Below are 57,671 nucleotides of genomic sequence, written 5' to 3'. Positions count from 1 at the left end.
GGGCCGCCACCTGAGACAGCGTGCGCCACATGTCCGCCCATGGCGTCGCGGAGCTTTCCATAGACGAGTTTGTCGAACACTGCATGCTTGAGCTTCAACCCCAAGCCCAGGGAACCGGCCTGTCGAGCCTTGGAATACTCGATTGCCGTATCCACTGCACGGTGGAAAATGGCGCCCTTGCCGCTGTCCTCGGCTTTGGTCAGTGCCGAGTTGTAGACCTTCTCGAAGACGCGCGGCACAGCAAGGATGAATGTCGGCTGGAAGCTCTGCAGGTCGGCCAGCAGATGCTTGATATCCGGAGTGTGGGCTACTTTGACGCCCCCTGCGACGGCCAGCACGGAGATAAACCGCGCAAAGACGTGGGCCAGCGGGAGGAACATGATGGTCTTGGCGGACTCGTTGATGATCTCGCCCAGCGCCGCACGGGCATTCTCGGAGAGCTCCACGAAATTTCCGTGGGTCAGCTCGCAGCCCTTGGGCCTTCCTGTGGTTCCGGAGGTGTAGATGATGGTGGCAAGGTCCGTCAGGCCTGCAGCGGAGCGGCGCGTCTCCAGTTCCTCATCGGTGACACTGGTGCCAGCGGAGCGAAGGGCATCAAGGCCGGCACCCTCAAGCTGCCAAACGTTCGCCACTGACTGGATGTCTTCGGCTGCGACAGCTTGCCTGATGATGTCCTCGTGGTGGGCGGCTTCACCGAAGGCGGCCACAGCACCGGAATCGCCCAGGTTCCAGGCCACCTGCGATGGGGAAGAGGTCTCGTAAATCGGGACAGAAACGGCTCCTGCGAACCAGAGGGCAAAGTCCACCAGCGACCATTCATAACGGGTCCGGGACATGATGCCGACGCGGTCGCCGGCACCCACTCCACTGGCGATAAGGCCCTTTGCCAAGGCCCTGACATCGGCGAGGAAATCGGTGGCCCGGATGTCCTGCCATTGTGCGTTGCTGTCCAGTTTGGCGAACAGAGCCGGGTTTGAAGGCTTGGCCGCTTCCCGCACAACGAGGTCCGTGATGTTGGTTTCAGGGGCAACATTGACAAGAGGCGGAACACTGAATTCACGCACGGTAGCTCCTTTGATATCCATGGGCCGCGAGAGGCTGCTTTCACTCTAGTATGCCCACCCGCGGAGGTGTGTCCTATTTAACCTACTGGCGAGTAACTTTACGGATGACCGTCCGTTTCGAGCAACTTGGCGTTGTCCAGCGCTTGGCGATGTCTGCCTCCCCGGGCCCGGCAGAATAGGATGTTGGGATGCCTTCATTACGGTCCAGTTCCCGTGCCCGGCCCCGGCCACCAGTCGCTGCCTTGAAGGATGTTCCCTGGGCTGGGCGCAGGAGTCATTTGGGCCGGCGGGGGCTGGCCATCGGCATTGACATCGGCGGCACCAAGGTAGCTGCAGGGGTTGTTGACGCCGAGGGCAGGATCCTTGCCGAGGCACGCAGGTCCACGCCAGGCGCGGACCCCCGGGCCGTGGAGCAGACCATCGTGGAACTCGTTGATGAACTCAGCGCAGAGCACCGGATTGCCTCCGTGGGTATTGGCGCGGCCGGTTGGATGGACCTCGACGGCGGTACGGTACTGTTCAGTCCGCACCTTGCCTGGCGCAACGAGCCCCTGAGGGAAAGCCTGCAGAATCTGTTGAGGCGCCCGGTTTTACTAACGAACGACGCCGACGCAGCCGCCTGGGCGGAGTGGCGCTTTGGCGCCGGCCAAGGTGAGAGCCGCCTGGTGTGCATCACGTTGGGCACGGGCATCGGCGGCGCAATGGTGATGGACGGGAGGGTTGAACGCGGCCGCTACGGTGTGGCAGGCGAATTCGGTCACCAGATCATTTTCCCCGGCGGGCACCGTTGCGAATGCGGCAATCGTGGCTGTTGGGAGCAATACGCGTCGGGGAACGCCCTCGGCCGTGAGGCCCGCCAATTGGTGCGAACCAACTCGCCTGAGGGCCGCGCACTCCTTGAACGCGCAGGCGGTGTGGAGGAGAGCATCACCGGCGCTGCAGTTACAGTGTTGGCGCTTGCCGGGGACTCCACGTCAAGGGAACTGTTGGCGGACCAAGGTGAATGGTTGGGCTTGGGGCTGGCCAACCTGGCGGCGGCACTGGATCCCGGGATGTTCGTGATTGGAGGCGGATTGTGCGACGCCGGGGACCTGCTCGCCGGACCGGCCCGTGAAGCATTCGCCCGGAATTTGACGGGGCGTGGATTCCGTCCGATGGCAAGGATTGAGCTCGCCGCTCTGGGACCCCGTGCAGGCATGATCGGCGCTGCTGACCTTTCGAGGGTCAGCGGCCGTGCCCACAGCTAAGCCGGCCGACAACCAAGTGGGCGCGCGCACCTAGATGCGGGCGCCGTCGTCGTCCTCGTTTTTCTCGTGCGGTAGCCGCATGATCAGGTAGACGACGGAAGCTGCAAAGGCCACCACTATGCCAAGGATGGCCAGCAAGGGTGCCGAACGCCAAAACATCGCCGTAAAAAGCAGGGCGAGGGGGCCGCCTACAGCGCCGATCCATGCCAGCATGGTCAGCGGGTCCGTTCCCACCAGGCTGGGAGGCTCCTCGGGGACGAAGGCGCCGTCATCGTCGTCGTCCGCCTCGAAATCGCGGGGGCCGGAGGGCCTGCCTTCCAGTTGTTCGGGTCCGACTTGCGCCGCCTGGGCATCCGACGCGGCTGCCGCAGCCGGAGAAGACAGGCCCAGCGGATCAAAGTCCTTGAAGCCCCTTGGAGTGTCTTCCTTCGCTGGCCCGGGTCCTGCCTGGTCCGTTTCCGGCCGGCCCGGTTCGGGGGCCTCACCCAAGGGTGAGGATTCCGTTGCTTCCAGCCTGGCCACCAAATCCAACCAGACGGCGTCGTCGTCTTTGTTGGCGCTCTGATCGGCAGAGTTGGGATCAGGCCTGTTCATCGGCTTTGTCCTTTTCGAGGGAAGACCCATCGCCGGCCAGGGCCGCCATGGTCTTTTGGATGAAGTCGACGGTTCCCGTGAAGATTTCAGGGGCGTCGTTGTCAAGGGTCGCAACATGATGGCTGTTGCTGAGGTAGGTGACGTCAACGGGCGCCTGGACCCGTGCACGAAGGAATTCGAGGCTGGCGTTGGAGATGACATTGTCCACTGTGGAGCGAAAGACCCGGACAGGGGAACTGATGCGGGGCAATAGCGCGGCAGTGTCTTTGTACATCTTCTTCAACTCGTGGGCCGCTGCAACCGGGGTGCGGGAATATGCCCCTTCGTCCTGGTCCGGCTTCAAAATGTCATTGGCGATTGCCGGAGTGCTCTTCATGACGTACTTGAGGGCCGCAACGATCACGGCGCGCGGGTCATCAAGTACCAGGCCGGGGTTTACCACAATGGTGCCGGCCACGGGCCGTGTCGCCGCAATGCGCAGCGCCAGCGTTCCGCCCATGGACAGTCCAGCCGCGAACACGAAATCGCATTCGCCTGCCAGTTCCCTGTAGGAATCGTCAACGGCCCGGTGCCATTCACGCCATGAACGCGTGGCCATATCCTGCCAGGTAGTTCCGTGCCCGGGGAGCAACGGAACCCTGACGGCATATCCCGCCGCTGCCAGGTGCTCCGCCCAGGGCCGGACGCTGTGCGGGCTTCCCGTAAACCCGTGTGACATGACGACGCCAACCCGGGGGCCTGAGCCAGTCCAGTTGCTGAGGAACGGGGAGAAATCGGGAAGCATTTTCATGATGACTCTGAGGCTACTCTGTCCGCGGCATGCTGACGGAAAAACTGCGCCGATTCTTCAAAGATGGTGGGTGCATCCACATCCAACGTGGCTACGTGGCCGCTCGCCGGGAGGGTCACGACCTTGAGTCGGGAAGGGTCCATATGCCTGCTGATCATAGCTACGGAAGTGGGCGGGATGACACCGTCCACTGATGATTTGAAGACCAGTGCCGGGGCTTGAATTTGTGGGAGGGCGCGGGTTGCCTGGCGGAAGAGCTTCTTCAGTTCGTGCACTGACTTCAAAGGCGTCTTTGAGTAGTCACCGTCCTGTGTGGCGGCCGCCGTCGGTTTTTCTTCCTCAATGGGTGAGGTGGTGGGCATGACGTACTTGAGTGCTCCGACGTACCTGACCCGGCGATCGTAGAAACTCAACCCTGGGTTCACCAGGACCAGGCCTGGAACATCGTGCAGTGAAGCGAGGCGGAGGGCAACAGCACCGCCCATGGACAGGCCTGCCACAAAACACGTCTCGGTCCGGGCGGCAAGGTCCAGATAGCTTCGCTCAAATGTCCTGTACCAGTCCTGCCATCGTGTGGTGGCGAGATCGTGCCAGCTGGTTCCGTGACCGGGAAGCAAAGGCACTGAAACGGAAAATCCCTGCCCGGCCAGATACTCGGCCCAGGGCAGGACGCTCAGCGGGCTACCCGTAAATCCGTGGCAGATGGCCACTCCGGTGGAAGCATTGGCTCCATGGCCGGGATGGTGGAAAGCGAGCGGCGCGGCTGGTTGGTTGCGTTCCGTCATGGCTCCATCGTGTCACTCTTACCGATATTTCTCACTGGAGTAGGGTTGCTGTTGAGTCCCACCGGCTTGGCCGGAAGGACGCCCGTAAACCGGTCGTGAGAGGACAAACGTGTTCTATTGGGTCATGAAGAGGATCTTTCTTGGTCCTGTTCTCAAACTGCTGTTCCGGCCATGGGTCAAAGGGCTGGACAACGTCCCCGGAAACGGCCCAGCAATCCTGGCGTCCAACCATTTGTCCTTTTCGGACTCCATCTTCCTGCCCCTGATGGTGGATCGGCCCGTGATCTTCCTTGCCAAGTCCGAGTACTTCACTGGCAAGGGCATGAAGGGCCGCTTGACGGCGCTGTTCTTCAGGCTGACGAACCAACTACCCATGGACCGCTCCGGCGGAGCCGCGTCGGAGCTATCGCTGCAAGCCGGGAAGGACGTCCTGAATTCCGGCGGGCTCTTGGGAATCTACCCCGAAGGCACCCGGAGTCCGGACGCCAAGCTCTACCGCGGCAAGGTGGGTGTTGCGCGGCTCGCGCTCCAGACCCGTGTCCCTGTGGTGCCGGTGGCCATGATTGGCACGGAAAAGGTCCAGCCCATTGGCAAGAGGCTGCCCAGCATCCGGCGCATCGGTGTCATCTTTGGGCAGCCCTTGGACTTCAGCCGTTATTACGGCATGGAGGATGACCGGCTCATTCAACGGGCTGCAACTGACGAAATCATGTACGAGCTGATGCGGCTTTCCGGACAAGAGTACGTGGACGAGTACGCAGCTGTGGTCAAGGCCCGCCTGGACGGCAAAGGGCCCGGGACCGTGGGTAAAGTCAAAGCGGCCGAGGAGGCTCCTTCAGACATCGCCGATGACAAGGATGAACCCAAGGAAGACGGGGGAGCGGCCAGCGGGGGACTGTGACGCATTCGGCAGGGACAGTTACGCCTGCAGTGCCCCAACCTTGGCGGAGGCTACTACTCTTGAAGGGTGACTGAGCTAACCGCGAACACCGCACCCCCTGTAGTAGACCCACTCGCCAGCACCGCCCAGAGTGGGGCTGCAAATTACCCCGGCCTTGACGCCTGGCGGGACCTGCCGATTTCCCAGCAGCCCACGTGGTCTGACTCCGAGGTCTTCAAGGCCTCCGTTAAGGAACTTTCCGTCGTTCCGCCTTTGGTATTTGCCGGCGAAGTTGATGTTCTTCGGGAGCGCTTGGCTGCGGCCGCCCAGGGCAAGGCTTTCCTCCTGCAGGGTGGAGACTGCGCAGAAACCTTTGAAGCCGCTACCGCGGACAAGATCAGCGCACGCGTCAAGACGATCCTCCAGATGGCCGTCGTGCTGACGTACGGTGCGGCGATGCCGGTCATTAAGATGGGCCGCATGGCCGGCCAATTTGCCAAGCCACGATCGTCCAACGATGAAACCCGCGACGGCGTGACGCTTCCCGCATACCGCGGAGATATCGTCAACGGCTACGACTTCACACCCGAGTCCCGCGCGCACGACGCCGGCAGGATGCTGAAGGCCTACCATACGTCGGCATCCACACTTAACCTGATCCGGGCATTCACCCAAGGTGGCTTCGCGGATCTTCGGCTGGTCCACCAATGGAACAAGGGCTTCACTGAGAACCCGGCGCATGCCCGGTACGAGTCCCTTGCCCGCGACATTGATCGCGCCATCATGTTCATGGACTCCTGTGGTGCTGACTTCGAGGCGCTCAAGCGGGTTGAGTTCTTCGCCAGCCACGAGGCACTGCTGCTCGACTACGAACGCGCACTGACCCGCATCGACTCCCGCACCGGCCTGCCCTACGACACTTCCGCCCACTTCCTCTGGATCGGCGAGCGGACCCGCGAACTTGATCATGCCCACGTGGACTTCCTTTCCCGTGTACGGAACCCCATTGGAGTCAAACTCGGCCCCACCACCAGCGGCGACGATGCCCTGCGCCTCATCGACAAGCTGGACCCGAACCGCGAACCCGGGCGCCTGACATTCATTACCCGCATGGGTGCCACCAACATCCGCGAAAAGCTGCCGGCCGTCGTCGAGCGCGTTACTGCCTCCGGTGCCCAGGTCCTGTGGGTGACGGACCCGATGCACGGCAACACGGTGACCTCGCCAAACGGGTACAAGACCCGCAACTTCGACGACGTCATCGATGAAGTACGTGGATTCTTCGAAGTACACCACTCCTTGGGAACGGTTCCGGGTGGTCTGCATGTCGAAATGACCGGCGACGACGTCGCTGAGTGCCTTGGTGGTGCAGATCCCATCGATCAGGACGCTTTCCTGGACCGCTACGAGTCTGTCTGCGATCCGCGCCTGAACCACATGCAGTCCCTCGAGATGGCCTTCCTGGTGGCAGGAGCTCTCTCCAAGAGGTAGCAGATATAAGAAAGGTGCGGTCCGGATGAATTCGGACCGCACCAGTTTCAATATTCTGCGACTAGGGTGGACCGGCTAGACCACCGTTAGGTTAACGGTTGACCCTTCCGGCGCTTCTGGGCCTGCTGGGCTCTGGTCTCGGACGATTCCCAAGAAACCGCCGAGGACATCGGTGATCTTGACTTCGAAACCCAATTTGCCAAGCTCCTCCACGGCCTTCTTGGCCTGCTGGCCAACGTAATTGGGGAGTTTGACCATTTTGGGTCCCTTGGACAGCGTCAGGGTCACCGTTTCACCGCGGACGAGCGTGCCGTTGCCAGGGGACTGCGCCACAACGGCGCCCTTGGGCACAGATTTGTCGTTGACCGTCTCTGGGGCTACAGCGGCCTTCAAACCGGCATCCTGAATTGCTTTCACGGCAGCATCCTGCGGCAAACCCCGAACATCGGGAACGGGGATGGGCTGGGGTCCTTTGGAAACAACGAAGGAAACCGGCGTGCCGTGGCGGACTTCTTTGCCCGGGGCAGGGTCCTGGGAGATGACAATGCCTGCGGGGATCTTTTCGTCAAAAGCCTCTGTGACGTTGCCAAGGGTCATTTGGGCGGCGTTAAGGGCCGTCTTTGCGTCATCCAGGGTCCCACCTGTTAGCCCGGGGAGCGCGAAGAGCTGTGCACCTTTTGAAACGAAAAGCGCGATGGTTTGAAACTTCCGTACCACTTCCCCGGATTTGGGTTCAGTCCCGACGGCGAGTCCGGCTTGGACGTCGTCGTCGAAGACGTCCTTGGGTTCGGACTGGAAACCTGCGGTTCGCAGGAGTTGTTGGGCCTCGGCCACCGTCTTGTTCTTGACATCGGGAACGGTGCCTGGAGATCCAGGCCCCATGCCGAAGAACCATCCGGCAGAACCTGCCAGCAGCGCCAGGATCACGATCACGACTGTCCAAATGACAGCGCGCCGCCGGGGATTGCCTTCACGCAAGGGACGCATCGGGGTGGCAGCAGCCCGGGCCTGGTCTTTAGCCTGTTGCCGCTCCAGCTTCTTCTGCTCCCGTTTGCTGGGCTGGCGCGGGTCATCGTCCACACCGGGAAGGGCCAGGCCGTTGCGTGGTTGCCGTGCAGATCCTGCCATCACGGTTGTCGGGTTGCTCTGGTGTGGGATGAATTCGGTGGGCGATGCTGTCGTGGCAAGGGCCTCGGTGGGATTCTCTTGCGGGGTGGCTCCCTGCCGAGCGGCGCCGGAAGCGCGACCCGCCGAACCCGCTGCCCCAGCAGCAGCGGCAGGGGAGAGGGGCCGGGAGGAGGGCTGTCTGTGGTCCAGTTGTTCGTCGCTCAGTGTGGTCCGGATGTGGCGCAGTTCCGACAGCAAGGCGGAGCCGTCCACGGGCCGGTTTTCGGCGTCCACAGCAGTACACCACTGCACCAGTTCGTCCAGGTCTTCGGCAAGACCGGGAGCAGCCTCTGAGGGGCGGCCAACCACGGCGTTGACGTGCTGGTATGCAACTTGAATCGGGGACTCCCCAGCATATGGCTGCTTGCCTGTGAGCATTTCGTAGAGCATGATGCCCGCTGAGTAGACGTCGCTGCGGGCATCGGCGGGTTTGCCGAGCACCAATTCGGGAGCGAGGTACGCGACCGTGCCGATCAAGGCGCCTGTACTTGTGGTGGCCGTGACAGCCCGGGCTAATCCGAAGTCGCCTACCTTGATCCGGCCGTCGTCCGCTATGAGCACGTTCTCCGGTTTGATGTCCCGATGGATGAGTCCTGATCCATGGGCTGCCGCTAAACCTTCGATGACGGGATCGATCAGAGCGAGGGCCAGGCGCGGTGGAAGTGCACCCTGCTGGTTGATGACGTCACGAAGTGTATGGCCTTTGACGTACTCCATCACCAGATAAGCGATATGCCCGTCTTCGCCCTGGTCCAGCACGCTGACAACGTGGGGATGGGACAGGCTCGCAGCGGCCTTGGCCTCGCGGCTGAGTCGCTCCAGGAACGTCTCGTCATTGGCCAGGTGCGGGTGCAGGACTTTGAGGGCCACGTCGCGCTCCAGGCGCTGGTCCGTGGCCAGGTAGACGGTGGACATTCCACCTCTTGCAAGGCGTGATCGGACGTTGTAGCGCCCGTCCACGGTGGTCCCGATGAGGTGGTCCTGCGTTGGTTCCTGCACCATACGATCCTAAACGAGGCAGGGAAGAGGCCCGAATCCGCAAAGGACCCGGGCCTCGTCCGAAGGTGCTTGGGAACGGCCTAGCCGAAAGTACGTTGCCGGGCCTTGATCGATTCGACGTAGCGCTTGGTGTCGTCGTACATGCCGTACTTGCTGACCGAGTACTGCCCTTGGTAGTAACCCGCAATGGCGTTGTCGAGGTCTTTGCTGGTGGCGATGAGTGCCCTGATGATGGCGACGCCGGCCGTTGCATTGTCATAGGGATCCAGGAGGTTGAGCTTGCGGCCTACCAAATCAGATGCCCATTGGCCGGAGGAAGGAATGACCTGCATGGTTCCAATGGCGTTGGCGGGGGAGACTGCACGCTGGTCGAAGCCCGATTCCTGTTCGGCGAAGGCAAGTGCCAATGAGGGGCTGACTCCCATGCGCCGGGCGGTATCAGCCACGATTGTTTTCATTTCATCACGGCTCGGGACAGGCGAAGCGTTCAGCAGCGCCTTGTTCTCGTTGGCGGAGCTGACGACAGCGGGCGGGTACGTAAAGCCGAGGAACGAGCTCGGCACCAGGGGCTTGGTTTCCCCGGCGGGCTGCAGTGACGTAGTGCCGGGAATGGTGAGCTTCTGTCCGGGGTAAATGACGGTCGTTGCCGAAACTGTATTGACGCTCATCAGCGCTGACAACGAAACGTTGTGACGCGATGCAATGGAGCTCAGGGTGTCGCCGGCTTTGATGGTGTAGGAGCCCGTGTTGGCCACGGGAGTGGCCGCAGGTGCCGGAGCCGGGGCAGGAGCAGGGGGAGTCACGGGCGAAGAGTCACCACTCACCTTGATCTTCTGGCCAGGGTAGATGATGGAGCTGCCACTGAGATTGTTCCAGCTGAAGATGCTGGACAGCGGGACACCGTACCGGGCGGCGATCGCGCCCAGCGTATCGCCAGAAACCACCGTGTAGGTGGTGGCATTTGAAGGCGCGCTCGGCGCCGGCGCGGGCGCCTGGTCAGGGGCGGCCGGGGCAGTGCCAGTGAGTTTGATGGTCTGGCCCGGGTAAATAAGCGTTGTTGCCGTGAGCTTGTTCAACTGCAGGACGGCGGACGTGTCCAGGTTGAAGCGGCGTGCAATGGCACTGATGGTGTCTCCGCGGACGATCTTGTAGGTGTCCGGCACGGAGGGGGCCATGGGGCGCAGGGCGGACGGAAGCGTCGCCGCAACCGCTTGGGCGGGAATCACATTGCCCACTTTGGTGGCCTGGGCCTTCATGGCTGCAGCGAGGGTAGCGGGAATCTTGCGCGGCTGGGGTGCCGGTGCAGCCGTGGCTGGCTGGGCCAAGGCAAGCGAGGACAAAACCACGGCGGGAAGCGCAGCCGTGGTTGCCGCAATAACCGGCATGCTCATGGTTCGTTTCGGCGAGCGGGGCGTCGTCATGGAATGTGTCCTCATCTCAGCAGCGGGAGTAGTTTGTGTTGCCGCTGTTACCAGTGTTGCCAATGTTACTGATGTTATCAATGTTGCAAGTGTGATCAGTGTGAATCTCTCACACTTATTCATCAGGCACAACAATTCGCGCGCTTTGGAAATCTCCTCGCCGAATTCACCCCCATGAAAAGGCGACTTTCTCCCGCGTGGAGGGTCGCCGTCGTACTTCGGCTAGGCGACAGGCAGCCCGGCGTGGCAACCTTGTTCCGTGAGTAATGTAGAAAGCCTTGTTTCCGACTGGTTGCCGCTGCCGGATGTCGCCGAGCTGCTCGGAGTTTCCATCACCAAAGTCCACGGACTGTTGGATGAGCGTGCGCTGGTTGCCATCAGGCGGGGGGAGCGGAATATCCGCTCGATTCCGGCGCTGTTTATTCAGGATGGACACGTCGTGGACAGCTTGAAGGGAACCATTGCGGTTCTTAGCGATGCCGGTTACAACGACGAAGAACTCATCGTGTGGTTGTTTACCCCTGACGATTCATTGCGCGGACGGCCTATCGATGCATTGCGCGAAGGACGCAAGACGGAGATTCGGCGTCGCGCCCAGTCTCTCGCCTGGTAACGCAGTCTCTCCCGGTAGTCGGTTAGCCGACAGTTGGATTCCGTCATAAGCAGTTAAACAGCGGACGACGGCGGTTCTTGACCGCCGTCGTCGTCTCAACGCCTGGGAAGCGCCATCAAGCGGCCCGGCTGACAGCTGCCTCAGCCAGTTGGCGCAATGCTGTGAGCGGTAATTCTTCCACCGGCAGCTCTTCCAGGGCGGCGAAGGCTTGGTCGCTCAGCTCGTCAATAAGGGACTCCGTGGCATCAAGCGCTCCGCAGTTGACCATTATGTTGCGGATTGTGGAAACATCGTCCTCACCCAGATCCGGTTTCCCCAGCATTTCGTCCAGGTACGTGGCTTGATCCGTGGGAGCCAGGTTAATGGCAAATCCAACGAGCACTGTCCGTTTGCCCTCGCGGAGGTCATCGCCCGCGGGTTTTCCTGTCGTCTCGGGATCGCCGAAAACACCCAGGACATCATCGCGCAATTGAAACGCTTCGCCCAAGGGCAAGGAAAATGCGGAATATGCCTTCAGCAGCTCCTTGGATGCGCCTGCCAACGCTCCACCCAGGGCCAAAGGGTGCTCGGTGGAATATTTTGCGGATTTGTAGCGAATAATCGAGGTGGCGCGGTCCACGGAACCCGCTCGATCGCGTACAGGGCCGGCTACTTCCTCAAGAATATCCAGGTATTGCCCGGCCATTACCTCGGCCCGCATGAGGTTGAAAATGCGGCGTGCTTCGCTTCCTGCTGCTGCCCGGGGTCCGATTTCCGTGAAGGATTCCTCGCTGAAGGAAAGGCACAAATCGCCGGTCAGGATCGCCGCTGCATGGCCGAAGCGTTCATTGTCCAGCGCCCAACCATTGGCCTGATGGAGTTGGCTGAAGCGACGGTGCACACTGGGACCCCCGCGACGCGTATCCGAACGGTCAATGATGTCGTCGTGGATGAGGGCCGCGGCTTGGAAAAGTTCCAAAGCACAACCGGCCGTCAGGATGTCTGAGTCACCGACGGGACCGCCCGCACCCCGCCAGCCCCAGTAGCACATCAGCGCACGGAGCCGTTTTCCGCCAGTGACGAGGTTCGATATTGACCCCATGAGGGGAGCGACATCGGGCGAAATCGTAGCCATCATGTCCTGCTGGACCGCGAGGAACTCATTCAGCTTCCCGGCTACGCCGCCAATAAACTCGAGTTGCTCCGTGTGGAGTTGGGAAACCGGCGTCACTTGACGGACCCGGCCGCCACGTTCGCGCCGATCGTGAACGTGGAAACGCCTTCCTTTTGCCTCACGGAAACATTGACCGTTTCACCGTCACCGCGGATGAAGTCGATCGACGTGACGTTGCCTACGGCTTGGGCGCCCGGAACAACCTTGAACCCTTGCGCTTCAAGGGATGTCTTGTAGTAATCCACCACGCTTTCCGGCGGAGCTTTAACCGTTCCTACGAGCGCAACCGTGGCAGGAGACACGTTTTTGTCAAAGCTGCTGGAGCGCACGGACGTCTTGGGCATCACCGGGATGAGCTGTTCCGGAAAGCCGGGGACCAAGGCGCCCACCGTGGCCGTCGCGCCCGGCACAGGTCCGGCTGATCCGGACGAGTCAGGAGCCTGAGTCGAGGATGAAGGGGATGCCGGGGAAGATGGCGCAGCCGTGGAGGAATCAGAGGAGCTCCCCGATGCGGATGGGGCCGGGCTGCTGGTGGGCGGAGTACAGGCGGAAACCGCCAGGGCGACACTCGCTGCGAGCAGGGCAAACCCTCGCGATTGAGGAGTTCCAAAGAGCTTCACAGGGGGTATCCTTCCTTGGGCTGACGGGGGACTGTGCCTCCAGTTTAGTCAGTGGCCGGGCATAGTATTGCCGTTGTGAGTCAGGAAGCATCCGGTAGCGCCCAAAGCGTGGGCAGCGAACCAGCCCGCAGCGCCCAGGATGCTCTGCGGGAACAGCGGCGAACCAGCATCCTCCACGTGGACATGGACGCCTTTTTCGTTTCCGTGGAATTGCGCAGCCGGCCAGACTTGCGGGGCAAGCCAGTAATCGTCGGCTTCCCTGCTGAACGTTCCGTTGTGTTATCGGCGTCCTACGAAGCCCGGGCCACAGGTGTGAAGTCAGCGATGCCCATGGCCATTGCCATGCGGATGTGCCCGGGCGCTGTCATCATCCACCCGCGCCACAAGCTCTACTACGAGGTTTCGGCGCAGCTCATGGAGATCTTCGCCTCCATCACGGACCTCGTGGAGCCGTTGAGCGTTGACGAGGCTTTCCTGGACGTCGGCGGTGCAATCCGCCGTCTCGGATCCCCCTTGGACATCGGCCATCTCATCCGCAAACGGGTTCGGTCTGAGCTTGGTATCACCGCTTCAGTGGGGATTGCCGGAACCAAATTTGTGGCCAAGATCGCATCCACCCGCTGCAAGCCGGACGGCATCCTCCAGATCGACGCCGAGGACACCATCCCGTACCTCCACAGCCTGCCCGTCAATGCCCTCTGGGGCGTCGGCGGCAAGACCGCCGAGGTGCTGGCACGCCTCGGCATCCGGACGGTGGCCGACGTAGCAGCAACGCCCGTGGCATCGTTGAAAAAGGTCCTTGGCGCCAGCGGAGAGCATGTGCACCGACTGTCCATGGGAATGGATCCCCGGCCAGTCACTCCTACCAGGCTGGAAAAGAGCATCGGGGCAGAAGAGACCTTCGCCACAGATTCGGCAGACGACGCCCTGGTGCAGCGGGAGCTCCTCAGGTTGTCCCATCGCACGGCAGCGCGGCTGCGAAGTTCCGGGATGCTGGCCCGAACCATAGCTTTGAAACTCCGATACGCCGACTTTTCCACCGTGACCCGTAGCCGGACGGTACATACTCCCGTTGACAGCGCCCAGCTTATTTACCAGGTTGCCGTGCAATTGCTGGAGTCCTTGGGGATACGATCCATGAGCGTCCGTCTTGTAGGCGTCCGGGCGGAGCAGTTGGAACCGGCCGGCCAGGCGTCCCTGCAGCTCAGCCTTGACCGGCGGGATGACAACTGGCGGGCCGCGGAGCAGGCCCTTGACCGCGTTGCGGAACGCTTCGGCTCCAAAACCCTGCTCCCGGCCAGGCTCCTGGATCCGGGCAAGACTCCTGACGCCCAATGACCCCCGCGAAGCCGGGCAGGTGCCCTCCGCGCGTCTTTCAGAACAGCGCCTGACAAACTATCCTAATTAGTACAGATATTTAGATCGTCTGGACAGCTGATTCCTGAGCAGTCGGTCCCAGGATGTCCGCTAACAAAGCGGAAATTTTTGGGAACGCTTTTCGTGGCCCGATCGTTTTGGAGACAGACGCACAGGCCGCGATTCGTCCAGACGCTGGCTGACTAAAGGAGGTCGCGATGCCCCTCTCGGAGCATGAACAGAAGCTGCTTGAGCAACTTGAGAAGCAGCTTCATGAGGACGATCCGAAGTTTGCCAACACCATGGGTTCGGATCCCATCCGCAGCTGGTCAACCCGGCACGTGATAATTGGTGTCCTGGGTGCCATTGCAGGCATCCTTTTACTGCTGGTCGGCGTGTCACTCCAACAGATTTTCGTTGGTGTCCTCGGCTTTGTCGTGATGGGCGCAGGTGTCTACTTTGCGACTCTTCGGGGCGCGGCGTTCGGCAAGGCCCGGAAGGGGAAAGCCGGAAAGTCAAAGTCCAAGAGTTCGTTCATGAGCAATCTTGAGGAGCGCTGGGACGAGCGTCGCCGCGACGACAATTGAGCGTGACCGCCAGCACTAGCCCGGAAACGGATCCTTCCGAGTAGCGATTCCATAATTACCTGCGCCGTAATTGGTGCATGCCCCTGAGTTGCAGGGGACACAAAAGACCCCTAACGGGTCTTTTTGCGTTTAACTGCACAGTCCTCCTGGCTGCCCAGTCCTCCTTGCTGCCCTGTCCTCCTAACTGGCAGTCCTCCACTTTCCACCCCTTCAGGATTGGCAGCCCACTGTGGAGCCGCAGCGACACCGTGCTGCGTCTGATTCCAGCGTGGCCCATTGAGGCGTGCACCCAGACCTGTCTCTGTCCTCCACTTCCCGCCACGTCCGTGGATCCGCGCCATTACGCGCCTTCAGAAACTCAAAGTGGTGGAGAAACGCCCTGTTGTGCGTTGACTGTGGGGCTTTGTGGAGTAAAGTGGAGCGCATAAGAGGGTATTGGCAGGGTTGGGTATGAACGGGCACCTTGACTGAGGGGCGGTGGGCCGGTGTTTCTTGGCACCCATTCCCCACGTCTTGATGAAAAGGGCCGGATCATACTTCCCGCGAAGTTCCGTGAGGAACTTGCCGAGGGCCTGGTTCTCACAAGGGGTCAGGAACGTTGCATTTACGTCTTCAGCCAGAAGGAATTCGAGCGCATTCACGAATCGATGCGGGAGGCACCACTGTCCTCCAAGCAGGCTCGTGATTACATTCGGGTTTTCCTGTCTGGGGCCTCTGACGAGGTACCTGACAAGCAGGGGCGCGTGACGATTCCGCCGGCGCTCCGGGCCTACGCAGGGCTTGGCCGGGAATTGGCAGTTATCGGTGCCGGTACCCGCGCGGAGATCTGGGATGCCGAGGCTTGGAATGAATACCTCGCCGAGAAGGAAGCAGCCTTCTCGGAAACCGACGATGACAATCTGCCCGGGTTCATCTAACCGGCGGAGGGGTCCTTGGCCCCGGTTCTTGGGTGGGATCTCCAGCCGCCCATCGAACTGTCTTCCTGGCTCAACTTCCCCTGAGCCAGGCCGGCGGAACGATAGGCGCGGATGGGGATCCGATCCAAGGAATTGAATGCAAGCGATTGAGGAAAGAGGAGGCAACGTGGAAGAGCAGGACGCGGCAAAGCCCACATCTGAGCGCCACGTGCCCGTCCTGAAGGACCGCTGCATCAACTTGCTCGCCCCCGGCTTCGAAGCAGCACGCACCCGTGGCGAGACGCCGATCGTTATCGATGCGACGCTGGGCATGGGCGGCCACTCCGAGGCCATGCTGCAACGCTTCCCTGATCTGCACCTCGTGGGTATCGACCGCGATGAGGAAGCGTTGGCGTTGGCCGGCGCGCGGCTGGAACCATTCTCGGATCGCACGGATTTGGTTCACGCGGTCTATGACGAAATCGAGGACGTCCTGGCGGATTTGGGTATCCCTGAAGTCCACGGCATCCTCATGGACCTGGGTGTATCGTCCTTGCAGTTGGACGAACGGGAGCGTGGCTTCGCCTACTCCTACGATGCTCCGCTGGACATGCGCATGGATACCAGCCGGGGGCAAACCGCGGCAGATGTCGTCAACAACTACAGCGAAGAAGACCTGGTCCGCATCATCCGCAAGTGGGGCGAAGAGAAGTTCGCCGGGCGGATTGCGAACAGGATCGTCACTGCCCGGGCTGAGAAGCCCTTCGCCACCACCGGAGAACTCGTTGAGCAAATCCGGGGCGTGGTACCTGCTGCCGCGGCCAAGAGCGGTGGCCACCCGGCCAAACGGACCTTCCAGGCGCTGCGTATCGAGGTCAACGAAGAGCTCGACGTCCTGGAACGGGCTGTTCCAGCCGCCGTCGCAGCGACGGCCATGGGCGGGCGGATTGTCGTGATGTCCTACCACTCCCTGGAGGACAAGATCGTAAAGTCCGTCTTCCAGGCAGGATCCAAGTCCTCAGCACCGCTCGGATTCCCCGTTGAACTCGAAGAACACAAGCCCGAACTGAAAACGCTGACCAAAGGCACGGAAGTGCCTACGGCCGCAGAAATTGCCGAGAACCCCCGCGCGGCGTCTGCCCGACTCAGGGCCGTGGAGCGCATCAAGCCAAGGAGAGTCGCATGAGCACCGCCGCAGCGAAGACACTGCCCTCCTCCGTGGTAGGCAACACGGCCAGGGCACTCCCGGCTCCAGCAGGCCGGCCCGACGTCGGCCGAAAGGCGCGCACGCCGCTTTCGCTTGTGCGCAGCGTCCCCGGGAAGCGGCGCACTCCCTTTGTTGTCCTGTGCTTCGTGGTGATGGCGGCCGCCCTGCTGACGGTGCTCGTCCTTAACATCTCTGTATCCACAGCCCAGTACCGGTTGGTGCAGCTGAAATCAGAAGCAGCCACGCTGAACAAGGAAAACCAGGACCTGACACAGAAGAAGCAGAACTTCGAGGCTCCCCAGAATCTGGCTGCAAAGGCTGCAGAATTGGGAATGGTACAGTCCACCGTCAAGGGTCAGATCGATTTGAGCACCATGACGGTCACCGGAAAGGCAACCCCGGCTGTCAAGGGAGACACCCCCGCGGCCGTGATCGCCCCTCCGGCCGTTGCCGGCCAGCTTGATGTGGTTCCCTCGGTGACTACCAAGGATCCGTTGGAGAACCTCAAGCCGGCAACACCGAAAACGCCCGAGGCCAAACCCGCTGCACCTGCTGCCAAGCCGGCAACTCCGGCAGCCGCGCCCGCGGAGCTTCACGGGGGATCCGTTCCGGCGCCCCAGCAGAAGGCACCAGGGCACTAGCCCGCAAGATCACCGAAGCAAGGCCAGCAGCAAGGAATCAACGTGGCGCAAAACCCCGGCAAATCAAAAAAGACCAAGGTGCCGGCGGCAAGGAAGCGGCTCCGTGTTGGTCTTGGCATCATGCTGACCCTGCTGTTGGTGGTGGGCGGAAAACTCTTCATGGTGCAAGGCCTTGATGTCGGTGGCATGGCCGAGGCCGCCCTTGCGAACCGCCTCACGCCGCAGGTACTGCCGGCCGAACGCGGCAGGATCCTGGACGCCAACGGTACTGTCCTCGCCAGCAGCGTCATCCGCTACAACATTGTTGTGGATCAGGTCCTGAATACTGCTACAGCTGAGTTCAAACGGTACAACGAGAAGACTGAAGAAATAGAGACGATCTCCCGGGACCAGGGGATCTCCGAACTGGCTTCGCTCCTCGGGGCTGACCCTGCCAAGGTCAGGGAGTCGCTCACTGGCGACAAGAAGTACTCTACGGTGGCCAAGGACGTGAAGCCGGAGCTTGAAGACCGCATCTCCAAGCTGCACATTCCGGGTGTGGCCGCCGAAGGCGTCAGTAAGCGTGTCTATCCGAACGGCAGCGTTGCAGGCGGCGTGGTGGGTTTCCTCCAGGATGGCACCACAGGCCAGGCAGGCATCGAGCAAACCCAGGACCAAGTGCTCCGCGGTACCGAGGGCAAGCGTGTTTTCGAGATTGGCGCGGATGGCCTCAGGATTCCCGTGGCCACCGATGAGCTCACGCCAGCTGTCGATGGAAGCGACGTCAAGCTGACCCTCAATACAGACATCCAGTACTTCGCACAGCAGGCCATCCAAAGCCAGGTCAACAAGATGAACGCCGAGTGGGGTTCGATCATTGTGATCGACACCAAGACGGGCAACCTCATCGCCTTGGCCGACACGAACGCCCCGGACCCCAACGACCCCGGGAAAGTTGATGCCAAGGACCGCGGTGTACGTTCCGTGACGGCTGCCTACGAGCCTGGATCCGTGGAGAAGATGATCACTGCCTCTGCCGTGATCGAGGAGGGGAAGTCCTTTCCGCTGGATCATTTCACCATCCCGCCGTCGTATACCATCGACGGTCAGACGTTCACTGATGCGTTCGAGCACGGCACCGAAGAACGCACGCTGGCCGGAATCCTGGGCTGGTCCATGAACACCGGCACCGTGATGGCGGGAAGCAGGCTGACCAAAGAGCAGCGCTACGAATGGCTGAAGAAGTTCGGCGTCGGCGAACAAACGGACATTGGCCTTCCAGCGGAAGCGACGGGTATCCTCGCCAAGCCTGATCAGTGGGATGAACGCCAGCAGTACACGGTCCTGTTTGGTCAGGGAGTTTCGCAGTCGACGCTGCAAACCGTCCGGGCCTTCCAGACGATTGCCAACGACGGCGTGATGGTGCAGCCAAGGCTCATCGATAGTTACATCACGCCTGAGGGTGAAGAGCAAAAGGTGCCTGCCAAGGAGTCCCGGCAGGTGGTGTCCAAGGAGACAGCTCAACAAATGAAGGACATCCTGGAAAGCGCAGTGACCGAAGGCCAGATCAAGGACGCGGCCATTGACGGGTACCGGGTGGGAGCAAAGACAGGTACGTCACAGGCGCCCCGGGAAGATGGTCTCGCCGGTTTTGACGGGTATACGGCGTCGATGGTCGGGATGGCGCCCATGGATGACCCGCGCTTCATCGTGGAGGTAGTCCTGCAGCGTCCCAGGGGAAATATCTACGGCATCACCAATGGTCCCGTGTTCCGTTCGGTCATGTCCCAGGTCCTCAGGACCTACAATGTGGCGCCATCCACCGGCACCCCCGCGCGCCTGCCGCAGTTCGTCAAGTAAGCTTCTTGGGCGTCTGTTTCGGCCAAAGAATTTGATCCATCACTATCGGCTGGGCGCCGCTGGCCCCAAGCCGGTCGTTCCACCGAGCATCAACGGAGAACCACGTGTCAGAGCACAATGAGGCCGCTTTCCATGCCGAGACGCCCGAGACCGGCACCTCCGGCTTTCGTCCGGCGTCTGTGGCTGCAGTGCCTTTGTCGACCCTTGCGGAAGCCCTTGGTGTCCCGGTCCCGGCGGATGGCGACAACAAGGGAGTTACGGGGATCTCGCTGAACTCCCGGGCCATTGAACCGGGTGACCTTTACATGGCCCTGCCCGGCGCTTCGCGCCATGGAGCCGACTTTGTCCCACAGGCGGTCGAGGCCGGCGCCGTCGCAGTAGTCACTGATGACGCCGGGGCACGGCAGCTCGCCCTGGCAGGCGAGCAGCCCGTACCTGTCCTCATCGTCGACGAGCCGCGCGCCGTCGTCGGGCGTTTGGCGGCCCTGATCTACCGCAGCCAGCCGGACGACGGCGGGTTCCCGACGCTGTTTGGAGTGACCGGGACCAACGGTAAAACGACTACAACATACTTCATCAACTCCTTGCTCCGTGCCCTGGGTAAAACCCCGGGACTCATCGGAACAATCGAGATCCTGGCCGGGGGAGATCCTATTCCGAGCCTGTTGACCACGCCGGAATCCACCGACGTCCATGCACTGCTCGCCTTGATGCGGGAACGCGGGCTGGAGGCGGCCTCCATGGAGGTGTCCTCCCACGCCGTTGCTTATCACCGCGTCGATGGCGTGATGTTCGACGTCGCCGGCTTCACGAACCTCACCCAGGACCACTTGGACCTGCACGGCAGCATGGAAGAGTACTTCCGCACCAAGGCCGAGCTGTTCACTGCCGGACGGGCACGCCAGGCTGTGGTGATGGTCGATGACGAGTGGGGGCGCAACCTGGCGCGAACAGCGGACATTCCGGTCACCACACTTACTGCCACGACAGGTGGCAGCCCTGCCGATTGGTCCGTTGCCTCAACAACCTCCCGTGGACTCGGCACCGATTTTGAACTGCGGCATGCAGACGGCCGTGTCCTGCGTGTACACACTGGCTTACCGGGTGACTTCAACGTGGCGAACGCGGCCCTTGCCACGATCATGGTGCTGTCATCAGGCATGGATGCTGAGACCCTCCAAGGCGCACTGGACGCCCACGATCCCTTCACCGTGGCCGTTCCTGGACGAATGCAGCTCATCTCCACCGCGCCGGCGGCCGTGGTTGATTTTGCCCACAATCCCGATGCCCTGGCCCGCGCACTCCAGGCTGTGCGGTCACGTGAGGAAGGCTCCCGGGTCATCGTGGTGTTCGGGGCCACCGGGCAGCGGGACCAAAGCAAGCGTCCGACCATGGGCGCCATCGCGGCACGCTTGGCGGATATTGTCATTGTCAGTGACGACGACCCCCATGACGAGGATGCTGCGGCTATCCGGTCAGAGGTCCTCGCAGGTGCCCATGCCGCTCGTGAATCAGGGAACCTGACCAGTGAAATCATCGAATCATCACCCCGGGATGCCGCCATCCGACTCGCCGTGGAGCTGGCCACTCCGAAGGACACCATCCTGATCGCTGGTCGTGGCCACGAGGTATGGCAGGAGGTCAAGGGCGTCAACCTGGCTCTCGACGACAGAGTGGAACTGCGGACCGCCTTGACATCCAGGGGATTCAACGTTTCAACGGACCAGCGGATAGAGTCCTAAACCGAGATGATTGCACTTACTGCGGCGGATATCGCCCACATCACCCATGGCCGTTTGACCGGAGACGGGGACATCGCGCCCACTTCTGTCGTCACTGATTCCCGGGAAGCTACACCTGGTTCGCTCTATGTGGCGAAGCCGGGCGAGCACGCAGATGGTCATGACTTCGTTGACGCTGCCTTCGAGCGGGGTGCCGTCCTGGTGTTGGCCGAACGCGAGGTCACTGACGTTGACGGTAAGCCGTATCCCGCCGTCGTTGTTGATGACGCCGTGCTCGCCATGGGAGCGCTTGCTGCCGAAGCAGTCCGCCGCATCCGCTCTGCCCGGGAACAGCGCGGCGAGCAATTTACAGTGATCGGTATTACTGGCTCGGCCGGCAAGACCACCACCAAGGACTTACTCGCCGGCGTGTTGTCCCAAGCCGGGCCCACAGTTGCTCCCCGGGGCTCATACAACGGTGAGGTCGGCGTGCCCCTGACCGTGTTTGCCGCCGATACGGACACCCGCTTCCTCGTCATTGAGATGGGAGCCACCGGCATCGGGCATATCAAGTACCTCGCTGGGATGGTGCAGCCCGATATTGGTGTGGTGCTGGTGGTCGGCACCGCCCACGCCGGGGAATTCGGCGGTGTCGAAAACATCGCTACGGCCAAGGGCGAACTTGTAGAAGGGCTTAGTGAGCACGGCACAGCCGTCCTGAACCTGGACGATGGCCGCGTTGCTGCCATGAAGACCCGCACCACGGCCAAAGTCCTCGGCTTCAGTGCCTCTCCAGCGACGAACGAAGACGTGGAAGCGCGCAACATTGTGGTCAACGCCGAAGGCCACCCCGAGTTTGAACTTGTACTGCCCGACGGCGGCCCTTCCGTTCATGTCCGAAGCCGTCTGATCGGCGGCCATCACGTGACGAACCTACTGGCGGCTGCTGCTGCGGCATTTGCCGCGGGCATCCCTGCGGCAGACATTGCCTCCTCGCTTAGTTCCCAGTCCGCTGCCAGCCGCTGGCGCATGGAACGAACCGAGCGCCCTGACGGTGTCACCATCATCAACGACGCGTACAACGCCAATCCTGAGTCGATGCGGGCTGCGCTGCGCACGCTCGCTGATCTTGGCCAAGGCAGGCGCACATGGGCCGTCCTTGGGGCCATGCTTGAGCTCGGCGAGGATTCCATCCGGGAGCACACCGCAGTGGGAACACAGGTGGTGCGCTTGAACATCTCCAGGCTCGTGGTGGTGGGACGCGAAGCGCGGGCCCTTTACATATCGGCCATCCAGGAAGGTTCGTGGGGGGACGAATGTTCGTTCACGGAGACTGCCGAAGAAGCCTACGAACTCCTGCAAAGGGAGCTGCAACCCGGAGACCTGGTCTTGTTCAAGTCCTCCAATGGCGTGGGGCTGAGGCATTTGGGCGATCGGATAGCATTACCCCCACGGGCCGAGTCCACCGGGGAAAGCGCGGCTGAAGATGCCGCAAGCGAAGGGAACGAGCTGCTGTGATTGCACTTTTGATCGGCGCCGGCGTCGCCCTCCTAGCGGCCCTGATAGGGACGCCCCTGTTCATCAGATTCCTGGTGGCCAAGAGCTATGGGCAGTTCATCCGCGATGACGGTCCCACCTCGCACCACACCAAGCGAGGCACGCCTACCATGGGCGGGACCGTGGTTGTTGCCGCGGTTCTGATCAGCTACTTCGTGACCCACTTGATCATGTGGATGATGAATCCACGGTCCGCGGGACCCTCCGCGTCCGGGCTGCTGCTGCTGTTCCTCATGGTGGGAATGGGCTTCGTTGGCTTCCTGGATGACTACATCAAGATTTCCAACAAGCGCAGTTTGGGCCTGAACGCCCGTGCCAAGCTGATCCTGCAGGCCGCCGTCGGCATCATTTTTGCCGTTCTGGTTTTGCAGTTTCCGAACGAGGACGGACTTCGTCCGGCTTCCACGCAAATTTCCCTCGTCCGCGACATCCCCTGGCTGGATCTCGCCTTTGGTGGGACCATCCTGGGCGCAATTCTCTTTGTCGTTTGGTCCAACCTCATCATCACCGCAGCAACCAACGGCGTGAACCTGACAGACGGCCTGGATGGGCTCGCGTCGGGAGCATCCATCATGGTGTTCGGCGCCTACACCATCATGGGGATCTGGCAGAACAACCAGGCCTGCGGTTCGCCGCGTGAGGCCGGCAGCGGTTGTTATCAGGTGCGCGACCCCATGGACCTGGCGCTCCTCGCGGCCATCCTGAGCGCTGCTTTGGTGGGCTTCCTCTGGTGGAATACATCACCGGCCAAGATCTTCATGGGTGACACCGGTTCCCTGGCAATCGGAGGCGCCGTTGCCGCTTTCGCGATCCTGTCCCGCACAGAACTTTTGCTGGCCTTCATCGGTGGCTTGTTCGTCCTGATCACCCTTTCCGTCATTATCCAGGTGGGTTTCTTCAAGCTGTCAGGTGGCAAACGCGTCTTCAAGATGGCCCCATTGCAACATCACTTCGAACTGAAGGGGTGGGCAGAGGTCACGGTTGTTGTCCGCTTCTGGATCCTTGCCGGGCTCTTCGTGGCCGCCGGCCTTGGAATCTTCTACGCTGAATGGGTGGTGCTGCTGTGAATGCAAACCAGGAGAGCGCGCCGTCGGCCAACGACCGCCTTAAGGATCTCACCAGTTGGGATGCCGGCTGGAGTGGCTTGCGTGTAGTGGTGACGGGAATCGGCGTGTCCGGTTTTGCCGCCGCAGATACCCTCATCGAACTTGGTGCAAGAGTTGTGGTGGTGGATGCCTCCACCACGGCGAAAGCAAAGGCGCAGGCCGACACCCTGAAAATCGTGGGGGCGGTGGATGTACTGCTGGGCGAAGAGGCCGTGAAGGTCCTTCCCCTCATTGACGGCAACAAGCCGGAGCTCATTGTGACCTCGCCGGGGTGGCGCCCGGACCAAGCCCTGCTGGCCGCCGCCGCACGCAAGCACATTCCGGTGTGGGGCGACGTCGAATTAGCGTGGCGCGTCCGCGAACGGGCGGGCCGGAAGACCGCTGATTGGCTCACCATCACCGGCACCAACGGTAAGACCACCACGGTAGGGATGACCGAGTCCATGCTGCAGGCCGCCGGACTCAAAGCCATTGCCGTGGGGAACGTGGGCACGCCCATCCTTGACGCTCTCAGGGACCCGGTGGAGTACGACGCTTTTGCGGTGGAACTCTCAAGCTTCCAGTTGCATTGGAGCCATTCGTTGTCCCCGGTGGCCAGCGTATGCCTGAACGTGGCCGAAGACCACGTGGACTGGCATGGCTCCTACGCCTCTTACCTTGCCGATAAAGCCAAGGTCTACGAGAACACGCAGAAGGCGGCCATCTACAACGCCGACCAAATTGAAACCGAACGCATGGTGGAGAACGCTGACGTCGTGGAAGGTTGCCGTGCGGTCGGATTCACCACGAACACCCCCGGCATCAGCATGCTGGGTGTGGTGAATGGATTGTTGGTTGACCGCGCGTTCATCGAAGAGCGGAAAAACTCAGCCGCCGAACTCGCGTCCATCTCCGATCTTGGGCCAGTGGCACCACGCCACATGGTGGCCAACGCCTTGGCCGCCGCGGCCCTCGTGCGTGCTTACGGGGTTGAGCCTGCCGCCGTCAAGCAGGGCTTGGTCAACTATCTGCCTGGCGAGCATCGTATCCAGCTCGTGGCCAAACACGACGACGTCCTGTGGATCAATGATTCAAAGGCCACCAACCCCCACGCCGCCTCGGCCGCGCTTTCAGCTTTCCACAACGTGGTATGGATCGCAGGGGGCCTCTCCAAGGGCGTCAATTACGATGACCTCGTCAAGGAGCACGCCCCCCGCTTGAAGTCCGTGGTGCTCATCGGCACTGACACGGAGGCCTTGGAAGCGTCCCTCCAGCGACACGCACCGGATGTCCCCGTGATAGCCCAGCCCAAGGGCGACACTGAAAGTGTGCAGACCGCAGACGGTAACGCCTCCTCGCCGATTTTTGGTGAGACCATCATGGCCCAGGCTGTGAGGGCAGCGGCCAGCGTGGCGGAACCAGGTGACACCGTGCTCATGGCTCCGGCGGCTGCATCCATGGATCAGTTCTCTTCCTACGCTCACCGTGGCGACGCTTTCGTCCAGGCAGTACGCGAGCTCGTGGAAGGGCAGGCAAAGACCACCGAGGAGTAACAATGGTCAGCACGCCCACCCGCAGCCGCGGCAAGGTTTCCGGGAACGTCGGAGCCGAGGCTCCGTCGGCTGCCCGCAAGAAGCCCGTCCGGCTCCGGGGCCATGTTCGCTCCTTCTGGGAAGGCCTGGAGGGCAAGAGCAAAGCGCCCAACAGCTCCACGTACTACCTCATTCTTGGATGCGCCCTGGCCCTCACGGCCATCGGTGTCATGATGGTGCTCTCTGCTTCCAGTGTGGAAGCGATCTCCGAAGGCAAGTCCCCGTACGCAGACGCGTTGAAGCAGGCGATGTTTGGCGTCGTTGGACTTGTGGCGATGTACCTGATCTCCCGGACCAACGTCAGCTGGATGAAGAGGCTGTCCTGGTGGGGACTCGGTGCCGTTGTGGTCCTGCTGATACTTGTCCAGGTTTTCGGCCGCAGCACACTGGGCAACCAGAACTGGATCGACATCGGCGGGATCAGCATCCAGCCCTCGGAAATTTCGAAGCTGGTGCTTTGTGTTTGGATAGCGGCGGTCCTGGCACGCAAGGAGAAGTACCTGCATCGCTGGATGCACGTGATCATCCCGGTGGTCCCCGGTGCTGCCCTGGTCCTTGGGCTGATCCTCGTGGGCAATGACCTGGGCACGGCGATCGTTGTCATGGCCATTGTGGCTGCGGGGTTGTACTTTGCCGGGGTTCCCACCAAGATGCTGGCCATTGCGGGCGTCGCGGGAGCCATTGGCGCTACGGCCATGACAATCATCAGTCCCAACCGGATCTGCCGGGTGACAGCCTGGTTGGGCATGGCAGGGGATTCCTGCACCGCAGATTCCGACTTCACCTACCAGTCCACCAACGGCATGTATGGATTGGCGCAGGGCAGTTGGACCGGACTTGGGTTGGGGCAGAGCAGGCAAAAATACAACTGGCTTCCCGAGGCCCACAATGACTTCATCTTTGCCATCATCGGCGAGGAACTGGGACTGGTGGGCACCCTTGTGGTCCTGGTGTTGTTCGCCATCCTTGGCATCGCCATTTTCCGTGTCGTTGTCCGGCAGACGGATCCGTTCCAGCGCACGCTCGCCGGTGGCATCATGGTGTGGCTCCTGGGACAGGCAAGCATGAACATGGCCGTGGTGACCCAGCTGCTTCCAGTGATCGGTGTCCCGCTGCCTTTCATTTCTGCAGGTGGCTCGGCCTTGGTGATGTCGCTGTGCGGCGTGGGCGTAGTGTTGTCCTTGGCCCGCGGACAGTTGCCACCACAACAGCGTCCCAGGCTCTTGCCGCGTCGTTTGTCCAAGACCGCACGAAAGCGTAAATAGCACTTCATGACTTCAGATTCCCCCCACGCGTCCAAGCCGTTGTCCGTCGTGCTTGCAGGCGGTGGTACGGCCGGCCATGTCAGTCCTTTGCTGGCCATCGCGGATGCAATCAAGGTAAAGCGTCCGGAAGCTGCCATCCTGGCTGTCGGCACGCCGTCGGGCCTGGAAACCAGGCTTGTCCCGGCGGCCGGGTACGAGCTCGCCACTATTGACCGCGTCCCTTTGCCACGAAAACCGTCCCTTGATCTCGTGAAGCTTCCGGGGCGCTTGAGGGGAGCAGTCAAGCAGGCGGAACGAATCCTGAATGACGCACAGGCCGATGTGCTGGTGGGTGTGGGCGGCTACGTGTGCACGCCCATGTATTTGGCCGCCCGCAGGCGCGGTACGCCTATCGTGATCCACGAGGCCAACATGAAGGCGGGGCTGGCGAACCGCGTGGGTGCACGGTTCAGCCGCCATGTTGCCGTGGCGTTTGCCGGTACGCGCCTTCGCGGCGCCCGCCACGTGGGAATGCCCATGCGCCGCGCCATCTCAGGACTGGACCGCACCAAGGCCGCGCCTGCTGCCAAGGCTTCGCTGGGCCTCAATTCGGACCGTCCTGCCTTGATCGTGACTGGCGGGTCCTCCGGAGCACTGAGCATCAACCGTGCTGTGGCTGCTGCGTTGCCCGCGCTGGCAGCTGCCGGGATCCAGACACTGCACATCACCGGTACTGGCAAAGCTGTTCTGGATAACGACGGCGGACTCCTCGCCGCTGATGGCTACCGGCAGGTGGAGTACGTGGATGGAATGGAGAATGTCTACGCTGCTGCAGACATCCTGCTCGCCCGTGCCGGGGCCGCAACCGTCAGCGAAGTGGCAGCAGTAGGGGTTCCAGCGGTGTTCGTGCCCTTGCCGATCGGCAACGGTGAGCAAGCCCTTAATGCCGCTGCCTTGGTGGAGGCCGGCGGAGCGCTGATGGTCCAGGACAAAGAATTCACCCCGGAATGGCTCAAAGAAGAACTCATTCCACTCGTATCGGACCGCGGCAGGCTGGACGACATGGCCCGCAGGTCCGAGGCCCTTGGCATCAGAAACGCCGATCAGCGCATGGCTGATCTTGTCTTGGAAGCGGTATCCGCATGACGCACGCGATTGCACCACTCGAGTCCCTTGGACGGGTACATTTCATCGGCATCGGCGGCGTGGGAATGTCAGCCATCGCCCGGATCATGGTGGCCCGGGGTGTTCCCGTGAGTGGTACGGACGCCAAGGACCTTCCAGTCATGCATGACCTGGCGGCAGCAGGTGCCCGTATTGCCGTGGGATACGACTCCGCCAATTTGGGTGACGCCCAAACTGTTGTTGCCGGCTCCGCAATCCGTGCTGACAATCCTGAGTTGTCTGCGGCGCGTCAGGCCGGTTTGCCCGTGCTGCATCGTTCCGAGGCATTGGCTGCGACCATGGACGGCCACAGGGTGGTCACCATCGCCGGTACGCATGGCAAGTCCACCACCACGTCCATGGTCGCGGTCCTGCTCAAGGAAGCAGGGTTGGATCCGTCGTTCGCCATTGGCGCGAACGTCCCGGCACTGGGAGTCAACGCGGCTCATGGTTCCTCGGATATTTTCGTGGCTGAAGCGGACGAGTCCGATGGTTCGTTCCTCAACTACCGTCCTCTGATCGCCGTCGTCACCAATGTGGAAGCGGACCATCTGGACCACTACGGAACCGCTGAAGCTGTTTATGCCTCCTTTGATAACTTCGCGGCGCTCCTGCCGCCCCACGGAGTCCTTCTGGCATGTGCGGACGACGAGGGCGCCCGCGCCTTGGCGGAGCGGACAGCCGCCAAGGGAACCACTCGCGTGCTTACGTACGGGACAAGTCACAACGCCGATATCCGCCTTCACGATGGTGGCCCGGGTGATGTCTCGGTGGCGGTGGATGGAGCCGGGTACGACTTGGACCTGCAGGTCCCGGGAAGGCATAACGCGCTCAATGCGGCTGCCGCGTTCGCCGTGGCCTTGGAGCTTGGCGTAGCGCCCGGGACGGCGGCTACGGCACTTGGACACTTCACCGGTGCGTCCCGGCGCTTTGAACTCAAAGGGCAGGGGAGGGGCGTGCGTGTATACGACGACTACGCCCATCATCCAACTGAAGTGCGTGCGGCCCTTTCCGCCGCCCGCTCTGTGGCCGGCGGCAACAAAGTCCACGTTCTCTTCCAACCGCATTTGTTTTCACGGACCCGGGAATTCGCTGCGGAGTTTGCAGCGGCACTGGACGCAGCGGACACGGCGCTGGTCCTGGACATCTACCCTGCCCGTGAAGACCCCATCCCCGGCGTCACGAGTTCGTTGATTGCTGACCGGCTCTCCCAAGGACGGCTGGTCTCTGGTGACGAAGCTGTGGATGCTGTTGTGGCGTCCGCTGGCGAGGGGGACATAGTGCTGACCGTGGGAGCCGGAGATGTCACTGCTTACGGCCCGGTGATTGTGGAGGCGCTGGGTGGCTAGCACCCGTAAGCCAACCTTCAAGCCCGGGGCAGATTCCAGCCGGGAGAACAAGAGCCGTTCGGCCGGTGGTTCCCCGGACAGTGTCATCAGCGCCCAACGGTCAGTCGGGCCATCTCCAGTGACGAGTACGGTCAAGCAGAGCAGCGCGGACAACGTCATTGCTTTTCCCGAGCCAAAGGGCAAACGCAAACGCAGGCTCCTGCTGTGGACGCTCTGCATCATTACGGCTTTCGTAACGGTGCTCATAGTGGGTGCCATCTATTCGCCCGTGCTCGCGGTCCGGACCATCACTGTGGACGGCACCAAGCTAGTGACGCCTGAGACTGTGCAGAAGGCTTTGTCAGGTGTCGGGGGCAAGCCGCTGCCGCAGGTGAGCGAGCAGGAAGTCAATGAGCTCCTGAAGCCCTTGGTCCAGGTGCGTTCGGCAACTGTGGAGGCAAGGCCGCCGTCGGAATTGCTCGTGCACGTCAATGAGCGCGTACCAGTGGCCCTGTTGAAGCAAGGCGACTCGTTTGTGATGGTGGATGTAGACGGAGTCCAGTTGGGAGCCACACAGGATCAGTCTGCGGTTGCGCTGCCCCTGATCGACGCTGGTGCAGGTGCCACCAACACTGGGTTGTTTAAAGCCATTGCGGCTGTCCTGAACACTTTGCCGGCCGATGTGCTTGCGAGGATGTCCACCGCATCCGCTGCGTCGCCTGATGCCGTGGAGCTGAAACTGGTGGACGGAAAGACGGTAGTGTGGGGCAATGCCGAGGACAAGGAACTGAAGGCGAAGGCACTTGAGGCACTACTGAAGATGCCGCCGGATCCCAAAGTTCCCGTGAACGTCTACGACGTCAGCGTGCCCCGGCATCCATTCACCAAATAAAGAGCATTGAGCACGTAACCTGCGGGCCTCGGTGACCTTATTTCGCGACAATCAAGCGACACGCGCAAGCGGTCATTGCATGTGCGAAGCGGAGGAAATACCGTCGCAGTAGAGTTACTTGACATAACTATAACCTTCAACTAGAGGGTTAAGGTCCAAGGATTCAAGTTGGACTCGATCAGTTTCGCTATAGGACACAAGCAAGGGGCACGAAACGTGGCAGCACCGCAGAATTACTTGGCCGTCATCAAGGTCGTCGGCATCGGCGGCGGTGGCGTGAACGCAGTCAACCGCATGATCGAGGTCGGCCTCCGGGGCGTCGAGTTCATTGCCATCAACACTGACGCGCAAGCGCTCCTCATGAGTGATGCCGACGTCAAGCTCGACGTCGGTCGCGAGCTTACGCGCGGCCTTGGCGCCGGAGCCAACCCCGAGGTCGGCAAGCAGGCCGCCGAAGACCACGCTGACGAGATCGAAGAAGTTCTCCGCGGCGCTGACATGGTCTTCGTAACGGCTGGCGAAGGTGGTGGCACCGGTACTGGCGGAGCCCCTGTAGTCGCACGCATCGCCCGCTCCCTGGGTGCGCTGACCATTGGCGTGGTGACCCGCCCCTTCACTTTCGAAGGCCGCCGTCGCGCGGGCTCTGCCGAAGCCGGCATCGACGCCCTGCGTGATGAAGTCGACACCCTGATCGTCATCCCCAACGACCGACTCCTGTCCATCAGCGATCGCAACGTCTCCGTCCTGGACGCTTTCCGCTCAGCTGACCAGGTACTGCTTTCCGGCGTCCAGGGCATTACGGACCTCATCACCACCCCGGGCCTCATCAACCTCGACTTCGCCGACGTCAAATCCGTCATGCAGGGTGCGGGCTCCGCGCTCATGGGTATCGGATCCGCCCGTGGCGAAGACCGCGCAGTGAAGGCTGCCGAGTTGGCCATCGCCTCGCCACTCCTGGAAGCCTCCATCGACGGCGCGCATGGCGTGCTGCTGTCCATCCAGGGTGGTTCAGACCTCGGCTTGTTCGAAATCAACGAGGCAGCCCGCCTGGTGCAGGAAGTCGCGCACCCGGAGGCAAACATCATCTTCGGCGCGGTCATCGATGACGCCCTTGGCGACGAAGCCCGCGTCACCGTCATTGCCGCTGGATTCGACGACGTCAAGGCAACCTCTCCGTCCATGGACCAGTCGCGTCCGGCGCAGAACCCCGTGCCTGCCGAGCGTCCTGCTGCGCCAAACACGGCTCCTTCCAACGCAAACGCACCGCAGCATGCAACTGCTGGCATCGGCGCGGCAGGCTTGAGCAATTGGGGCCAGCAGCGTCCGTCGGCGCTCCCGGCGGACTCCGGCTTCGACGTCGACCTTCCTGCCGTTGTCGAGCCGGACCTGTCGGGCAGCCGCTCGGATGACCTCGACGTTCCTGATTTCCTGAAGTAAGCGGGCTTCGAGAGTCAATATCCCGTGTTTTGGTGGCGCAATGAAGTACAGCCCGGCGTTTCTGTGGCCTTCACGGACACAGGCGCCGGGAACCTGGCCCTCCATGTGGGGGACAACCCCGGGGATGTGACCGAGCGTCGTGCCCGGTTGGACGATGCTGCGAACCTGGGAAACCGTAGCTTTCAGTACATGGACCAGGTTCATGGCAATGAGGTCGCCCTTATTTCGAGCTACGGTCCCGGTCCCACTGCGGATGCAATGGTTTCCATGCCTTCAGGTAGCCAGGCTGCCCAGCCATTGTCCGTCATGGTGGCTGATTGTGTTCCTGTGGTCCTTGTTGGAGATGCAGGCGATCGTGGTCCCATCATCGCTGTCGCGCACGCAGGACGTCCAGGCGTGGCCTCTTCCGTTGTCCCGGCAACCGTCAACGAGCTGCGCAGGCTCGGTGCCCTGAACATCCGCGCCTGGCTGGGGCCCTCTATTTGTGGATCCTGCTATGAGGTTCCCGAGCAGCTTCGCGAAGATGTTGCCGCGGTGGCACCCGCCGCCTGGTCGAGTACATCGTGGGGAACGCCTGCTTTGGACCTTCCTGCCGGTGTTCGCGCCCAGTTGGCTGAAGGCGACGTCACGGTTGAGTATTCAGGGGAGTGCACCCTGGAAAATGACTCCCTTTTTTCCTACCGGCGGGATTCCCGTACGGGTCGATTCGCAGGTTTGGTGTGGACTCATGACTAACCTTGGACATGACGATGCCCTGTCCGGCGATGCCCCGTCCGGCGATGCGGCTTCGGATGCACGCACCACTGAACTCGCCCGCCGGCTCGAGGCCGTTAAGACACGGATTGGAGCGGCGACGGCTGCAGCGGGACGTACGGATCGGCCCGGGCTGATCGTCGTGACCAAGTTCCATCCGGCAGCTGATGTCCGGCGACTGTCCACGCTCGGAGTCCGGGATGTCGGCGAGAACCGGGACCAGGAGGCCGCGGGGAAAAGTGCCGAGCTCGCAGACCTGGACGTCCGATGGCACTTCATTGGCCAGTTACAGAGCAAAAAAGCGAAATCCGTGGCCAAATACGCTTACTCGGTGCAGTCAGTAGATCGTCTACAGGTGATCGACGCCCTGGAAAAGGCAGTCGCCCGTGAACAGGACGTCACGGGGCGGAAAGACCTTGAGTGCTACATCCAAGTCAGTTTGGATGACGACGCCGGGGCGCACCGTGGTGGTGCCCAGCCCTCGGAGGTGGAATCCCTCGCGGCAAAGATCGCTTCCGCGCCCGGACTGAGGCTTGCTGGAGTAATGGCTGTGGCCCCGCTGGGCGCCGATCCGGAAGCGGCGTTTGAACGACTTGCGGTTGTTTCCGCAGAACTGCGGGCCAATCATCCGGCTGCTTCAGGAATATCAGCAGGCATGAGCCAGGACCTTGAAGCCGCTATCAAGTTCGGGGCGACACACCTGAGAATTGGCTCCGATATTCTCGGTTCGCGTCCGGCCGTGGGGTAGCGTCAAAGTATTGGAATGACGGGCCGGGGTTCCAATATGTCAAGTCATGGCGGCCCGCCTACTGCAGAAACGATAGGAGTGCACCATGGCTGGCGCTCTGCGCAAGACAATGATCTATCTTGGGCTCGCCGACGGCGATGAACACTACGAATCTGAGCAGGCCGTCGCGCACCACGACGAAGAACGCCCCCAGGCACAGGACCGGGAAGAGCGCCGAGCGCCTGCACCCGTCCGGGAAGTTGTCCGTGAAATGCCCACTGTTGACGCCGAAGAGGAATACCGCGCACCCGTGACACCCATTAAGCGTGCGGCGTCCAGCCGCGAAGATGCCTCGGGTTTGAGGCAGATCACCACAGTTCATCCGCGTTCTTATAATGACGCCAAAATTATTGGCGAGAGCTTCCGGGATGGCATTCCCGTGATCATGAATGTCACCGACATGGGCGAGGCAGACGCCAAGCGCCTGGTGGACTTCTCGGCCGGTTTGGTCTTTGGCCTCCACGGCAGCATCGAAAGGGTTACCAACAAGGTCTTCCTGTTGTCGCCGTCGTATGTGGAAGTCATTGGGGACGACAAGAAGGCCAGCGAAACCCAGGCCAGCTTCTTCAACCAGAGCTAAGAACGATCGCTACGAGGATGCCAGGCGGGTCAACCTGCCTGGCATCTGTGTTGCAATAGTAAGGACCGATCGGCGTTTCAAGAGCAGGGACTGATCGGCATTCCGGAACAAGTGGGAGATCTGAGCTAACTCGTGGGCATTGTTTTCGGCCTTATCTATATTGTGTTGTTGCTGTTTTTCATTGCCCTTATCATCAGGCTGATCTTCGAATGGGTTCAGATGTTCGCCCGTCAATGGCGGCCCCGCGGTGTGGCATTGGTAACAGCCCATGTTGTCTACTCCGTGACAGACCCACCACTGAGAAGGCTTCGCAGGTTGATACCGCCACTGCAAATGGGTGGAATCTCCTTGGACCTGGGCTTCCTGATCCTGATTATCGCCGTGAGCATCGCCATGGCGGTGAGCAGCGGCTTGGCGTAGCTGCGCACTGATGCTGTACCGCGGAACCGGGGGCTCGCGAGGGTTCGAAGGCCGCAAATTCTCCAATTCAACACGATGGTGTTGAATTGGAGGAACCAGATGATATTTAGGTACCGTAGTTTTGAACGGCCGGAAGGCCTACTGACTAACTAGACCAACGAGGTGACCAGATGGCTTTGACGCCAGAAGACGTTGTCAACAAGCGCTTTCAGCCGACCAAGTTCCGCGAAGGCTACGACCAGGACGAGGTAGATGACTTCCTCGACGAGATCGTGGTTGAACTGCGCCGCCTGAACCAGGAGAACGACGAACTTCGCAAGAAGCTCGGCGAAGCTGGCTCGGCTGTGCCCGCGGCAACTGCTGCGGCTCCGGTCGTCGAGAAGGTTCCGGCCCCGGTCAAGGTGGACAAGGAAGCCGAGGCCAAGGCGGAAGCCGAGGCGAAGGCTGCTGAAGCTGCCAAGAAGAAGGAAGCCGAGCAGGCCGCTGCGGCTGCCGCCGCTGCCAAGGCACCTGCTCCCAGCAACGGTGTGACGCCTACAGCTGAGTCCGCTGCAGGACTGCTGGCCATGGCGCAGCAGATGCACGACAAGCACGTTGCCGACGGTGCACAGCAGAAGGAAAAGATTATCGCTGAGGCGCAGATCGAGGCTTCCAGTCTCGTCAACGACGCCCAGGAGAAGTCCCGCAAGATCCTTGGCGCCCTTGAGCAGCAGCGTTCGGTCCTGGAACGCAAGGTTGAGCAGCTCCGTGGCTTCGAACGCGACTACCGCTCGCGCCTGAAGGCCTACATCGAGGGCCAACTGCGCGACCTCGACGCCCGTGGTTCCGTCGCTGCCCCTGAGGTCGGCGAAGCAACCGCAGACGTTTAGCAAGTATTCTAAAAGCCGGTGGCTGAGGTCTCCTCTGCCACCGGCTTTTGCTGTTAACACCCTGGTAGCAGCCCACAACGCTCCACGAACGAAAGCACTATGACCGACGACCTCACCGACGACGCATCGCGGCCGGCACTTCCCGTCCGACGCAAATGGCGTCCTGCAATGATCTGGCTCTTTGCGGGTTTTGCAGTTTTTGCCTACGCCTTTGACCAGCTCACCAAGCTTTGGGTGACCAGCACCATGACAGAAGGTGAGCGTATTCCAGTGCTGCCACCGTTGCTGCACTGGTACTACATCCGCAATTCCGGGGCTGCCTTTTCCATTGGTGAGAATGTCACATGGGTCTTCACGATCGTCATGGCCGGGGTTTCCGTTGCCATTCTTTTGCAGTTGCGGCGGCTCGGCTCCGCCTGGTGGGCATTGTCGCTTGGGCTGCTGCTCGGTGGCGCATTGGGCAATCTGACGGATCGATTGTTCCGTGAACCGTCCTTTGCCATGGGTCATGTGGTGGATTTTATCCAGGTACCGAACTTTGCCATCTTCAACATCGCCGACTCAGCCGTGGTGTCCGGTGTTGTGATCATTTGCCTGCTGACCCTGCGCGGGGTGGGCATGGACGGCACCCGGCAAGTGGCAGCACCAAAAACAGCCAAGCCAGCCAAGCCAGCTGGGGGCTCCAATGAGGAGAGCGTCGGTGAGTGAGTCGCTTGTGGTGCCTGAGGACCTTGCAGGAGCGCGGGCTGACGCTGGACTTGCACGTTTGCTGGACATTTCCCGTTCTGCTGCGGCACTGCTGATTGCCGAAGGCAACGTCACCAGTGGCGGTGCGGCTCTCGGCAAATCGGCAAAGCTTGTTGCGGGCGCGGTGTTGGACGTCACGGTTCCCGAGCGGCCGGATCCCCTGGAAGTCGTGGAGGAAGTTGTGGAAGGCTTGAAGATCCTGTTGGATGACGAGGAATTCGTCGTCATCGACAAGCCAGTGGGAGTAGCGGCGCATCCGTCGCCGGGCTGGGTGGGACCCACGGTGGTCGGCGGCCTGGCTGGAGCCGGGTACCGGATTTCGACGTCGGGAGCACCCGAGCGTGCGGGCATTGTCCACAGGCTCGACGTCGGCACTTCCGGCGTGATGGTTGTGGCTAAGACGGAGCATGCTTACACGGTCCTCAAAAGGGCTTTCAAGGAGCGGACGGTGGACAAGGTCTACCACGCGGTTGTCCAAGGACTTCCGGATCCACTTGAGGGCACTATTGATGCCCCGATCGGCCGCCACCCTGGCCACGACTGGCGCTTTGCAGTTATAGAAGACGGCCGGCCCTCGGTGACCCACTACGAGGTTCTGGAAGCCTTTGGTAAAGCTACGTTGGTGGAGGTGCACCTGGAAACGGGCCGGACGCACCAGATCAGGGTCCACTTCTCTGCTTTGCGGCACCCTTGCGCCGGCGATCTCACCTACGGTGCTGATCCCCGTCTCGCAGCAAACTTGGGACTCACCCGACAGTGGCTTCATGCACGGCAACTGGGCTTCACGCACCCGCGGACCGGCGAGTGGGTGGAAGTCACCAGCGACTACCCAGCGGACCTTCAATACGCCTTGGACCTGCTGGCCACGGGCTCAGCCTAGGCAATCCTTCCGGGCCGGCCCGGTCCAAGGTTCCCTATTTTGTCGGAGGCGGGACGGTAGACTGTCGTGGTGACTTCCAGCAATGATTCGTTCGTCCACCTGCACACCCACACCGAATACTCCATGCTGGATGGAGCGGCCCGCCTGGGTGAGCTGTTCGATGAAACCGAACGCCTGGGCATGCCGGCCCTGGCTACCACTGACCATGGCTACCTCTTTGGTGCGTTCGACTTCTGGCGCAAGGCCACGGACAAGGGCATCAAGCCGATCATCGGCGTCGAGGCCTATGTGACCCCGGGTACTGCCCGCGGGGATAAGGAGCGCGTTCGCTGGGGCGACGAAAGCCAGCGTAAGGACGATGTCTCTGGTGGTGGCTCGTATACCCACATGACGCTCCTGAGTTACAACAACGTCGGCATGAGGAACCTGTTCAGGGCCTCGTCCATCGCATCGCTGGATTCTGTCTTTGGTAAGTGGCCGCGGCTGGACCGGGAATTGCTCAATACGTACTCCGAAGGGCTCATTGCGACTACCGGTTGCCCTTCCGGGGAAGTCCAGACCAAGCTGCGGCTCGGCCTTTACCGCGAGGCTGTCGAAGCCGCCGCAGAGTTCCGCGACATTTTTGGGGCGGAAAACTACTTCTGCGAACTGATGGACCACGGGCTGGACATTGAACGGCGCGTTACCGGGGATCTCCTGCGCCTTGCCACGGAGCTCAACCTCCCGCTGGTGGCCACCAATGACCTCCACTACACGCATGAACACGATGCCAAGGCCCACGAAGCGTTGTTGGCCATCCAGTCCGGCTCCACGCTCCTGGAACCGACGTACGACAACGGCGGCTCCCGCTTCGCCTTCTCGGGCAGTGGCTACTACCTGAAATCTCCGCAGGAAATGCGGGAGCTGTTCCGCGATCACCCGGAGGCCTGCGATAACACGCTGCTCATCGCCGAGCGCTGCGAGGTTTCGTTCAACACGGGCGCCAACTACATGCCGCGCTTCCCTTGTCCTCCCGGGGAAGACGAGACCTCCTGGCTGGTCAAGGAAGTAGACACCGGCCTTAAGTACCGCTATCCCCAAGGCATTCCGGACAATGTCCGCAAGCAGGCTGACTACGAACTCGGGGTCATTACCTCCATGGGCTTCCCCGGGTACTTCCTGGTGGTCGCCGACTTCATCAACTGGGCCAAGAACAACGGGATCCGTGTTGGTCCGGGGCGTGGTTCCGGTGCAGGTTCCATGGTGGCCTACGCCATGCGTATTACTGACCTTGATCCGCTCCAGCACGGCCTGATCTTCGAGCGCTTCCTCAACCCGGATCGCGTTTCCATGCCCGACTTCGACGTCGACTTCGATGATCGCCGTCGCTCCGAGGTGATCGACTACGTCACCAAGAAGTACGGCGACGAGCGCGTGGCGATGATCGTCACCTATGGAACCATCAAGACCAAGCAGGCGCTCAAGGACTCCTCCCGTGTGCTTGGCTACCCGTTCAGTATGGGCGAGCAGCTGACCAAGGCACTCCCGCCGGCGGTCATGGCCAAGGACATTCCCTTGGCGGACATCCAGAACCCGGAATCCAAGCGCTACAGCGAAGCGGGAGATTTCCGCCAGCTGATCGCCACCGATCCCGAGGCCGCCAAAGTCTTCGAGACCGCGCTGGGTATTGAGGGACTGAAGCGCCAGTGGGGTGTTCACGCGGCGGGCGTCATCATGTCCTCGGATCCCATCATCGACGTCATTCCTGTCATGCGCCGTTTCCAGGACGGCCAGGTCATCACCCAGTTCGATTATCCGACGTCCGAAGGCCTCGGCCTGATCAAGATGGACTTCCTGGGCCTCCGAAACCTGACGATCATTTCGGATGCCCTGGAAAACATCAAGATGAACCGCGGCGTTGACCTGGACCTGGAAAACCTGGAACTCGACGATGCTGCATCGTATGAGCTCCTGGCGCGCGGTGACACCTTGGGTGTGTTCCAGCTCGATGGTGGACCCATGCGGTCCCTCCTCAAGCTCATGAAGCCTGACAACTTTGAAGATATCTCCGCAGTTCTCGCGTTGTACCGGCCTGGACCCATGGGCGCCAACGCCCACACCGACTACGCCCTGCGCAAAAACGGGATCCAGAAAGTAATTCCCATCCACCCGGAGTTGGAAGAGCCGCTCAAGGAAATCCTGGGTGGGACCTTCGGCCTGATTGTGTACCAGGAACAGGTTATGGCCGTGGCGCAGAAGCTTGCCGGCTACTCGCTGGGCCAAGCCGACATCCTGCGCCGTGCCATGGGCAAGAAGAAGAAATCGGAGCTGGACAAGCAGTTCGCCGGCTTCTCTCAAGGCATGCAGGACAACGGCTACTCCATGGCCGCCGTCAAAACGCTCTGGGACATTCTGCTTCCGTTCTCCGACTACGCCTTCAATAAAGCGCACTCGGCCGCTTACGGGGTCATTTCTTACTGGACTGCCTACTTGAAGGCACACTACGCGCCCGAGTACATGGCTGCCCTGCTCACGTCCGTTGGTGATGACAAGGACAAGTCCGCTATCTACCTCAACGAGTGCCGCCGGATGGGCATCACCGTTCTTCCGCCGGATGTCAATGAATCCTCGTTGAACTTCACTCCCGTGGGAACGGACATCCGCTTCGGCATGGGGGCCATCCGAAACGTCGGCGTGAACGTGGTGGAAGCCATGGTCTCTGCACGGACTACGGAAGGCAACTACACATCCTTCAAGGACTTCCTGATGAAGGTCCCCGCAGTTGTCTGCAACAAGCGCACCATCGAATCCTTGATCAAGGCTGGCGCCTTCGACTCACTGGGACACCATCGCCGTGCTTTGGCCATGATCCATGAAGAGGCCATCGACTCCGTCATCACCCTCAAGCGCAACGAGGCAATCGGCCAGTTCGATCTCTTCGCCGGTTTCGAGGACCAGGAACCTGAAGCTTCGCTGACCACGGAAATTCCGGACCTCCCCGAATGGGAGAAGAAGGACAAGCTGTCCTTCGAGCGCGACATGCTGGGTCTCTATGTTTCGGACCACCCCTTGCAGGGCTTGGAAGGCGTCCTCAGCCAGCATGCGGAGCAGTCCATTACTTCCATCATTGCCGAGGACGGACCGCACGACGGCGCGATTGTCACCATCGCGGGCATGATCACGTCGTTAAGCCGCAGGATCGCCAAGGCCAGTGGCAACGCCTACGCCCGTGCCGAGATAGAAGACCTGGGCGGCTCCATGGAGGTCATGTTCTTCGGTCAGGTGTACGGACCCATCGCTTCCGTCCTGGCTGAAGACTTGATCGTGGTGGTCAAGGGGCGCCTGCAGCGCAGGGATGATGGAGCCGTGACGCTGAACTGCATGGAACTCTCGGTGCCGGACCTCAGTGAGAGCGTGAACGGACCGGTGGTGATCACCATTCCAACGTTCAAGGCCACCGAGGCAGTGGTTACCGACCTTCGGGATGTGTTGCGGACGCATCGGGGCAACTCCGAGGTGCGGCTTAAGCTCATGGGGGACACCAAAGTGGAGGTCATGGGGCTTCCCGTGCACATGAGGGTCAACCCCAGCCCATCGCTCTTCGGCGACCTGAAGGTGCTGTTGGGTCCGGCCTGCCTGGATAATTAGTCCAGAAGGCTAGATTTCGTAGTCCAACGGCCTCGGCTGGCTATAGCCGCCACCGTGATAGAGCAGGGGAGCGCCGTCGTCGCCCACCTGGCCGTCGACGACCTCCACGACCACCACAGCATTGTTCTCAAACGACAACCGCATTTGGATCTTTCCCACCAGCCAACCTGCTACGTCCTTGAGAATGGGCACATCGTAAGGACCTGGCTCCCAGTGGTCGCCTTCGAAGCGGTCCCGTGTCTTGGCGAAGCGATCTGCCAGCGCCTGGTTCTCCAGTCCGAGCATGTGCACGCCAATGTAGTTGGCATTGGCGATGGCCGGCCAGGAACTTGAGCTTCGGGCCATGTTGAAGGTGAAACGTGGCGGCTCGGCGGACAGCGATGCAACGGAGGTGGCCGTGAAGCCAAAAGGCTTGCCATTCAGGTTGGCTGTGATGATGGCCACCCCGGCGGCATGGCGGCGAAACATTTCCCTGAACGTCTTTTCGAAGCCGGATAGTTCGCTTGCCACGTTGATGATTCTCCTGGAACTGGGTCGGGGGCGTCTTTCTCTCAGGGTATTCCTCCCTGTGCCCCACTTCTCCATTTTAATGAGCACACACGAACCTTTGTTAATGTGAGTTCCATGACTGAGCCCACTGTGCACGTTCCCGCGGAAGTCCAGACCGACGCCGCAACTCCCCGGCGTTCGCGGGACGCCCTGTGGCTTGTCCTGCCGGCGGCATCGGGGGTAGTCATAGGAATTCTCTGGTGGATCCTGGCCCCGGGCGGGGGGAACCTGGTTTCGGGCAACCCCGATCTGGCAAATCCTGCCAACCCGGCTTCGTGGCTGCCGCGCGATCTGGCCCTTGCCGCCCTGATGTTGGTGGCCGGGTGTGTCACTGGCCTCTTGCTCGACGGAAAGCTCCAGGGGACTGGGGTCGGCAGGCGGCTGGCCTTGGCACTGGCAGGGGGAGCCGCCGGCGCTGCGGTTGCCTGGGTGGTTGGCTTGGTTGCAGGGCAGCTGTGGGGCCCCGCTCCGGATCCTTCACTGGGTGCGGAATACGGTTTCACCCTCCGCTCGTACGCCGTCCTCGTCTTGTGGCCGGGCGCCATCGCCTTCGTGACGTTCGTACTTGCGCTGTTCGGGGTTCTTTCCAGGAAGCCCGTAAAATAGGCGGGTGACCACTTCTTCGGATACTTCCGCCCCTGCCACTGCATCCTTGAATTTCCGCAGTATCGATTTCCGCGGCCGCCACCTCTCCCTGGCTGAGCTGCGCGCCGCGGTACCCAGGGCCAAGCATCAGACGATGGCCGATGCGGAGCAGAAGGTCCTGGACATCATGGGAGCTGTTCGTAGCCGTGGCTTCGCCGCGCTGACGGAACTTGCAAGGAACTTCGACGGCGTTGAACAGTCCCACCCGCGTGTACCGGCGGAGGCACTTGCCAAGGCCCTGGCTGATATTGATCCCACTGTCCGCGCCGCGCTGGAAGAGTCGATCAGCCGGGCGAGGCAGTTCGCCGATCAGCAGCGTCCGGCCAATGTTGACGTCGCTTTGGCTGATGGCGCGGTTGTCAGCCAGAACTGGATTCCCGTGGGGCGTGTTGGGTTGTATGTCCCGGGTGGCCTCGCGCCCCTGGCCTCCTCTGTGATCATGAACGTGGTTCCCGCGGTTGCTGCAGGTGTGGAATCCATCGCCTTGGCGTCACCGCCTCAAAAGGACTTCGGCGGACTCCCGCACCCCACCATCCTTGCGGCGGCAGCGCTGCTGGGCATCGATGAGGTCTACGCAATTGGCGGTGCCCAGGCAATCATTTCGTTTGCCTACGGCATCCCCGGTTCGGAGGGAGTGCCTCCTATCGAGCCTGTGGATCTCGTCACCGGGCCTGGCAATATTTTCGTCGCCACTGCCAAGAGGCTGGTGAAGGGAGTCGTTGGCATCGATTCCGAGGCGGGGACTACCGAGATCGCTATCTTGGCCGATTCCACTGCCCAGCCCGCGCTCGTGGCTGCCGATCTCATCAGCCAGGCGGAGCACGATCCCAAAGCCGCCTCTGTCCTGGTGACGGACTCCGCTGACCTGGCGGACGCCGTCGTGGGTGAATTGGCGCGGCAGGCAGCCGCCACGAAGCACAGCGCACGCGTCCTTGAGGCACTCTCCGGTCCGCAATCGGGTGTAGTGCTGGTGGATGACCTGGAACAGGGGATTGCCGTGTGCAATGCCTACGCCGCTGAGCACCTTGAGATCATGACGGCGGACGCACCGGCGGTGGCGGCGCGGATCCGTAACGCGGGCGCCATTTTCGTGGGGGATTACAGTCCCGTGAGCCTTGGCGATTATTGTGCCGGATCCAACCACGTGCTGCCCACCAGCGGTACCGCTGCCTTCTCCTCGGGGCTGAACGTCACCACCTTCCTGCGCGCAGTGCAGGTCATCAACTACAACCGTGCGGCACTGGAACAGGTCAGTGGCCACATCGTGAGTTTGGCCGGGGCCGAGGACCTTCCAGGCCATGGGGATGCAGTCAGGATCCGCTTCAGCGGGCAACGCTGACATCGAAACCAGCAGGGTAAACGGGACCTGACCACAACATATACGGGTCAACACCACTACATGTAGTAATTACAAGCTTGTCATTACAGTGTCATCGAACGTAAACTGGTGCCGGAAGAGAATCTTCCGGCACCTTTGCGTTTCCGGCACACTGCCGCTGGGACGTGGGCCGGAGCTGATCAGGGAGGCCCAGCGTGTACTGTCCGTTCTGCCGGAATCCTGACTCACGCGTCGTTGACAGCCGCATGGCCGACGACGGAACTTCCATCCGGCGCCGCCGGCAATGCCCTGAATGCGGGCGACGCTTCACCACGGTGGAAACCACCAGCCTGTCCGTCATCAAGCGCTCAGGAGTCGGGGAGCCGTTCAGCCGTATCAAGGTCATCAGCGGTGTGCGGAAAGCGTGCCAAGGCCGCCCTGTCACCGAAGACGATCTCGCCATGCTGGCGCAGGAAGTCGAGGAGAACATCCGCTCTTCGGGTGCCGCTGAAATCGACGCCCACGAAGTAGGCCTGGCAATTCTCGGTCCGTTGCGGAAACTGGATGAGGTGGCGTACCTGCGGTTCGCCAGCGTCTATCAAGCATTCGAGTCACTCGAAGACTTCGAATCCGCAATATCTTTGCTACGGCATGAGGCCGAGGCGCACGCAAAAGCGGGGACCCACGCCAAAGCCGGGGCCAAGGAAGCCAAAGGTTCCGAGAAAAGCCAGCTCTAGCGGCCGCCTGATACGGGGAGTACCGCTCCAGTAATGTAGCCGGCCTCGCCGGACATTAGCCACATCACAGCCGCGGCCACCTCCTCAGGTTCAGCGCCCCGGCCCATCGGAATGGTTGGATTGAGCCTCTCGACGCGGTCGGGCATTCCTGCAGCTGCGTGGAGCCCGGTGTTGGTACTGCCCGGAGCCACGGCGTTGACACGAATGCCCTGCTTTGCCACTTCCGCTGCCAGGCCCACCGTCAAAACGTCCACCGCACCTTTCGACGCCGCATAGTGAACCCATGTCCGGGGGGAGCCTGCTTTTGTTGCCGTCGAGGAGATGTTGATGATCGAACCACCAGGGCCGCCGTTCTCGGTAGAGAGTCTCCGAACCGCTTCCTGGCACATGAAGATCATGCCAGCGACGTTCACGTCCATGACACGCTGCACTGTCTCGGCAGGCACGTCGGCAAGTGTTCCAATGAGGTTGCCGGTAATGGCCGCGTTGTTGATGACCGCTGTTACAGGACCCCACGCTGCGGCTGCGTCGAACAAACGCCCGACGTCGGCGGGCTGGCTGACGTCGGCCTGCACGGCCAGTGCCTTGCCCCCTTGCGCCTGGATGTCTTTGACCACTGCATCAGCACCCTCGGCATCCAAGGAGTAGTTGACCACGACGCCATATCCGGAACGTGCCGCAGCGTTTGCAACTGCCGCGCCGATTCCGCGGCTGGCACCCGTGACGATCGCGATTCCGGCTATGGCGTCGTTGTCCACAGTCACCCTGCGGCTACTTGGCGAGTTTGTGGTGCAAGGCGACCTCAAGGGCGGCGCCCACGATGCCGGCGTCGTTCTTTAACTTGGCTGTGACGATGTTGGTGCGCAATTGCAAGTGCGGGAAGTATTCATCCGAGCGCTTGGAGATGCCGCCGCCGATAATGAAAAGCTCGGGGGAGAACAGGAACTCGACGTGCTGCAGGTAGCGGTTGAGCAGCACGCCGTACTCGTCCCAGCTCAAGCCATCGCGTTCGCGGGCCACGGCTGATGCCTTGGTTTCGGCGTCGAATCCGTCCACCTCGAGGTGGCCGAGCTCGGCGTTGGGAACCAATTGACCATTGAAAATGAAGGCGGAGCCGATGCCGGTGCCGAGCGTGATGACCAGGACGGTGCCGTCCACGCCCTCGCCGGCGCCATAGCGGGCCTCTGCGAGACCTGCTGCGTCGGCATCGTTGATGACCTCAACCGGCCGACCCAGCCGCTCCGTAAACTTCTTGTCGATGTCCGTGTCAAGCCAGGACTTATCCACATTCGCAGCGGAGTGGACCACACCGTGCTGGATAATGCCCGGGAAGGTGACACCCACTGGCGAATCAGCGGCAGGGGCGTCGGGGCGGCTGGAAAGTTCTTTGACGATCTCTGCCACCACTTCGGCGACTGCCTCTGGGGTAGCCGGCTGCGGCGTGGGAACGCGGAAGCGTTCGCCGATCAGCTTGCCCTTCTTCAGGTCGACGATGCCGCCTTTGATGCCCGTGCCGCCGATATCGATTCCGATCAGCGGAGGGTTCTTGTGGGTCTTCTCATCCTTCTTGGACAATGCAATTCCGATCATGGCAGGAGGGGTGGGCATGGCGCAGCCGCCCGCGGCTGCGATGGACCTTCCAGACAGCTTAAGGAAGGGTCAGGATTTCCGCGCCGGTCTCGGTGACCAGCAGGGTGTGTTCGAATTGGGCCGTGCGCTTGTGGTCCCTGGTTACAACCGTCCAGTCGTCGGACCACATGTCCCATTCGATCGTGCCAAGGGTAAGCATGGGTTCGATGGTGAAGACCATGCCTGCCTCGATCACGGTGTTGTACGCCGGGGCTGCGTCGTAATGCGGAATGATGAGGCCCGTGTGGAAAGCCTCACCAACACCGTGGCCCGTGAAGTCCCGCACCACGCCATAGCCGAAGCGCTTGGCGTAGGACTGGATCGCGCGGCCGATTACGTTGATTTCGCGGCCGGGGGCCACGGCCTTGATGGCCCGGTTGAGTGACTCCTGCGTCCGCTCAACCAGCAAACGGGATTCCTCGTCCACGTCGCCAACCAGGAAAGTGTAATTGGTATCTCCATGCACCCCGCCGATGAACGCGGTGATGTCAATGTTCAGGATGTCGCCATCCTGTACCACCGTGGAATCCGGGATGCCGTGGCAAATGACTTCATTGAGGGAAGAGCACAGGGACTTCGGGAAGCCCCGGTAGCCCAGCGTGGACGGGTAGGCGTTGTGGTCCACAAGGAACTCGTGGCCAACCATGTCCAACTGGTCCGTCGTTACGCCGGGCTGAATGTGCTTGCCAACTTCAACGATGGCCTGGGCAGCGATCCTGCTGGCAATACGGATCTTCTCGATGGTCTCCGCTGACTTCACTTCGGAGCCGGTGAACTTGCTGGGTGCCTTCTTGCCCACGTACTCGGGGCGGGGGATCGACGCCGGGACAGCCCGTTCAGGGCTGATGATTCCCGGAGTGAGCGTGCCGATGGGTGCGGTCGAAGCAAGAGAAGGCATAGATTGATCATATAAGGCAGGCAAGAGACGCAAGTAACAAAGTGCGGCCGGGTCCGCGTGACTGACGCCAACGTTACGCGTTTGAGGGCCGACGCAATGAGGAGGAGACGTGACGGAGTACTGGTACAACGTCAAGACGCATGAGATCGAAGAGGACGCCATGTCCGATTGGACACAGCTGATTGGCCCTTATAAGACCAGGGAAGAAGCCGAACATGCGCTGGAAAAGGTCAAGCAACGCAACGACGCCTGGGACGCCCAGGACGACGACTAGCTCTACTGGCGCACCACGGACTTAGCTAAAAGGAATGCTCGGGTCCGGGGAATTCTCCGGACCTGACGTCCTCTCCAAAAGCTGCGGCGGCATCCGTGAGCGTGGTGCGCAGGTCTGCGTACTTCTTGACGAACTTGGCCATCTTGCCCCCACGCAGTCCGGCCATGTCCTGCCAGACCAGCACTTGGCCTGTGGTGCTCTTGCCGGCTCCGATGCCTACGGTCGGTACGCGCAATGCGGCATCCACGGCAGCGGCAGTTTCCGCGGGCACCATTTCCATGAGGACGCTGAAAGCGCCAGCGTCCTGCAGGGCAACTGCGTCCTCGATCAGCCGCTGGGCGTCCTCGCCCCTGCCTTGGACCCGGTAGCCACCCAGGGAATGTTCGCTTTGGGGAGTGAATCCAATGTGGGCCATGACAGGAATGCCTGCCTGGACCATGGCCTTCACGGTCTCCGCATAGTAGGCAGAGCCTTCGATTTTGACCGCGTGGGCCAATCCTTCCTTGAGGAAGCGGACGCCTGTGGCGACTGCCTGCTCGGTTGAAACCTCATAGCTGCCAAAGGGCAGGTCCGCCAGGACCAGGGCGCGCTTGGCTGAGCGGCTTACGGCACGGCACAAGGGCAGCAGTTCGTCCACAGTGACGGGAAGGCTGGTCTCGTTGCCGAAGACGTTGTTTGAGGCGGAGTCGCCCACCAGGAGGACTTCGATCCCTGCTTGGTCGAAGATCTCGGCGGTGTATTGCTCGTATGCGGTGAGCATGGCGAAGTGCTCGCCGTTGTCCTTGGCCTGCTGGAGGTGATGGATGCGCACCCTGCTGACCTGCTTCTTGGCGCCCGCTGGCGATGCCTGGGCTGCCGCCGTGGGGCCGGTGCCATAGGGCGCGGGGACTTCGGCGGGCGTGGTGGACTCAGGAAGGTTGCTTGGGGCCATGGATAGAGCCTAAGCCGTGCCGACGGCGCCTGCCAGCAGTGTGCCAAGGGTCACTGTTTGTAAACGCTGTGTTACGCGCAGCTACTGCGGCGGCATTCCTCCCGAATGCTTAGTAGAGTGAAGTCTGAGCTGCCGTGGCTTCAATGATGGGAACTGCGGCATGGACACCGAACCGGAAAAGAGGCCCTATGGACCGCCAGCAAGAGTTCGTTCTGCGGACGATCGAAGAGCGTGACGTGCGCTTCGTACGCTTGTGGTTCACCGACGTCGTGGGTTCACTGAAGTCCGTGGCACTTGCGCCGGCTGAGGTTGAAGGTGCCTTCGAAGAGGGCCTGGGATTCGATGGTTCAGCGATTGAGGGCCTGGCGCGGGTCTTTGAGTCGGACATGCTGGCACAGCCGGACCCCTCAACCTTCCAGATCCTTCCCTGGCGCGGTGAAACCGAGCAAACGTCCAGAATGTTCTGTGATGTCTTAACGCCGGATGGGGAACCGTCTGCAGCAGATCCCCGAAACGTCCTCAAGCGGACCCTTGCCAAGGCCGCGGATATGGGTTTCACCTGCTACACGCACCCGGAAATCGAGTTCTACCTGCTGAAGTCAAAGGAGCTTGGCCCCAATGGTGCGCCGGTCCCCGTTGACGAAGGCGGCTACTTCGACCACGTCCCTGGTGGTGTTGCGCAGGACTTCCGCCGCACCGCGGTGACCATGCTGGAATCGGTCGGTATCTCGGTGGAGTTCAGCCACCACGAGGGCGGGCCGGGCCAGAACGAGATTGACCTGCGGTACGCGGATGCCCTGCAGACTGCGGACAACATCATGACCTTCCGCACGGTCATCAAGGAAGTCGCCCTGCAGCAGGGCACGTATGCCACGTTCATGCCGAAGCCGTTTACGGACCACCCCGGCTCCGGAATGCACACACACTTCTCGCTCTTCGAGGGCGACACCAATGCCTTCTTTGAGGCAGGCGCGGAGTTCCAGCTGTCCAAGACTGCCCGCCAGTTCATCGCCGGGATCCTCAAGCACGCTCCCGAATTCACGGCGGTCACCAACCAGTTCGTGAACTCCTATAAGCGGCTCTGGGGCGGCGGCGAAGCACCGAGCTATCTGAGCTGGGGCCACAACAACCGCTCCGCGCTGGTGCGAGTGCCGTTGTACAAGCCCGGCAAGGGCCAGTCGGCGCGCATCGAGTACCGCGGCATCGACTCCGCCACCAACCCATATCTGGCATATGCCGTCCTTTTGGGCGCCGGTTTGAAGGGTATCGAGGAAGGCTACGAGCTTCCGGCAGCTGCCGAGGATGACGTTTGGTCGCTAACCACCGCGGAGCGCAAAGCCATGGGCCACGCTCCGCTGCCGGCCAGTCTCCACGATGCCATTCGTGCCATGGAGGAATCGGAGTTGGTAGCCCAGATTCTGGGTGAACAGGTCTTTGAACACTTCTTGCGCAACAAGCGCGCGGAATGGCAGGACTACCGCCTCCAGGTCACGCCGTACGAGCTGCAGCGCAACCTCGGCATTCTGTAGGCAGGGCCAATGAGCCTTGCACGTCGGCTCATATCAGCCGGATTCAATGACCTGGAAAAGGGCGAACGTTTTCTCGCTGCCCCGGAACTCGAAGGCATCGAGCAGGATGCCCTGTTCGCCGGGCTCTCCTTGGCGGCGAGCCCGGATACCGCGTTGCAATCACTGGTCCGGCTGATTGAGAAGAATCCCGGCCTCAAGAAGTTGGCCGGCGCGGACCCTGACACGAGCGAATCCTTGTATCGGCTGTTGGGGGCATCGGAGGCGCTGGGGGAGTTCCTCATGCGCAGGCCGGAGCACCTGGATGTTTTTGAGGCCCGGGTAAGCCCTGAGCCCCTTCCGGCATCAAGCGAAGAGCTCAGGTCCTTCCTCCTTCGTTCGGTCAAGGCCGAGCCGGGTGCGCAGCGTCCCGTGGCCGGGTTGACGGGGCTTCCGGCGTATGCGGCCTTGCGGACGGCATACCGCCGCGGGCTAACAGAGCTTGCCATCAAGGACCTCTGCGCTGCCTCGCCGCAAGACTTCATGCCCGCCGTGGGTGCAGAGCTTGCCGACCTCGCTGGAGCCGCCATTGAAGCTGCCCTTGCCGTTTCCCGGGCCGAGGCGGCGGCCCAGTTCGACGCCTCGGAGGTGGCCGACGTCGGACTCGCAGTCATTGGCATGGGCAAATGTGGTGCCCGCGAGCTGAACTACATTTCCGACGTCGATGTCATTTACGTCATTGAGGCAGAGGAGCTGGACGACGCCCGCGCCGCGACCATCGGCACCGCCCTGGCCTCCGGCATCTCGCGGGCGATTTCCTCATCCGCACCCGAGCCGGGTTTGTGGGAAGTGGACCCCAACCTTCGCCCGGAAGGAAAATCCGGGCCGTTGGTGCGGACCCTCCCTTCACACCTGAGCTATTACGCCCGATGGGCTGAGAGCTGGGAATTCCAGGCGTTGCTGAAGGCCCGCACGATTGCCGGCGACCGGGAACTGGGCCAGCGCTATGAAAAGGCAGTGGAACCACTGGTGTGGGCGTCCGCCGGCCGTGATGGCTTCGTCGAATCCGTCCAGGCCATGAGGCGCCGGGTCACCGACTACATTCCGGCCGCCGAGGAACAGCGGCAGATCAAGTTGGGACGTGGTGGGCTGCGCGACGTCGAATTCACTGTGCAGTTGTTGCAGCTGGTTCACGGCAAGTCGGACGAGTCCCTTCGTTGCCGTGACACCACGTCGGCCATTGCGGCATTGTCGGCCGGGGGCTACATCGGACGTGCCGACGCCGCCGGCTTCGACAACGCGTACCGCTATCTTCGGCTTTTGGAGCACCGGATTCAGTTGTTCCAGTTGCGCCGCACCCATCTCATGCCCGTGGCGGAGGATGCGCAGCGGGTGTTGGCCAAGGCTGTCCTGGGGCCCTTCTCACTTGAACGCCCGCATCCCGACCAGCTGATGGCGACCTGGCAGAAGACCAAACGGTCCGTGCGGGATTTGCATGAGCGTATTTTCTACCGTCCATTGCTCAACACCGCCGCGAAACTCAGCAGCGAAGACGCCAAACTGAGCCCGGAAGCTGCCCAGGGCCGTCTTGCTGCCCTCGGTTACCTCGACCCGAAGGGCGCGATGCGTCACATTGAGGCGCTGACTGCCGGTGTGAGCCGACGTGCGGCACTTCAACGGCAATTGCTGCCCATTCTCCTCGGCTGGCTTGCCGAAGGCGTGGATCCCGACGCAGGGCTCCTGGCCTTCCGAAGGGTCAGCGAAGCGTTGGGGACCACGCACTGGTACTTGGGAATGCTTCGTGACTCCCAAGCGGCAGCCGAACGCCTCTGCCAGGTACTTGCCAATTCCCGCCTCATTTCGGACCTCCTTGAAGTCTCACCGGAGTCCGTGGCGTGGCTTGGCAGTGACAAGGACCTGGCTCCTGTCCCGTTCGAGGCGCAATGGCAGGAAATCCGGTCCAAATTGTCGCGGCACCCTGATCCGGAAAGTGCCATGCGCCTCATCCGGTTGATTCGTCGCCGGGAGATACTGCGGACCGCGATTGCCGATAGTGCCGGGTTGCTTGACCAAGACGCCGTGGGGCTGGCGTTGGCCGAAACAGACCGGGCGGCCGTGCTCGGAGCCCTGCACGTGGCAGAAGCTATCGCTACCCAGTCCGATCCTCTGAAAACAGAGGTTCTGGTGGTGGCGATGGGACGGCAAGGTGGCCGTGAGATCGGCTACGGCTCAGACGCCGACGTCATGTACGTTCACCGAGCACGGCCCGGCTTCACGGATGAGGAAGCCCAGGAACAGGCGACGGCGATAGTCGCCAAAGTCTCCAGCCTTCTTACCCAGCCGCTAAAGCCCGCGATCATGGCCGAGCGGGTGTTGATGGTAGACGCGGACCTGCGGCCGGAAGGGAAGAACGGCGCCATGGTCCGGTCCTTGGAGTCCTATGCCGAGTACTATCGCCGGTGGTCCCTCATCTGGGAATCGCAGGCACTGCTGCGGGCGCGTCCCATGGCCGGTTCAGACGACTTGGCAGTGGCCTTCCTCCAGCTTATTGATCCCATTCGTTACCCGGCTGAACTCTCCGAGCAGGACGTCAGGGAAATCCGGCGCGTCAAGGCCCGCGTGGAATCGGAGCGGCTACCTCGAGGCGCTGATCCGGCGCGCCACGTGAAGCTTGGCCGCGGTGGATTGAGCGATGTTGAATGGCTGGTCCAGCTCATCCAGTTGCAGCATGCGGGGAAGCAGCCTGAGCTGCGCACTACGTCCACGTTGGAGGCACTTGCCGCGGCTGAGAACCTTGGGCTTGTTGGCAAGGACGACGCCGGACTCTTACGGGAGGCGTGGAAGCTCGCCAGCCGAATCCGCTCGGCGAACGTCATAGTGACGGGCCGGGCATCGGATGTTCTTCCATCCTCACGGAGGGATCTTGAAGCTGTGGCACGTTGGTGTGGCTACGCGCCCGGAGCCGCGGGACAGTTCGAGGAGGATTACTTGCGCCTTAGCCGCCGGGCCCGGGCTGTGTTCGAAAAAGAGTTCTACGGTAATTGAGGGTGGCTGGTGATGAGTATCTGGCTTATTCCGCTCAAGCTGCTGGACGATGATGCCCGCGACATCCAACTGGGCGCTGTGGCGGAAATGGCGGTGGAGCCAGCCCAGCGGGATTTTGTGGGGGACCCCCTACGCATGATGCTGGTCGGACTCGAAGAGGAGTCACGGCTGCCCTACGTGATTGAGGCTCAAGGAGTGGGTGTCGGAGTCCTGACCCTCCAGTCTGGAGCGGCGCGCCTTGCGGGATGGCAGGATGACGATTCCGTGTGGCTTCTCAGGGGATTCCTTATCGATTCAACATGCCAGGGTCGGGGCCTCGGGACGCTGGCTGCGGAGGCTGCGGTAGGCGAGGCCCGCAAACTGACAGCCAGGCGCGGTGGCGGTCAGGCCGGCGTCGTGCTTTCCGTCAACGAGCGCAACCCTGCAGGCATTGCAGCCTATGCAAAAGCTGGCTTTGTGGATGCTGGCCGCTACCTCGGCGGGAACTCCGGCCCGCAACGCATCATGTACAGGGCCTTTGAGCATGCTGAAATTTCGTCCCCGCGTGAGCCGTCAACAAATGTTGACGAAGATCATGGAGTCAACTATGGTTGACGGCATGGAGGTGGACAGAATGAAAACCCTTGTTGGATCAATGGATGGCATGGGGCCGGCGGAGGCGCTGTATGCGGTAGCTGAACTCCACAAGGAAGTTGGCAGGGCCGAGGCCTCCCTTGTACGCGCAGCCCGGCAGTCCGGTTTATCGTGGGAGGCAATCGCACTTTGCCTCGGCGTGACCAAGCAGGCGGTACATAAGAAGTACGGGAAGTAGTAGGACCAGTTCGGACGGACCAATGCCGGGCATCCCCTAAGGTCTGTTCGAGCGGGCATGCTGTCCCTTAGGATTCTCGCGTGACAGTCAGGCGGGATTCGGAGGGGGCACCCTTCTCAGATGCGTCGTGCTTCCGGTGTGAGCAGGCGGGGCCGCACTGGTCTTCGCCGCATGGCCGCGGCGACGTCTATGCGTGCCGGCGCTGTTTCGCAACTTTTACTGACGCCGAATGGCGGCAGGGTGACGGGGGAGCGCAGGGCCTTTTCGAAACCAAGTAGCCGGCTGTGCCCGAAGGGTAAAAAACGAGTACACACTACTCGTGCCCTGACCTGCCCCTGGTAGGCACCATGTTTGCTATGACAACCTATGTGATTGAGCAAGCGGCACTGATTCACCGCTGTCAGTGCTGCGGTGAAGAAACCGATCAGGTGTTTTGCGCGGACTGCGCAGCCCCGGAACAACCCGGTGAAGTCCCGAAAACAAGGCACTAAAGACCAAGGCAAGGTGCTGGTTCGTCCGTTGAAAAGCCTTATAGACTCGTTCCGTAACTGCTCTCGATGCTTAGGAGAAGTACATGGAATACAACGGAAGTTCGTTTGAGAAGGCTATTCCTGCTGGAGAGTTGGATCGCCGCCACGTGGGTCAATCCATTAGCTTTCAGCCCAACGATTTCACGGTTGTCTTCGGGACGATCGCGGGCATCGCAAGAACCGAGGCGCTCGTATATTTATCGCTCGATGGCGTCTCTGGCGGCACGCATTTGAAGGACGAGTACGACCTCCCCATCGATCGGCACGTCTACCTGCAATTGGATCCCCTGAGCAGCGCGGAAAAGGGTCTTGCAGATGCCGCAAAGGTGGTGAAGGAGAAGCTGGACGAGTTCGGAAAAAACATCCGGGACCGGGATCAGGGCAAGGAATCCGAGTAGTTAGCACTTCGCCACAGCCCTACGGATCTAGCTGATTCGGCGGTAGCAGCGGGTTATAGGACAAAGAGAAGGGCCGGCATCAGGTACAAAACCTGTTGCCGGCCCTTCTTATTCGGGAACCTTGGTGGGTTCCGCGTGGGCTAAACCTGGTTTAGCCGCGGGAGTTGCTAGACGCCGTAGTAGAGCTCGAACTCGTACGGGTTCGGGCGCAGCGACAGCGGGCGAATCTCATTCTCGTACTTGTAGTCAATCCAGGTATCGATCAGGTCCTGGGTGAAGACGCCGCCAGCCTGCAGGAACTCGTTGTCCTCGCGGAGGGCCTCAAGGGCTTCTTCCAGGGAACCCGGAGCCTTGGGGATGTCCTTGGCTTCCTCGGCCGGGAGCTCATAGAGGTCCTTATCGATGGGAGCCGGGGGTTCGATGCGGTTGCGGATGCCGTCAATGCCGGCCATCAGCTGGGCAGCGAAGGCCAGGTAGGGGTTGGACGAGGGGTCCGGAGCGCGGAATTCGATGCGCTTGGCCTTCGGGTTGGAGCCCGTGATGGGGATACGGATACCAGCAGAGCGGTTGCCCTGGGAGTACACCATGTTGACCGGAGCTTCGAAGCCCTTGACCAAGCGGCGGTACGAGTTGACGGTCGGGTTGGTGAACGCGAGGACCGCGGAGGAGTGCTTCAGCAGGCCGCCGATGTACCAGCGGGCAGTGTCGGAGAGGCCGGCATAGCCCTTCTCGTCGTAGAACAGCGGGTCGCCGTTGCTCCACAGCGACTGGTGGCAGTGCATGCCAGAGCCGTTGTCACCGAAGACCGGCTTCGGCATGAAGGTTACGGACTTGCCCCATGCGTCCGCAGTGTTCTTGATGACGTACTTGAACTTCTGGAGGTCGTCAGCAGCTGCAGTCAGCGTGGTGAACTTGTAGTTGATCTCTGCCTGGCCGGCGGAGCCAACTTCGTGGTGGGAGCGCTCGACCTCAAGGCCGGCCTTGTCCAGTTCAACGCACATGGCGTCGCGGAGGTCAGCCTGCTTGTCGGTGGGGGAAACCGGGAAGTAACCGCCCTTGACGGGGGTCTTGTAGCCGAGGTTTCCGCCCTCTTCCTTGCGGCCGGTGTTCCAGTGGGCTTCTTCGGAGTCAATCTTGTAAAAGCTGCCCTGCGGGGAGGACTGGTACTGGATGTTGTCGAACACGAAGAACTCGGCCTCGGGAGCAAAGAACGCGGTGTCCGCAATGCCGGTGGAAGCCAGGTACGCTTCAGCCTTCTCGGCTACGCCACGGGGATCGCGGTGGTAGGGGTCACCCGTGCGGGGGTTCACGATGGAGAAGTTCAGTGCAAGCGTCTTCTCAATGCGGAATGTGTCGATGAAAGCCGAGGTCACATCCGGGATGAGCTGCATGTCGGACTCAGCGATGCCCTGGAATCCGCGGATGGAAGATCCGTCGAAGAGCTGACCGTTCACGAAGAAGTCGTGGTCTACGCTCTTTGCCGGCACATTGAAGTGCTGCTGGACGCCCGGAAGGTCGGTGAAGCGGATATCGACGAATTTGACGTCTTCGTCTTTGATGAACTTGAGGACTTCGTCCGCAGTCTTGAACATCTATGCTCCTTATGCATATCAAGTAACAGGCCCGGAAGGCCGCGTGAGCCAGCCCATGCCGGAGGCCCGGAGACACAAAAAATTCCCCTTGCCGCGGTGGCTAGCAACTCATACCACCTTAGGGAGATGGGATTTCCCGGGAGTGTCAGTATTGTTTCGGGCAGGTTACAGAATGATCTGTTGTGTAAACGGTAGTCGGCTTTCCTGTGTCAGGTCCAAGCGGGTCCAGTGGGCGAACACTTTGGCCCCAGCTAAGCGAAGGCGCAGGCACGATACGTGCCCTCCGACGTCGGACCGTCAGTCCGGCAGCCGTTAGGCTTGGAGGGTGGTTGATCGAAAAGACATAGGCTCCTGGCTGAGCGGGCCGGACACATCCGGCATCTCTAAATACCCGGGTGAGAGACTCGGCCTTCCTGAGGCCGGACCAGGCTCGATGGCGCGGGCCGGACGGCGAATCCTGGCAATCGTGATCGACTGGACGATCGCCCTGGTCATCAGCAACTTCGCATTTAGTGGAAACCAGTGGGCAACGCTCGCCATCTTTGCTGCGGAGCAGATTCTGCTGATCGGCACCCTCGGCTACAGCATTGGCCACAGGATTGCCGGGATTCACGTGGTCCGCTTGGGGGGAGGCCCGGCCGGACCCCTCGCCGCTGTGGTGCGCACTTTGCTCCTGTGCCTGGTTATCCCCGCAGTCATCTTTGATCCGGATCAGCGTGGAATTCATGATAAAGCGATGAACACCATCCTCATTCGGATGTAGCGTTTCAGTCCTCGCGGATTGGAAGCAACCCCATAGAAGCACCAATAAATAAGCAAAACCAACAAAAACCGCCCTTGTCTCGTTTGAGACAAGGGCGGTTTTTCGTATAGGCAATCAAGCACCTACGGACAATCAGCGTCCGCGTGCAGCCTTGCGGTCCGGGCGGGCCTTGTAGGGGTCGATGCCCTTGGGGATCGGCAGGCGGGTGCCGAGGGAGTTGATGCGCTTGGACACAGCATTGACCTCAACCTTGGTGAGTTCGTTCTTCATCTTTCCCATGGTCTTGGCGAGTTTGTTCAAAGGCACCTGGCCCTCACCGCGACCGGATTCCAGAACGTGGATGGTGACGTTGGGCAGGATGCGCGTGAGTCGCTTACGTTCAGCTTCCACCAGCGGCTTGACACGGTGCGTTGGACCTTCGCTGACCAAAACGACGCCGGGACGACCAATTGCCATGAACACGGCGTCCTGGGTGCGAGGGTTAACCGCGACAGGCTGGTCCTGGGTGACCCAGCCGCGGCGGAGAGTACCCAAGGCCGCGCCGGAAGCACCAGGCTGGTTCTCGATCTGCGCGAATGCAGCCTTCTCTGCGCGACGGGAGAGGATGAAAACGGCGGCCAGGAGACCCAACGGAATACCGATGATGAGACCGGTAACCCAGTTGTCCAGGAGGAAGCCGACGAGGAAGGCCACGGCAACCACTGCCAGGAATGCCAGCAGCATGATCCACACAACCTGGGGATCATTCCGCCGCGTCATCTTGAAGACTTCAGCGATCTGCTTCAGCTGGCTCGGCTTCTTGGCCTTGGCTTCCTTGGGCTTGCGCTGGAACAGCCCACGCTTGGGGGCGTCGGCCGAGGGGGTCGATTTGCTGGAATCAGAGGAATTCGCCATAGTGCCTTAATTCTACGTGATGGACGTCGAAGGACCGGACGCCATTACGCTTGGCATCCGGCCCTTCGGTACTGCTTCATGGTGTTGCCGGTGAAGTGTTGCCGACCCGGGGTCAGGCGTGGGCGGCGAGGATGGTGGAGGCTTCCTGGCGGGTGGTGCCGGAGGACTCGATGTGGGCCAGGGCGGCGGGGATTTCCCAGCCCTTCTTGCGCATTGCGGTGGCCCACAAGCGTCCGGCGCGGTAGGAGGAGCGGACCAGCGGACCGGACATGACACCGAGGAAGCCGATTTCTTCGGCCTCGTGCTGGAGGTCCACGAATTCCTGGGGCTTGACCCACCGGTCCACCGGCAGGTGCCGTTCGGAGGGGCGCAGGTACTGGGTGATCGTGATCAAATCACACCCGGCCGCGTGAAGATCGCGGAGGGCTTCGGAGATTTCCTCGCGGGTTTCGCCCATGCCCAGGATCAGGTTGGACTTGGTCACCATGCCCAGGTCCTGGCCCTGGGTGATGACATCCAGGGAACGTTCGTACCGGAACGCCGGGCGGATCCGCTTGAAGATCCTGGGCACGGTCTCGACGTTGTGCGCGAACACCTCGGGCTTGGAATCACAGATCGCGGCGATGTGTTCGGGTTTGCCGGAGAAGTCCGGGATCAGCAGCTCCACCCCGGTGCCCGGGTTCAGTTCGTGGATCTTGCGGACCGTTTCGGCGTACAGCCAGACACCTTCATCGGCGAGGTCATCACGGGCCACCCCGGTGACCGTGGCGTAGCGCAGCTGCATGGCCTGCACGGACCGGGCCACCTTGGTGGGTTCGAACATGTCCACCGGGGAGGGTTTGCCGGTATCGATCTGGCAGAAATCACAGCGCCGGGTGCATTCGGACCCGCCGATCAGGAACGTCGCTTCCTTGTCTTCCCAACACTCGAAAATGTTCGGGCAGCCAGCCTCTTCACAGACAGTGTGCAGGCCTTCCTTCTTCACCAGGTTCTTCAACCCGACGAACTCCGGGCCCATCTGGACCTTGGCCTTGATCCACTCGGGCTTGCGTTCAACCGGGACAGCCGAGTTACGCTGCTCAACGCGCAGCAACTTACGGCCTTCAGGTGCCAGGGTCA

The 57,671-nt window shown here is 61.5% G+C and carries 53 protein-coding genes (1 of these 53 running past the window's edge); 37 read left to right on the top strand and 16 right to left on the bottom strand.

Translation table 11 applies throughout. The features are described 5' to 3' along the window. Window positions 1-1,064: the 5' portion of an AMP-dependent synthetase/ligase gene (locus tag AB4Y87_RS17605; RefSeq protein WP_442005596.1), read on the bottom strand. The gene continues 748 nt to the left of window position 1, outside the view; only the first 1,064 of its 1,812 coding nucleotides appear in the window; the start codon lies at window positions 1,062-1,064; the stop codon falls past the left edge of the window. A gap of 188 nt (window positions 1,065-1,252) precedes the next feature. Between AB4Y87_RS17605 and AB4Y87_RS17600 the strand changes: the two genes are divergently transcribed. After that, complete coding sequence (locus tag AB4Y87_RS17600) at window positions 1,253-2,311, top strand: ROK family protein (RefSeq protein WP_442005595.1); 1,059 nt, start codon at window positions 1,253-1,255, stop codon at window positions 2,309-2,311. A 30-nt stretch (window positions 2,312-2,341) separates the two neighbouring features. On the opposite strand, the gene AB4Y87_RS17595 is transcribed toward AB4Y87_RS17600, so the two are convergent. From AB4Y87_RS17595 to AB4Y87_RS17585, 3 genes are read right to left on the bottom strand one after another with little or no spacing between them, the layout of a single operon-like run. After that, a complete protein-coding gene (locus AB4Y87_RS17595; protein ID WP_442005594.1) occupies window positions 2,342-2,905 on the bottom strand; it encodes a hypothetical protein in 564 nt (187 codons plus the stop codon). Continuing rightward, window positions 2,892-3,695: an alpha/beta hydrolase gene (locus tag AB4Y87_RS17590; RefSeq protein WP_442005593.1), complete on the bottom strand. Its 804-nt coding sequence runs from the start codon at window positions 3,693-3,695 to the stop codon at window positions 2,892-2,894. Before AB4Y87_RS17590 ends, AB4Y87_RS17595 begins: the two co-directional genes overlap by 14 nt. Then, window positions 3,692-4,480: an alpha/beta hydrolase gene (locus AB4Y87_RS17585; protein ID WP_442005592.1), complete on the bottom strand. Its 789-nt coding sequence runs from the start codon at window positions 4,478-4,480 to the stop codon at window positions 3,692-3,694. The genes AB4Y87_RS17590 and AB4Y87_RS17585 overlap by 4 nt, the downstream gene beginning before the upstream one ends. 109 nt (window positions 4,481-4,589) lie before the next feature. Between AB4Y87_RS17585 and AB4Y87_RS17580 the strand changes: the two genes are divergently transcribed. Next, window positions 4,590-5,381 (top strand): lysophospholipid acyltransferase family protein, encoded by a 792-nt coding sequence (locus AB4Y87_RS17580; RefSeq protein ID WP_442005591.1) that lies wholly within the window; start codon window positions 4,590-4,592, stop codon window positions 5,379-5,381. A 66-nt stretch (window positions 5,382-5,447) separates the two neighbouring features. Beyond that, window positions 5,448-6,851: a class II 3-deoxy-7-phosphoheptulonate synthase gene (locus AB4Y87_RS17575; protein ID WP_442005590.1), complete on the top strand. Its 1,404-nt coding sequence runs from the start codon at window positions 5,448-5,450 to the stop codon at window positions 6,849-6,851. Window positions 6,852-6,926: 75 nt separating this feature from the next. Here the strand turns inward: AB4Y87_RS17575 and pknB are convergent, their stop codons facing one another. Together pknB and AB4Y87_RS17565 are read right to left on the bottom strand one after the other, a co-directional pair. Then, entirely contained in the window at window positions 6,927-9,020 is a 2,094-nt protein-coding gene (gene pknB / locus AB4Y87_RS17570) for a Stk1 family PASTA domain-containing Ser/Thr kinase (RefSeq protein WP_442005589.1), read from the bottom strand. 77 nt (window positions 9,021-9,097) lie between these two features. Continuing rightward, the gene (locus AB4Y87_RS17565; RefSeq protein WP_442005588.1) at window positions 9,098-10,438 is read right to left on the bottom strand and encodes a LysM peptidoglycan-binding domain-containing protein; all 1,341 of its coding nucleotides are present in this window, start codon (window positions 10,436-10,438) and stop codon (window positions 9,098-9,100) included. 259 nt (window positions 10,439-10,697) lie between these two features. On the opposite strand from AB4Y87_RS17565, the gene AB4Y87_RS17560 reads away from it, so the two are divergent. Continuing rightward, a complete protein-coding gene (locus AB4Y87_RS17560) occupies window positions 10,698-11,051 on the top strand; it encodes an Rv2175c family DNA-binding protein (protein WP_442005587.1) in 354 nt (117 codons plus the stop codon). A gap of 115 nt (window positions 11,052-11,166) precedes the next feature. Here AB4Y87_RS17560 and AB4Y87_RS17555 read toward each other — a convergent pair whose 3' ends face one another. Together AB4Y87_RS17555 and AB4Y87_RS17550 are read right to left on the bottom strand one after the other, a co-directional pair. Further along, entirely contained in the window at window positions 11,167-12,261 is a 1,095-nt protein-coding gene (locus AB4Y87_RS17555) for a polyprenyl synthetase family protein (RefSeq protein WP_442005586.1), read from the bottom strand. After that, window positions 12,258-12,824, bottom strand: coding sequence for a hypothetical protein (locus AB4Y87_RS17550; RefSeq protein ID WP_442005585.1), 567 nt, complete (start codon window positions 12,822-12,824; stop codon window positions 12,258-12,260). Before AB4Y87_RS17550 ends, AB4Y87_RS17555 begins: the two co-directional genes overlap by 4 nt. A 108-nt stretch (window positions 12,825-12,932) precedes the next feature. On the opposite strand from AB4Y87_RS17550, the gene dinB reads away from it, so the two are divergent. The 23 genes from dinB to dnaE all read left to right on the top strand — a co-directional run bounded on the left by dinB (window position 12,933) and on the right by dnaE (window position 40,033). Further along, window positions 12,933-14,162, top strand: a complete 1,230-nt coding sequence (gene dinB / locus AB4Y87_RS17545) for a DNA polymerase IV (RefSeq protein ID WP_442005636.1) — start codon at window positions 12,933-12,935, stop codon at window positions 14,160-14,162. A gap of 236 nt (window positions 14,163-14,398) precedes the next feature. Beyond that, on the top strand, window positions 14,399-14,767 hold the full coding sequence (locus tag AB4Y87_RS17540; protein WP_224167050.1) for a DUF3040 domain-containing protein: 369 nt from the start codon (window positions 14,399-14,401) through the stop codon (window positions 14,765-14,767). A 485-nt stretch (window positions 14,768-15,252) separates the two neighbouring features. Next, a complete protein-coding gene (mraZ, locus tag AB4Y87_RS17535) occupies window positions 15,253-15,684 on the top strand; it encodes a division/cell wall cluster transcriptional repressor MraZ (RefSeq protein ID WP_223936683.1) in 432 nt (143 codons plus the stop codon). Between the two features lie 166 nt (window positions 15,685-15,850). Further along, window positions 15,851-16,849 (top strand): 16S rRNA (cytosine(1402)-N(4))-methyltransferase RsmH, encoded by a 999-nt coding sequence (gene rsmH / locus AB4Y87_RS17530; RefSeq protein WP_442005584.1) that lies wholly within the window; start codon window positions 15,851-15,853, stop codon window positions 16,847-16,849. After that, on the top strand, window positions 16,846-17,511 hold the full coding sequence (locus AB4Y87_RS17525) for a hypothetical protein (RefSeq protein ID WP_442005583.1): 666 nt from the start codon (window positions 16,846-16,848) through the stop codon (window positions 17,509-17,511). The genes rsmH and AB4Y87_RS17525 overlap by 4 nt, the downstream gene beginning before the upstream one ends. Before the next feature lie 42 nt (window positions 17,512-17,553). Further along, window positions 17,554-19,350 (top strand): peptidoglycan D,D-transpeptidase FtsI family protein, encoded by a 1,797-nt coding sequence (locus AB4Y87_RS17520; protein WP_442005582.1) that lies wholly within the window; start codon window positions 17,554-17,556, stop codon window positions 19,348-19,350. Between the two features lie 104 nt (window positions 19,351-19,454). Then, window positions 19,455-21,092 carry a UDP-N-acetylmuramoyl-L-alanyl-D-glutamate--2,6-diaminopimelate ligase gene (locus tag AB4Y87_RS17515; protein WP_442005581.1) on the top strand — a complete coding sequence of 546 codons (1,638 nt, stop codon included), beginning with the start codon at window positions 19,455-19,457 and terminating at the stop codon, window positions 21,090-21,092. A 6-nt stretch (window positions 21,093-21,098) separates the two neighbouring features. After that, window positions 21,099-22,589 (top strand): UDP-N-acetylmuramoyl-tripeptide--D-alanyl-D-alanine ligase, encoded by a 1,491-nt coding sequence (locus AB4Y87_RS17510; protein ID WP_442005580.1) that lies wholly within the window; start codon window positions 21,099-21,101, stop codon window positions 22,587-22,589. Further along, window positions 22,586-23,695: a phospho-N-acetylmuramoyl-pentapeptide-transferase gene (mraY, locus tag AB4Y87_RS17505; protein ID WP_442005579.1), complete on the top strand. Its 1,110-nt coding sequence runs from the start codon at window positions 22,586-22,588 to the stop codon at window positions 23,693-23,695. Before AB4Y87_RS17510 ends, mraY begins: the two co-directional genes overlap by 4 nt. Beyond that, window positions 23,677-25,266 (top strand): UDP-N-acetylmuramoyl-L-alanine--D-glutamate ligase, encoded by a 1,590-nt coding sequence (murD, locus tag AB4Y87_RS17500; RefSeq protein ID WP_442005578.1) that lies wholly within the window; start codon window positions 23,677-23,679, stop codon window positions 25,264-25,266. The genes mraY and murD overlap by 19 nt, the downstream gene beginning before the upstream one ends. A 2-nt stretch (window positions 25,267-25,268) precedes the next feature. After that, complete coding sequence (gene ftsW, locus AB4Y87_RS17495; protein ID WP_442005577.1) at window positions 25,269-26,570, top strand: putative lipid II flippase FtsW; 1,302 nt, start codon at window positions 25,269-25,271, stop codon at window positions 26,568-26,570. 6 nt (window positions 26,571-26,576) lie between these two features. Next, entirely contained in the window at window positions 26,577-27,695 is a 1,119-nt protein-coding gene (gene murG / locus AB4Y87_RS17490) for an undecaprenyldiphospho-muramoylpentapeptide beta-N-acetylglucosaminyltransferase (RefSeq protein WP_442005576.1), read from the top strand. Continuing rightward, window positions 27,692-29,062, top strand: a complete 1,371-nt coding sequence (gene murC, locus AB4Y87_RS17485) for a UDP-N-acetylmuramate--L-alanine ligase (RefSeq protein WP_442005575.1) — start codon at window positions 27,692-27,694, stop codon at window positions 29,060-29,062. Before murG ends, murC begins: the two co-directional genes overlap by 4 nt. Next, window positions 29,055-29,933 (top strand): FtsQ-type POTRA domain-containing protein, encoded by an 879-nt coding sequence (locus AB4Y87_RS17480; protein WP_442005574.1) that lies wholly within the window; start codon window positions 29,055-29,057, stop codon window positions 29,931-29,933. The genes murC and AB4Y87_RS17480 overlap by 8 nt, the downstream gene beginning before the upstream one ends. Window positions 29,934-30,149: 216 nt before the next feature. Continuing rightward, complete coding sequence (ftsZ, locus tag AB4Y87_RS17475; protein ID WP_442005573.1) at window positions 30,150-31,370, top strand: cell division protein FtsZ; 1,221 nt, start codon at window positions 30,150-30,152, stop codon at window positions 31,368-31,370. A gap of 24 nt (window positions 31,371-31,394) precedes the next feature. Beyond that, window positions 31,395-32,105: a polyphenol oxidase family protein gene (locus AB4Y87_RS17470; RefSeq protein ID WP_442005572.1), complete on the top strand. Its 711-nt coding sequence runs from the start codon at window positions 31,395-31,397 to the stop codon at window positions 32,103-32,105. Continuing rightward, window positions 32,098-32,871: a YggS family pyridoxal phosphate-dependent enzyme gene (locus AB4Y87_RS17465; RefSeq protein ID WP_442005571.1), complete on the top strand. Its 774-nt coding sequence runs from the start codon at window positions 32,098-32,100 to the stop codon at window positions 32,869-32,871. Before AB4Y87_RS17470 ends, AB4Y87_RS17465 begins: the two co-directional genes overlap by 8 nt. A gap of 85 nt (window positions 32,872-32,956) precedes the next feature. After that, the gene (locus AB4Y87_RS17460) at window positions 32,957-33,490 is read left to right on the top strand and encodes a cell division protein SepF (protein WP_216922977.1); all 534 of its coding nucleotides are present in this window, start codon (window positions 32,957-32,959) and stop codon (window positions 33,488-33,490) included. A 132-nt stretch (window positions 33,491-33,622) separates the two neighbouring features. Continuing rightward, window positions 33,623-33,910, top strand: a complete 288-nt coding sequence (locus tag AB4Y87_RS17455) for a YggT family protein (RefSeq protein ID WP_442005570.1) — start codon at window positions 33,623-33,625, stop codon at window positions 33,908-33,910. Window positions 33,911-34,080: 170 nt separating this feature from the next. Beyond that, on the top strand, window positions 34,081-34,779 hold the full coding sequence (locus tag AB4Y87_RS17450; RefSeq protein ID WP_442005569.1) for a DivIVA domain-containing protein: 699 nt from the start codon (window positions 34,081-34,083) through the stop codon (window positions 34,777-34,779). A gap of 99 nt (window positions 34,780-34,878) precedes the next feature. Then, on the top strand, window positions 34,879-35,487 hold the full coding sequence (gene lspA, locus AB4Y87_RS17445) for a signal peptidase II (RefSeq protein WP_442005568.1): 609 nt from the start codon (window positions 34,879-34,881) through the stop codon (window positions 35,485-35,487). Beyond that, a complete protein-coding gene (locus AB4Y87_RS17440; RefSeq protein WP_442005567.1) occupies window positions 35,480-36,406 on the top strand; it encodes an RluA family pseudouridine synthase in 927 nt (308 codons plus the stop codon). The genes lspA and AB4Y87_RS17440 overlap by 8 nt, the downstream gene beginning before the upstream one ends. A 69-nt stretch (window positions 36,407-36,475) precedes the next feature. Next, a complete protein-coding gene (dnaE, locus tag AB4Y87_RS17435; RefSeq protein WP_442005566.1) occupies window positions 36,476-40,033 on the top strand; it encodes a DNA polymerase III subunit alpha in 3,558 nt (1,185 codons plus the stop codon). Window positions 40,034-40,042: 9 nt separating this feature from the next. Here the strand turns inward: dnaE and AB4Y87_RS17430 are convergent, their stop codons facing one another. Further along, window positions 40,043-40,543, bottom strand: coding sequence for a flavin reductase family protein (locus AB4Y87_RS17430; protein WP_416418636.1), 501 nt, complete (start codon window positions 40,541-40,543; stop codon window positions 40,043-40,045). A 114-nt stretch (window positions 40,544-40,657) separates the two neighbouring features. Here AB4Y87_RS17430 and AB4Y87_RS17425 point away from each other — a divergent pair, with 114 nt between their 5' ends. The 3 genes from AB4Y87_RS17425 (at window position 40,658) to nrdR (ending at window position 43,282) form a co-directional block, all read left to right on the top strand. Next, window positions 40,658-41,188: a hypothetical protein gene (locus tag AB4Y87_RS17425; protein WP_442005565.1), complete on the top strand. Its 531-nt coding sequence runs from the start codon at window positions 40,658-40,660 to the stop codon at window positions 41,186-41,188. 4 nt (window positions 41,189-41,192) lie between these two features. Then, window positions 41,193-42,566 carry a histidinol dehydrogenase gene (gene hisD / locus AB4Y87_RS17420; RefSeq protein WP_442005564.1) on the top strand — a complete coding sequence of 458 codons (1,374 nt, stop codon included), beginning with the start codon at window positions 41,193-41,195 and terminating at the stop codon, window positions 42,564-42,566. A 194-nt stretch (window positions 42,567-42,760) separates the two neighbouring features. After that, window positions 42,761-43,282, top strand: a complete 522-nt coding sequence (gene nrdR / locus AB4Y87_RS17415) for a transcriptional regulator NrdR (protein WP_442005563.1) — start codon at window positions 42,761-42,763, stop codon at window positions 43,280-43,282. Here nrdR and AB4Y87_RS17410 read toward each other — a convergent pair. The 3 genes from AB4Y87_RS17410 to map all read right to left on the bottom strand — a co-directional run bounded on the left by AB4Y87_RS17410 (window position 43,279) and on the right by map (window position 45,809). Then, window positions 43,279-44,046: an SDR family oxidoreductase gene (locus AB4Y87_RS17410; RefSeq protein WP_442005562.1), complete on the bottom strand. Its 768-nt coding sequence runs from the start codon at window positions 44,044-44,046 to the stop codon at window positions 43,279-43,281. The genes nrdR and AB4Y87_RS17410 overlap by 4 nt on opposite strands. A gap of 7 nt (window positions 44,047-44,053) precedes the next feature. Next, window positions 44,054-44,857 carry a polyphosphate--glucose phosphotransferase gene (ppgK, locus tag AB4Y87_RS17405; RefSeq protein ID WP_442005635.1) on the bottom strand — a complete coding sequence of 268 codons (804 nt, stop codon included), beginning with the start codon at window positions 44,855-44,857 and terminating at the stop codon, window positions 44,054-44,056. 73 nt (window positions 44,858-44,930) lie between these two features. Beyond that, window positions 44,931-45,809, bottom strand: a complete 879-nt coding sequence (gene map / locus AB4Y87_RS17400) for a type I methionyl aminopeptidase (RefSeq protein ID WP_442005561.1) — start codon at window positions 45,807-45,809, stop codon at window positions 44,931-44,933. Between the two features lie 109 nt (window positions 45,810-45,918). Here map and AB4Y87_RS17395 point away from each other — a divergent pair, with 109 nt between their 5' ends. Beyond that, the gene (locus AB4Y87_RS17395; protein WP_216922998.1) at window positions 45,919-46,083 is read left to right on the top strand and encodes an SPOR domain-containing protein; all 165 of its coding nucleotides are present in this window, start codon (window positions 45,919-45,921) and stop codon (window positions 46,081-46,083) included. Window positions 46,084-46,108: 25 nt separating this feature from the next. Here the strand turns inward: AB4Y87_RS17395 and panB are convergent, their stop codons facing one another. Then, a complete protein-coding gene (gene panB, locus AB4Y87_RS17390) occupies window positions 46,109-47,014 on the bottom strand; it encodes a 3-methyl-2-oxobutanoate hydroxymethyltransferase (protein WP_442005560.1) in 906 nt (301 codons plus the stop codon). Window positions 47,015-47,202: 188 nt separating this feature from the next. Between panB and AB4Y87_RS17385 the strand changes: the two genes are divergently transcribed. The 5 genes from AB4Y87_RS17385 to AB4Y87_RS17365 all read left to right on the top strand — a co-directional run bounded on the left by AB4Y87_RS17385 (window position 47,203) and on the right by AB4Y87_RS17365 (window position 53,303). Continuing rightward, window positions 47,203-48,543, top strand: coding sequence for a glutamine synthetase family protein (locus AB4Y87_RS17385; RefSeq protein WP_224089573.1), 1,341 nt, complete (start codon window positions 47,203-47,205; stop codon window positions 48,541-48,543). 9 nt (window positions 48,544-48,552) lie between these two features. After that, on the top strand, window positions 48,553-51,564 hold the full coding sequence (locus tag AB4Y87_RS17380) for a bifunctional [glutamine synthetase] adenylyltransferase/[glutamine synthetase]-adenylyl-L-tyrosine phosphorylase (RefSeq protein WP_442005559.1): 3,012 nt from the start codon (window positions 48,553-48,555) through the stop codon (window positions 51,562-51,564). 12 nt (window positions 51,565-51,576) lie between these two features. Next, complete coding sequence (locus AB4Y87_RS17375; protein ID WP_442005558.1) at window positions 51,577-52,158, top strand: GNAT family N-acetyltransferase; 582 nt, start codon at window positions 51,577-51,579, stop codon at window positions 52,156-52,158. Window positions 52,159-52,162: 4 nt separating this feature from the next. Next, window positions 52,163-52,375, top strand: coding sequence for an AsnC family protein (locus tag AB4Y87_RS17370; protein ID WP_442005634.1), 213 nt, complete (start codon window positions 52,163-52,165; stop codon window positions 52,373-52,375). A gap of 574 nt (window positions 52,376-52,949) precedes the next feature. Beyond that, window positions 52,950-53,303, top strand: a complete 354-nt coding sequence (locus tag AB4Y87_RS17365) for a hypothetical protein (RefSeq protein WP_442005557.1) — start codon at window positions 52,950-52,952, stop codon at window positions 53,301-53,303. A 167-nt stretch (window positions 53,304-53,470) separates the two neighbouring features. Here the strand turns inward: AB4Y87_RS17365 and glnA are convergent, their stop codons facing one another. Further along, window positions 53,471-54,895: a type I glutamate--ammonia ligase gene (gene glnA / locus AB4Y87_RS17360; RefSeq protein ID WP_442005556.1), complete on the bottom strand. Its 1,425-nt coding sequence runs from the start codon at window positions 54,893-54,895 to the stop codon at window positions 53,471-53,473. 325 nt (window positions 54,896-55,220) lie between these two features. Between glnA and AB4Y87_RS17355 the strand changes: the two genes are divergently transcribed. Beyond that, entirely contained in the window at window positions 55,221-55,658 is a 438-nt protein-coding gene (locus AB4Y87_RS17355; RefSeq protein WP_442005555.1) for an RDD family protein, read from the top strand. 132 nt (window positions 55,659-55,790) lie between these two features. Here the strand turns inward: AB4Y87_RS17355 and AB4Y87_RS17350 are convergent, their stop codons facing one another. Beyond that, the gene (locus AB4Y87_RS17350) at window positions 55,791-56,552 is read right to left on the bottom strand and encodes a DUF4191 domain-containing protein (protein WP_442005554.1); all 762 of its coding nucleotides are present in this window, start codon (window positions 56,550-56,552) and stop codon (window positions 55,791-55,793) included. A gap of 112 nt (window positions 56,553-56,664) precedes the next feature. Next, window positions 56,665-57,671: lipoyl synthase (lipA, locus tag AB4Y87_RS17345; RefSeq protein ID WP_442005553.1), on the bottom strand; the 1,007-nt coding region annotated here is incomplete at its 5' end.

This window comes from Paenarthrobacter sp. RAF54_2 (assembly GCF_052113945.1).
Lineage (GTDB): Bacteria > Actinomycetota > Actinomycetes > Actinomycetales > Micrococcaceae > Arthrobacter.
Note: the sequence above shows the minus strand (reverse complement) of the source record. Positions and strands in the feature narration are given on the sequence as shown.

What these genes read in the sequence shown, in the direction of transcription:
- AB4Y87_RS17600 (WP_442005595.1), top strand. Translation starts at nt 1,253, where the DNA reads ATGCCTTCATTACGGTCCAGTTCCCGTGCCCGGCCCCGGCCACCAGTC.
- AB4Y87_RS17595 (WP_442005594.1), bottom strand. Translation starts at nt 2,905, where the DNA reads ATGAACAGGCCTGATCCCAACTCTGCCGATCAGAGCGCCAACAAAGAC.
- AB4Y87_RS17590 (WP_442005593.1), bottom strand. Translation starts at nt 3,695, where the DNA reads ATGAAAATGCTTCCCGATTTCTCCCCGTTCCTCAGCAACTGGACTGGC.
- AB4Y87_RS17585 (WP_442005592.1), bottom strand. Translation starts at nt 4,480, where the DNA reads ATGACGGAACGCAACCAACCAGCCGCGCCGCTCGCTTTCCACCATCCC.
- pknB (WP_442005589.1), bottom strand. Translation starts at nt 9,020, where the DNA reads ATGGTGCAGGAACCAACGCAGGACCACCTCATCGGGACCACCGTGGAC.
- AB4Y87_RS17565 (WP_442005588.1), bottom strand. Translation starts at nt 10,438, where the DNA reads ATGACGACGCCCCGCTCGCCGAAACGAACCATGAGCATGCCGGTTATT.
- AB4Y87_RS17540 (WP_224167050.1), top strand. Translation starts at nt 14,399, where the DNA reads ATGCCCCTCTCGGAGCATGAACAGAAGCTGCTTGAGCAACTTGAGAAG.
- AB4Y87_RS17525 (WP_442005583.1), top strand. Translation starts at nt 16,846, where the DNA reads ATGAGCACCGCCGCAGCGAAGACACTGCCCTCCTCCGTGGTAGGCAAC.
- AB4Y87_RS17510 (WP_442005580.1), top strand. Translation starts at nt 21,099, where the DNA reads ATGATTGCACTTACTGCGGCGGATATCGCCCACATCACCCATGGCCGT.
- murD (WP_442005578.1), top strand. Translation starts at nt 23,677, where the DNA reads ATGGGTGGTGCTGCTGTGAATGCAAACCAGGAGAGCGCGCCGTCGGCC.
- ftsW (WP_442005577.1), top strand. Translation starts at nt 25,269, where the DNA reads ATGGTCAGCACGCCCACCCGCAGCCGCGGCAAGGTTTCCGGGAACGTC.
- murG (WP_442005576.1), top strand. Translation starts at nt 26,577, where the DNA reads ATGACTTCAGATTCCCCCCACGCGTCCAAGCCGTTGTCCGTCGTGCTT.
- murC (WP_442005575.1), top strand. Translation starts at nt 27,692, where the DNA reads ATGACGCACGCGATTGCACCACTCGAGTCCCTTGGACGGGTACATTTC.
- AB4Y87_RS17465 (WP_442005571.1), top strand. Translation starts at nt 32,098, where the DNA reads ATGACTAACCTTGGACATGACGATGCCCTGTCCGGCGATGCCCCGTCC.
- AB4Y87_RS17460 (WP_216922977.1), top strand. Translation starts at nt 32,957, where the DNA reads ATGGCTGGCGCTCTGCGCAAGACAATGATCTATCTTGGGCTCGCCGAC.
- AB4Y87_RS17450 (WP_442005569.1), top strand. Translation starts at nt 34,081, where the DNA reads ATGGCTTTGACGCCAGAAGACGTTGTCAACAAGCGCTTTCAGCCGACC.
- lspA (WP_442005568.1), top strand. Translation starts at nt 34,879, where the DNA reads ATGACCGACGACCTCACCGACGACGCATCGCGGCCGGCACTTCCCGTC.
- AB4Y87_RS17425 (WP_442005565.1), top strand. Translation starts at nt 40,658, where the DNA reads ATGACTGAGCCCACTGTGCACGTTCCCGCGGAAGTCCAGACCGACGCC.
- map (WP_442005561.1), bottom strand. Translation starts at nt 45,809, where the DNA reads ATGCCTTCTCTTGCTTCGACCGCACCCATCGGCACGCTCACTCCGGGA.
- panB (WP_442005560.1), bottom strand. Translation starts at nt 47,014, where the DNA reads ATGGCCCCAAGCAACCTTCCTGAGTCCACCACGCCCGCCGAAGTCCCC.
- AB4Y87_RS17385 (WP_224089573.1), top strand. Translation starts at nt 47,203, where the DNA reads ATGGACCGCCAGCAAGAGTTCGTTCTGCGGACGATCGAAGAGCGTGAC.
- AB4Y87_RS17380 (WP_442005559.1), top strand. Translation starts at nt 48,553, where the DNA reads ATGAGCCTTGCACGTCGGCTCATATCAGCCGGATTCAATGACCTGGAA.
- AB4Y87_RS17375 (WP_442005558.1), top strand. Translation starts at nt 51,577, where the DNA reads ATGAGTATCTGGCTTATTCCGCTCAAGCTGCTGGACGATGATGCCCGC.
- AB4Y87_RS17370 (WP_442005634.1), top strand. Translation starts at nt 52,163, where the DNA reads ATGGAGGTGGACAGAATGAAAACCCTTGTTGGATCAATGGATGGCATG.
- AB4Y87_RS17365 (WP_442005557.1), top strand. Translation starts at nt 52,950, where the DNA reads ATGGAATACAACGGAAGTTCGTTTGAGAAGGCTATTCCTGCTGGAGAG.
- glnA (WP_442005556.1), bottom strand. Translation starts at nt 54,895, where the DNA reads ATGTTCAAGACTGCGGACGAAGTCCTCAAGTTCATCAAAGACGAAGAC.
- AB4Y87_RS17350 (WP_442005554.1), bottom strand. Translation starts at nt 56,552, where the DNA reads ATGGCGAATTCCTCTGATTCCAGCAAATCGACCCCCTCGGCCGACGCC.